Annotated in this window: 51 protein-coding genes and 1 tRNA gene (2 of these 52 cut by a window edge); 13 read left to right on the forward strand and 39 right to left on the reverse strand. The window is 62.2% G+C overall.

Translation table 11 applies throughout. The annotated features are described in order from the left end of the window. The 5 genes from NJC40_RS01905 to NJC40_RS01925 all read right to left on the reverse strand — a co-directional run. A protein-coding gene (locus NJC40_RS01905; RefSeq protein ID WP_253140620.1) for an LLM class flavin-dependent oxidoreductase crosses the window boundary here: on the reverse strand, positions 1-985 show its 5' portion. Its footprint begins 371 nt before the window's first position; the window shows 985 of its 1,356 coding nt (coding positions 1-985); it begins with the start codon at positions 983-985; its stop codon lies off the left edge, out of view. A gap of 9 nt (positions 986-994) precedes the next feature. Beyond that, the gene (locus tag NJC40_RS01910) at positions 995-2,263 is read right to left on the reverse strand and encodes an acyl-CoA dehydrogenase family protein (protein WP_253140621.1); all 1,269 of its coding nucleotides are present in this window, start codon (positions 2,261-2,263) and stop codon (positions 995-997) included. Positions 2,264-2,286: 23 nt separating this feature from the next. Next, positions 2,287-3,219, reverse strand: a complete 933-nt coding sequence (locus tag NJC40_RS01915; protein ID WP_045483341.1) for an ABC transporter permease — start codon at positions 3,217-3,219, stop codon at positions 2,287-2,289. Beyond that, positions 3,216-4,970: an ABC transporter substrate-binding protein gene (locus tag NJC40_RS01920; RefSeq protein WP_253140622.1), complete on the reverse strand. Its 1,755-nt coding sequence runs from the start codon at positions 4,968-4,970 to the stop codon at positions 3,216-3,218. Before NJC40_RS01920 ends, NJC40_RS01915 begins: the two co-directional genes overlap by 4 nt. A gap of 197 nt (positions 4,971-5,167) precedes the next feature. Beyond that, positions 5,168-7,273 (reverse strand): TonB-dependent receptor family protein, encoded by a 2,106-nt coding sequence (locus tag NJC40_RS01925; RefSeq protein WP_253140623.1) that lies wholly within the window; start codon positions 7,271-7,273, stop codon positions 5,168-5,170. 482 nt (positions 7,274-7,755) lie between these two features. On the opposite strand from NJC40_RS01925, the gene NJC40_RS01930 reads away from it, so the two are divergent. Both NJC40_RS01930 and NJC40_RS01935 read left to right on the forward strand, forming a co-directional pair. Further along, on the forward strand, positions 7,756-9,864 hold the full coding sequence (locus tag NJC40_RS01930) for a TonB-dependent receptor family protein (protein WP_253140624.1): 2,109 nt from the start codon (positions 7,756-7,758) through the stop codon (positions 9,862-9,864). A 62-nt stretch (positions 9,865-9,926) separates the two neighbouring features. Continuing rightward, positions 9,927-10,298, forward strand: a complete 372-nt coding sequence (locus NJC40_RS01935) for a hypothetical protein (protein ID WP_253140625.1) — start codon at positions 9,927-9,929, stop codon at positions 10,296-10,298. Positions 10,299-10,313: 15 nt separating this feature from the next. Here NJC40_RS01935 and NJC40_RS01940 read toward each other — a convergent pair whose 3' ends face one another. The 15 genes from NJC40_RS01940 to NJC40_RS02010 all read right to left on the reverse strand — a co-directional run bounded on the left by NJC40_RS01940 (position 10,314) and on the right by NJC40_RS02010 (position 29,309). Continuing rightward, on the reverse strand, positions 10,314-10,901 hold the full coding sequence (locus tag NJC40_RS01940) for a peroxidase-related enzyme (protein ID WP_253140626.1): 588 nt from the start codon (positions 10,899-10,901) through the stop codon (positions 10,314-10,316). After that, on the reverse strand, positions 10,898-11,410 hold the full coding sequence (locus NJC40_RS01945) for a CMD domain-containing protein (protein ID WP_045483356.1): 513 nt from the start codon (positions 11,408-11,410) through the stop codon (positions 10,898-10,900). Before NJC40_RS01945 ends, NJC40_RS01940 begins: the two co-directional genes overlap by 4 nt. Continuing rightward, positions 11,407-12,669, reverse strand: a complete 1,263-nt coding sequence (locus NJC40_RS01950; protein WP_253140627.1) for an acyl-CoA thioesterase/BAAT N-terminal domain-containing protein — start codon at positions 12,667-12,669, stop codon at positions 11,407-11,409. The genes NJC40_RS01945 and NJC40_RS01950 overlap by 4 nt, the downstream gene beginning before the upstream one ends. Next, a complete protein-coding gene (locus NJC40_RS01955; protein ID WP_253140628.1) occupies positions 12,669-14,258 on the reverse strand; it encodes an ABC transporter substrate-binding protein in 1,590 nt (529 codons plus the stop codon). The genes NJC40_RS01950 and NJC40_RS01955 overlap by 1 nt, the downstream gene beginning before the upstream one ends. Before the next feature lie 14 nt (positions 14,259-14,272). Continuing rightward, positions 14,273-15,280: an ABC transporter ATP-binding protein gene (locus tag NJC40_RS01960; RefSeq protein WP_253140629.1), complete on the reverse strand. Its 1,008-nt coding sequence runs from the start codon at positions 15,278-15,280 to the stop codon at positions 14,273-14,275. Further along, positions 15,270-16,274 (reverse strand): ABC transporter ATP-binding protein, encoded by a 1,005-nt coding sequence (locus NJC40_RS01965; RefSeq protein ID WP_253140630.1) that lies wholly within the window; start codon positions 16,272-16,274, stop codon positions 15,270-15,272. The genes NJC40_RS01960 and NJC40_RS01965 overlap by 11 nt, the downstream gene beginning before the upstream one ends. Beyond that, the gene (locus tag NJC40_RS01970) at positions 16,271-17,173 is read right to left on the reverse strand and encodes an ABC transporter permease (protein ID WP_253140631.1); all 903 of its coding nucleotides are present in this window, start codon (positions 17,171-17,173) and stop codon (positions 16,271-16,273) included. Before NJC40_RS01970 ends, NJC40_RS01965 begins: the two co-directional genes overlap by 4 nt. Next, complete coding sequence (locus NJC40_RS01975) at positions 17,170-18,144, reverse strand: ABC transporter permease (protein WP_045483370.1); 975 nt, start codon at positions 18,142-18,144, stop codon at positions 17,170-17,172. Before NJC40_RS01975 ends, NJC40_RS01970 begins: the two co-directional genes overlap by 4 nt. Next, positions 18,141-19,601 carry a flavin-containing monooxygenase gene (locus NJC40_RS01980; RefSeq protein ID WP_253140632.1) on the reverse strand — a complete coding sequence of 487 codons (1,461 nt, stop codon included), beginning with the start codon at positions 19,599-19,601 and terminating at the stop codon, positions 18,141-18,143. Before NJC40_RS01980 ends, NJC40_RS01975 begins: the two co-directional genes overlap by 4 nt. Before the next feature lie 119 nt (positions 19,602-19,720). Continuing rightward, positions 19,721-22,192, reverse strand: a complete 2,472-nt coding sequence (locus NJC40_RS01985) for a TonB-dependent receptor plug domain-containing protein (protein ID WP_253140633.1) — start codon at positions 22,190-22,192, stop codon at positions 19,721-19,723. A gap of 313 nt (positions 22,193-22,505) precedes the next feature. Further along, positions 22,506-23,456, reverse strand: a complete 951-nt coding sequence (locus NJC40_RS01990) for a LysR family transcriptional regulator (protein WP_253140634.1) — start codon at positions 23,454-23,456, stop codon at positions 22,506-22,508. 144 nt (positions 23,457-23,600) lie between these two features. After that, positions 23,601-25,259 carry an acetolactate synthase large subunit gene (locus NJC40_RS01995; RefSeq protein ID WP_045483382.1) on the reverse strand — a complete coding sequence of 553 codons (1,659 nt, stop codon included), beginning with the start codon at positions 25,257-25,259 and terminating at the stop codon, positions 23,601-23,603. Between the two features lie 224 nt (positions 25,260-25,483). Beyond that, positions 25,484-26,935, reverse strand: coding sequence for an aldehyde dehydrogenase family protein (locus NJC40_RS02000; protein WP_045483385.1), 1,452 nt, complete (start codon positions 26,933-26,935; stop codon positions 25,484-25,486). Next, positions 26,932-27,906 (reverse strand): NAD(P)-dependent oxidoreductase, encoded by a 975-nt coding sequence (locus tag NJC40_RS02005; protein ID WP_045483388.1) that lies wholly within the window; start codon positions 27,904-27,906, stop codon positions 26,932-26,934. Before NJC40_RS02005 ends, NJC40_RS02000 begins: the two co-directional genes overlap by 4 nt. Positions 27,907-27,917: 11 nt before the next feature. Then, positions 27,918-29,309 (reverse strand): NAD(P)/FAD-dependent oxidoreductase, encoded by a 1,392-nt coding sequence (locus NJC40_RS02010; RefSeq protein WP_253140635.1) that lies wholly within the window; start codon positions 29,307-29,309, stop codon positions 27,918-27,920. 207 nt (positions 29,310-29,516) lie between these two features. Between NJC40_RS02010 and NJC40_RS02015 the strand changes: the two genes are divergently transcribed. After that, complete coding sequence (locus NJC40_RS02015) at positions 29,517-30,590, forward strand: GlxA family transcriptional regulator (protein WP_253140636.1); 1,074 nt, start codon at positions 29,517-29,519, stop codon at positions 30,588-30,590. Positions 30,591-30,594: 4 nt separating this feature from the next. Here NJC40_RS02015 and NJC40_RS02020 read toward each other — a convergent pair whose 3' ends face one another. From NJC40_RS02020 to NJC40_RS02030, 3 genes are read right to left on the reverse strand one after another with little or no spacing between them, the layout of a single operon-like run. Next, positions 30,595-31,302 carry a SpoIIE family protein phosphatase gene (locus tag NJC40_RS02020; RefSeq protein ID WP_253140637.1) on the reverse strand — a complete coding sequence of 236 codons (708 nt, stop codon included), beginning with the start codon at positions 31,300-31,302 and terminating at the stop codon, positions 30,595-30,597. Next, complete coding sequence (locus NJC40_RS02025; protein ID WP_253140638.1) at positions 31,302-31,946, reverse strand: hypothetical protein; 645 nt, start codon at positions 31,944-31,946, stop codon at positions 31,302-31,304. The genes NJC40_RS02020 and NJC40_RS02025 overlap by 1 nt, the downstream gene beginning before the upstream one ends. A gap of 59 nt (positions 31,947-32,005) precedes the next feature. Next, positions 32,006-32,650, reverse strand: coding sequence for a hypothetical protein (locus tag NJC40_RS02030; RefSeq protein ID WP_253140639.1), 645 nt, complete (start codon positions 32,648-32,650; stop codon positions 32,006-32,008). A gap of 447 nt (positions 32,651-33,097) precedes the next feature. Between NJC40_RS02030 and NJC40_RS02035 the strand changes: the two genes are divergently transcribed. Next, entirely contained in the window at positions 33,098-33,361 is a 264-nt protein-coding gene (locus NJC40_RS02035; protein WP_253140640.1) for a DUF6124 family protein, read from the forward strand. Between the two features lie 22 nt (positions 33,362-33,383). On the opposite strand, the gene NJC40_RS02040 is transcribed toward NJC40_RS02035, so the two are convergent. The 7 genes from NJC40_RS02040 to NJC40_RS02070 all read right to left on the reverse strand — a co-directional run bounded on the left by NJC40_RS02040 (position 33,384) and on the right by NJC40_RS02070 (position 40,946). Further along, positions 33,384-34,178: a trypsin-like serine peptidase gene (locus NJC40_RS02040; RefSeq protein ID WP_052483349.1), complete on the reverse strand. Its 795-nt coding sequence runs from the start codon at positions 34,176-34,178 to the stop codon at positions 33,384-33,386. Between the two features lie 151 nt (positions 34,179-34,329). Then, positions 34,330-36,651: a multicopper oxidase family protein gene (locus NJC40_RS02045; protein ID WP_253140641.1), complete on the reverse strand. Its 2,322-nt coding sequence runs from the start codon at positions 36,649-36,651 to the stop codon at positions 34,330-34,332. A gap of 248 nt (positions 36,652-36,899) precedes the next feature. Then, positions 36,900-37,670, reverse strand: coding sequence for an N-acetylmuramoyl-L-alanine amidase (locus NJC40_RS02050; protein ID WP_253140675.1), 771 nt, complete (start codon positions 37,668-37,670; stop codon positions 36,900-36,902). A 348-nt stretch (positions 37,671-38,018) separates the two neighbouring features. Continuing rightward, positions 38,019-38,372, reverse strand: coding sequence for a RidA family protein (locus NJC40_RS02055; RefSeq protein ID WP_253140642.1), 354 nt, complete (start codon positions 38,370-38,372; stop codon positions 38,019-38,021). 9 nt (positions 38,373-38,381) lie between these two features. Then, positions 38,382-38,732, reverse strand: a complete 351-nt coding sequence (locus tag NJC40_RS02060) for a cupin domain-containing protein (RefSeq protein WP_253140643.1) — start codon at positions 38,730-38,732, stop codon at positions 38,382-38,384. A gap of 94 nt (positions 38,733-38,826) precedes the next feature. Next, positions 38,827-39,603 carry a pyrroline-5-carboxylate reductase family protein gene (locus NJC40_RS02065; protein ID WP_253140644.1) on the reverse strand — a complete coding sequence of 259 codons (777 nt, stop codon included), beginning with the start codon at positions 39,601-39,603 and terminating at the stop codon, positions 38,827-38,829. A 20-nt stretch (positions 39,604-39,623) separates the two neighbouring features. Further along, on the reverse strand, positions 39,624-40,946 hold the full coding sequence (locus tag NJC40_RS02070) for an NAD(P)/FAD-dependent oxidoreductase (protein ID WP_253140645.1): 1,323 nt from the start codon (positions 40,944-40,946) through the stop codon (positions 39,624-39,626). A gap of 175 nt (positions 40,947-41,121) precedes the next feature. Here NJC40_RS02070 and NJC40_RS02075 point away from each other — a divergent pair, with 175 nt between their 5' ends. Beyond that, positions 41,122-42,045: an RHS repeat-associated core domain-containing protein gene (locus NJC40_RS02075; RefSeq protein ID WP_253140646.1), complete on the forward strand. Its 924-nt coding sequence runs from the start codon at positions 41,122-41,124 to the stop codon at positions 42,043-42,045. Positions 42,046-42,057: 12 nt separating this feature from the next. Here NJC40_RS02075 and NJC40_RS02080 read toward each other — a convergent pair whose 3' ends face one another. From NJC40_RS02080 to NJC40_RS02095, 4 genes are all read right to left on the reverse strand, one after another. Then, positions 42,058-43,014: a 2-hydroxyacid dehydrogenase gene (locus NJC40_RS02080; protein WP_253140647.1), complete on the reverse strand. Its 957-nt coding sequence runs from the start codon at positions 43,012-43,014 to the stop codon at positions 42,058-42,060. A gap of 91 nt (positions 43,015-43,105) precedes the next feature. Beyond that, positions 43,106-43,870 carry an SDR family oxidoreductase gene (locus tag NJC40_RS02085; protein ID WP_253140648.1) on the reverse strand — a complete coding sequence of 255 codons (765 nt, stop codon included), beginning with the start codon at positions 43,868-43,870 and terminating at the stop codon, positions 43,106-43,108. 29 nt (positions 43,871-43,899) lie between these two features. Further along, complete coding sequence (locus NJC40_RS02090) at positions 43,900-44,586, reverse strand: fumarylacetoacetate hydrolase family protein (RefSeq protein ID WP_045483423.1); 687 nt, start codon at positions 44,584-44,586, stop codon at positions 43,900-43,902. A gap of 98 nt (positions 44,587-44,684) precedes the next feature. After that, positions 44,685-46,034, reverse strand: coding sequence for an MFS transporter (locus tag NJC40_RS02095; protein ID WP_253140649.1), 1,350 nt, complete (start codon positions 46,032-46,034; stop codon positions 44,685-44,687). Between the two features lie 558 nt (positions 46,035-46,592). Here NJC40_RS02095 and NJC40_RS02100 point away from each other — a divergent pair. Beyond that, positions 46,593-47,510 carry a helix-turn-helix transcriptional regulator gene (locus NJC40_RS02100; RefSeq protein ID WP_253140650.1) on the forward strand — a complete coding sequence of 306 codons (918 nt, stop codon included), beginning with the start codon at positions 46,593-46,595 and terminating at the stop codon, positions 47,508-47,510. Between the two features lie 73 nt (positions 47,511-47,583). On the opposite strand, the gene NJC40_RS02105 is transcribed toward NJC40_RS02100, so the two are convergent. Beyond that, entirely contained in the window at positions 47,584-48,489 is a 906-nt protein-coding gene (locus tag NJC40_RS02105) for a LysR family transcriptional regulator (protein WP_253140651.1), read from the reverse strand. 108 nt (positions 48,490-48,597) lie between these two features. On the opposite strand from NJC40_RS02105, the gene NJC40_RS02110 reads away from it, so the two are divergent. Together NJC40_RS02110 and NJC40_RS02115 are read left to right on the forward strand one after the other, a co-directional pair. Next, complete coding sequence (locus NJC40_RS02110; RefSeq protein ID WP_253140652.1) at positions 48,598-49,536, forward strand: 2-hydroxyacid dehydrogenase; 939 nt, start codon at positions 48,598-48,600, stop codon at positions 49,534-49,536. A 55-nt stretch (positions 49,537-49,591) separates the two neighbouring features. Continuing rightward, positions 49,592-50,941 (forward strand): MFS transporter, encoded by a 1,350-nt coding sequence (locus NJC40_RS02115; protein WP_253117634.1) that lies wholly within the window; start codon positions 49,592-49,594, stop codon positions 50,939-50,941. Positions 50,942-50,956: 15 nt separating this feature from the next. On the opposite strand, the gene NJC40_RS02120 is transcribed toward NJC40_RS02115, so the two are convergent. After that, positions 50,957-51,295 carry a cupin domain-containing protein gene (locus NJC40_RS02120; protein WP_253140653.1) on the reverse strand — a complete coding sequence of 113 codons (339 nt, stop codon included), beginning with the start codon at positions 51,293-51,295 and terminating at the stop codon, positions 50,957-50,959. A gap of 144 nt (positions 51,296-51,439) precedes the next feature. After that, positions 51,440-53,497, reverse strand: coding sequence for a methyl-accepting chemotaxis protein (locus tag NJC40_RS02125; protein WP_045483437.1), 2,058 nt, complete (start codon positions 53,495-53,497; stop codon positions 51,440-51,442). A gap of 402 nt (positions 53,498-53,899) precedes the next feature. On the opposite strand from NJC40_RS02125, the gene NJC40_RS02130 reads away from it, so the two are divergent. The 3 genes from NJC40_RS02130 to NJC40_RS02140 all read left to right on the forward strand — a co-directional run bounded on the left by NJC40_RS02130 (position 53,900) and on the right by NJC40_RS02140 (position 55,265). Further along, a tRNA-Met gene (locus NJC40_RS02130) sits at positions 53,900-53,976 on the forward strand. Positions 53,977-54,111: 135 nt separating this feature from the next. Beyond that, positions 54,112-54,840, forward strand: coding sequence for a PA3715 family protein (locus NJC40_RS02135; RefSeq protein WP_253140654.1), 729 nt, complete (start codon positions 54,112-54,114; stop codon positions 54,838-54,840). Positions 54,841-55,001: 161 nt separating this feature from the next. Beyond that, entirely contained in the window at positions 55,002-55,265 is a 264-nt protein-coding gene (locus NJC40_RS02140) for a DUF1652 domain-containing protein (protein ID WP_052483352.1), read from the forward strand. A gap of 23 nt (positions 55,266-55,288) precedes the next feature. Here the strand turns inward: NJC40_RS02140 and NJC40_RS02145 are convergent, their stop codons facing one another. Both NJC40_RS02145 and NJC40_RS02150 read right to left on the reverse strand, forming a co-directional pair. Beyond that, a complete protein-coding gene (locus NJC40_RS02145; protein ID WP_253140655.1) occupies positions 55,289-55,594 on the reverse strand; it encodes an NIPSNAP family protein in 306 nt (101 codons plus the stop codon). A 69-nt stretch (positions 55,595-55,663) separates the two neighbouring features. After that, on the reverse strand, positions 55,664-55,879 hold the full coding sequence (locus NJC40_RS02150; protein WP_253117668.1) for a hypothetical protein: 216 nt from the start codon (positions 55,877-55,879) through the stop codon (positions 55,664-55,666). 163 nt (positions 55,880-56,042) lie between these two features. Here NJC40_RS02150 and NJC40_RS02155 point away from each other — a divergent pair, with 163 nt between their 5' ends. Further along, positions 56,043-56,864, forward strand: a complete 822-nt coding sequence (locus NJC40_RS02155; RefSeq protein WP_253140656.1) for a TlpA disulfide reductase family protein — start codon at positions 56,043-56,045, stop codon at positions 56,862-56,864. 206 nt (positions 56,865-57,070) lie between these two features. Further along, a protein-coding gene (locus NJC40_RS02160) for a cysteine hydrolase family protein (protein WP_253140657.1) crosses the window boundary here: on the forward strand, positions 57,071-57,355 show its 5' portion. Its footprint extends 237 nt past the window's final position; only the first 285 of its 522 coding nucleotides appear in the window; it begins with the start codon at positions 57,071-57,073; its stop codon lies beyond the right edge, outside the window.

Here is a 57,355-nt window from a genome sequence, read left to right on the forward strand (position 1 = left end):
CCACCGCGCCAAGCCGCTCCCACGGCAGCGGCGCATCCGGGTCAAGTTCTTCCGGGGCCATGCCGATACGCCCGGCCACCTGTTGCAGCAGGCCGTGTTCGCCGTGCCAGGCATTGAGCCGGTCGAAGCGCGCATGGGCCTCGGCCTCGGTGCTGCCGATCACGGTCGACAGGCCCGGCATGATCTTCAGGTGCTCAGGGTTACGCCCCCACGCCCTGGCCCGGCCTTTCATCTCACGGTAAAAGGCCTGGCCATCGGGCAGCGTGGTCTGGGTAGTGAAAATCGCATCGGCGTAGCGCGAGCCCAGCGCCTTGCCGCCTTCTGAGGAGCCAGCCTGGACCAGCACCGGTCGCCCCTGAGGCGAGCGCGGCAGGTTGAGCGGACCTTTGACCGAAAAATGCCGGCCCTTGAAGTCCAGGGTATGCACCTTGGCCGGGTCGGCGAAGCGGCCGCTCTGGCGGTCACCGATCAGTGCGTCGTCTTCCCAGCTGTCCCAGAGCTTGAGGGTTACATCGAGAAACTCCTCGGCACGACCATAGCGGTCGACATGCAACGGCGCGCCGGCCAGGCCGAAGTTCTGCGCGGCTGCATCGGCGGCATTGGTGACAACGTTCCAGGCTGCACGACCAGCGCTGATGTAGTCCAGTGAGGCAATGCGCCGGGCCAGGTTGAACGGCTCGTTGTAAGTGGACGAGGCCGTGGCAATCACTCCGATGCGTTCGGTGGCTGCCGCCACGGCGGTGAGCAGAATGGTCGGTTCCAGGCGTGCACCGGGCTGGGTCGCGACATCACCGCCCAGCGCCGGGCCGTCAGCGAGAAAGATGGCGTCCAGGCAACCGCGCTCGGAAATCCGCGCAATATTGCGGTAGTAATCGACGTCCAGATACGCGTCTACCGGCGCATCGCCTTCACGCCAGGCAGCGGCATGGGCGCCGAAACCGAGGATATTCATGCCCAGGCTCATCTGGGTTTGTGGCTTGCTCATAGATTCTCCTTACACCGCGCTGGCTTCATCGCCGCTGCCTTGTCCTTCGCTGGCCTGCGCATGCAAGGCGCGCCAGGCCGCGTTGGGGGTGATGCCGTTGAGGTAGTAGTTGCCCAGCGCCTGTTCGCGGTAGATGGCCGGGTTGTGCGAAGCCAGGGTCCGGGCGTTGCGCCAGTGCCGATCAAAACGCCGCTCGGTGCTGGTGGCCGAGGCGCCGCCGACTTCAAACAGCAAGGTGGTGGCCTCCAGCACCTGGGGCAAAACGATCTGCTGGGCCTGGAAGGTGTGGATTTCCACGTCGGTGTAATGCGCCTCGCTGGCCTGCCCGGCTTGCTCGGCCTCGTACACCGCTTGCAGGCTGTGGGCCACCGCACGCACTTGAGCATCGGCGGCAAATGCCAGGCTCGACAGGCGACCGATGACCCGCTGCACCAGCGGGTCATTGGCCGGCGTGGAAGTGCCAGGAATGCCGAAGCCGCGAGTCCGGCCCTGAACGAAGCTCACCGCATCGTTGAGCACCGCCCGGGCGATACCGGCCAGGGTCGCCAGATGCACGGCCTGGTAGAAGGCACTGAGGTAAGACTCGGCGCGCAGCTCGCCTTTTTTGAAGCGCCGCAGAATGTGCTCGGCGGGCACCTTCACCGCCTCGAAACGGGTGGTACCGCTGCCGGTCAGGCGCTGGCCGAAACCGTCCCAGTCATCCACCACCTCGACGCCGGGTGCGCTCACCGGCACCGCCAGGCTGACAAAGTCGTCGCCGTCATTGGCCACCGCCGCCACCCAGTCGGCGTACAGGGTGCCGGTGCAGTAATACTTCTGGCCGTTGAGCAGGCCACCGCAGGCGTCCACCGAGGTCAACTGCACGGTGTTGCCCGTACTGTCGGTGCGCTCGGCCATGGCCGCGCCCCACAGATCACCCTTGGCCACTTTGGCAAACCAGTAGTCCTGCGAGGCGCTGTCGCGCGACGACAAGCGCCCTTCGACGAAACCGAAATGGGCACGCAGAATTTGCGGCAGGTTCGAGTCGGCTGCGCCCAATTGGCTCAGCAAGCGCAGCAGTTGCGGCAGGCTGATGCCCAGCCCGCCATGCTCGCGCGGCACGCGCAGGGCACCAAAGCCGGCCTCGCGCAACCACTGCACCGGCTCATGGGCCAGCAAACGCTGTTGTTCGCGCTCGACGGCACCGGCCGCAATACGCGCGAACACCTCGGCAAACCGCGCATCGAGCTCGGCATCCGGTTCGGCCTCGTAGCCCGGTGATTGAAGATTCTGGCTCATGACAGCTCCTTGCAATGAATGATTCAGGCCCTGCTGCTGCGCGGGTCGATGAACTGGTTCAACACGTCCACCAGCAGGTTCACCAGTACGTAAATGGCCGCCGCCAGCAGGGTCACGCCCAGCACCAGCGGCACGTCCTTGTTGGAGGTGGCATTGAGCATCAGGCGGCCGATGCCCTGGCGCCCGAACAGCAGCTCCACCACCACCGCGCCGCCCAACAGGCTGGCAAACACATAACCGGACAGCGTCACCAATGGCACCAGCGCATGACGCAGGGCGTGGCGCAAGCGCACTGCCGTGTCGCTCATGCCGCGGGCGCGGGCCTGGCTGATAAAGGGCTGCTCCAGCACGTCTTCCAGCGAATGGCGCAGCACCTGGGCCAGCACCGCCATCACCGGCAGGGCCAGCGCGACGGTCGGCAGCACCAGCGACTGCCAGCCTTGCGAGCCGGACGGCGGCAACAGGCGCAGCTCGAAGGCAAACACCCACAGCAGCACCAGCCCGGAGACCAGCGACGGGGTCGACGACAGCACCAGCTCGGTGCCGGAAGCCAGCGCACGCAGACGCCGGCCGCGCCCGGCGGTCAGCAGCGCCGAGGCCAGCGCCAGCAGCACCGCCAGTAACCCGGCGCAGGCCGCCAGTTGCAGGGTGGCGCCCAACTGTTCGCTGATCGCCTGGCTGACCGGAATCTGCAGACGGTACGATTCGCCCAGATCACCCTGGGCCAGGCGTCCCAAGTAGTGGCCGTACTGCACCCATACCGGTTGGTCCAGGCCATATTCAGCACGCACCTGGGCCAGCAGTTCGGGGGTCGGCAAAGACTGCGTATCGCCAAGAATGGCCAGTGCGGTATCGCCGCCACTGAAGGTCACCGCCAGAAAGGTCAGGCTGGCCGCAGCCCACAGAACCAACAGCCCGTCACGCAGACGGCGCAGGGTGAACGGCAGCAGCTTCATGGCGACTCCGGTTCCAGCCATAAGCTGGTAAACAGTGGAACGTTATGCGAGCCGTCGAACAGCACGCCTTTGACTGACTTGCGATAAGCCACCAGCATCTGGCTTTCCACCGATGGCACCGCCGGTACGGTTTCACCCAGGCGTTGCTGGGCCTGCCGGTACAGTTCGCGGCGTTGGCCCGGGTCGGTGCTGCGCCGGGCCTCGCTCAGCAGCCGGTCGAGCAACGGGTCGCTGAAATGGCCAACGTTCTGGCCAATCAGCCGGGCGCTGGGAATGGCCTGGCTGTGATAGAGGATGAACAACCCGTCGGGGGTATTGGTGTGCCAGTAACCGCCACCAATGGCATCGAACTGCCCGGCGTAACGGCGCTCGGAGACGCGAGTCACCGGCAGCAGTTCGATTTGCAGGTCGAAGCCGACCTTCTTCAGATCGGCCTGCACCGCCACCGAGACATTGGCCGGAAACGCCGGGTTGTCATAGGTGAGCATCGTCGCGCCAAGGCGCTGGCCGGCGCGGGTGCGGTAGCCCTGGGCATCGCGCCCGGTCCAGCCGGCTTCATCCAGCAACCGGTTGGCCAGGGCCACATCGTAGTCCAGCGCATGCTGGGCAACCGGGTCGTAGTCACGGGTGTTGACCGCCAGCAAATCGCCCTTGGCCAGGAACTCGCCGAAGCCGCTGATCCACGCCAGACCGTCACGGTCGATAGCCCGCGCCACCGCCTGGCGTACACGCACATCGTCAAACGGGACGCGCTGCACATTGAAGGTCATGCTGCGGCTCGGGTTGCCCTTGCGAATGCGGCTGCGCAGCACCAGTTGCGGATTACTGCGGATCGCGGCCGCGTTCTGCGGCGGCGCATCCAGCGCCAGGTCACTGCGCGCCGACTCCAGGGAGGTGTAGCGAATCATCGCTTCGGGCACATAACTCAGTTCAATGCGCTCCAGGTAGGCTTCGCCCTGATGCGCGATGGCCGGCGGCGCCCACTGGTAACCGGCACGCCGCACGAAGCTGGCACCCTGGTCGCGCACATAGCTGTCGAGCACAAACGGCCCGCTGCCGATGGGTCGGCTGGCGATGCTGCGCGGTGCTTCACGGATCTGCCGCGGCGAGATCATGCCCAGCCAGGCTTGCGACAGCACATCCAGAAACGGCGCATAGGGTTCGCGCAGGGTGGCCTCAAAGGTGTAGTCATCCACCACCCGGCCACTGAGGTAGGGCGCGATGTAAGCGGCCGCCAGCGGCGACCTGGTCGCCGGGTCGCGCATGTGTTCAAGGTTAAGCCGCACCGTTTCAGCGTTGAAGCGCTCGCCATCGCTGAAGGTCACGTCGTCACGCAGGTGGAAGGTGTAGGTCTTGCCGTCGGGGCTGATGTCCCAGCTTTTCGCCAGCCAGGGCGTGAGCGTGCCGTCACCGGTCTGATAGACCAGACAGTCGAACAGGATGCGTCCCATCCACTGCATATTGCCGTGCGACAGCCCGTGAATGTCGAAGCTGCCGGCATCGGTGGCCGCCGAGACTCGCAAGGTGCCGCCGCGCCGGCCTGGTTGCTGCTCGACAAAATCACTCGCCGGGTAACGCAGCACGCCGTCTTCACCCAGCCGTGTTTCGTCGGCCAGCGCCGAGCTGGCGGAAGCATTGCCTGATGAAGAGCCTGGCGGCGTGGCCGGCGAGCAACCGGGCAGCGCCAGCATCAGCAGCGGCAGGCACAGCGGGGCCAGGCAATGCCGGGCTTGCCGTAACAACATGCTCATCAGCGCAGGCGCCGGGGTATTGGTCTGTTCATGCCCTTGGTATTGCAGTGCTTGTGCCAGTCTCGGCCAATACCGCTTCAGGCCAGGATTCGCCGGGCCTGGAGCAGTTTTGCGGATCGGCACAGACCTGCGTGTAACCCGCTCTGGAAACGACAAAGTGTCGGGGCACTGTTGCCAGGCCAACAGCGGCTGCGGCTTCAAAAGCGAAACGCCACACCGGTGGTCACCGAAAAGGCGTCACCGGGATAGAAGTTTGCCGAGTCACGGCCATTGGCGTTGTAAGCCGTGTTGGCGGCCGTGGCATAGCGCTCGTCGGTGATGTTGCGCAGGTCGGCAAACACCTCCCACTTTTTGCTCGGCGCCTGGTAACCGACCTTGGCACCCCAGAGTACATAGGAAGGTGCCTGCCAGCTATTGGCGTAGTCGATGTAGTAACTCGACGCTGCCCGCAGGTTGAGCGAGGCATAAAAACCACTCTGTTGCCGATACGCCAATTCAGCCTGATACACCTGGCGCGGCAGGCTGGGCAGTTCGTTGTCGCCAAAGGTGCTGTCGTTGCGATAGTGGAAATCGTTGAGGGTGTAAGCCTGACGCAGGTCCAGCGTGTCGCCATTGGCGCCGCTCCACAACAGGGTGTTAAGCCCGGCCTCGATGCCTTGGTGAATGGTCGAGCTGGCGTTGGAGGTGCCGGTCAGCTGGTCTTGAGTCGCAGTGGCCTGGCGAGTCACCACGGTCAGCAGTTCATCCTGCACCCAGGAGCGGTACAAGGTCAGGCTGCCGTCGAAGATGCCGTGGCTGCCACGAATCCCCACCTCGAAGGTATTGGCCTTTTGTGGCCGCACATCCGACAGCCACGGGTTGCCGGTACTGCCCAGTTGCCAGGTTACCGGCGGGTCGATACTGCGGCTGACATTACTGAACAGCTGAAGGTCAGGGTTCAACTGGTAGCGCACGCCGATGCGTGGCGCCAGGTAGTTCTCGCTGTACTCAACCGAACCGGGGAAAGCTGAGGTATTGACGCCAGTGGTGTATTCGATCTCGGCCTTGCGCTTGATGTTGATCGCCGACAGGCCGGTAGACAGCCAGAGCCGGTCGGCCAGTTGCAGCTCGTTACCGAAGGTCAGCACGGTGTCGCGCGAGCCGGTGTAGTTGGTTTCCTGCTGTTTGATGCCGGTGGCAGCGCTGTGGGATTTCACGTCGGCCAGGTAGGCCCGGGTGTTGCTGAAAATGATGCTGCTGTCGCTGGGCAGGCCGAAGAAACTGTCGCCGGTACGCAGGTAGCGCAGGGTCAGGTTGATGTCTTTGGAGCGCCAGTCCTGGGGCGCTACCGCGTAGCGCCAGCCGTTGAGCAGCGGGTAGTTGTTGTAGGCCGCACCGACTTCGAGCCTGGCACCGTCATCGAAGGTCCAGGTGGTCTTGTTGCCGATAAAAGTGGTGCCGTCCTTGCGCCGCCCGGTGGGCAGCAGATTGCTGCGCGGGTCGTGCTTGAGCTGCTGGCGGGTCAGGGTGTTGCCGTTGACCAGTTCTTCTTCACGGTATTTGACGAAGAAGCGGGTTTGCAGCTTGGGGCTGAACACATGGCCAAAGTTGGCAGCCAGGCTCTGGCCTTCGTTGGCGGCATGATCCTGATAACCGTCGCGCTCGTTGTGGGTCAGGTTGATGTAGTAGTCGCTGTCACCCACCACCCCACCGGTGCTCAACTGCTGTTTACGGTAGCCGTAGCTGCCGATTTCAAAACGCGCGTAGTGGCCAGGGTCGGTACGCCCGGTCTTGCTGACGAAATTGATCGCCCCGCCCAGCGAAAGCGCCGCGTATTCGGCAGCGTTGGCGCCGTACAGCACTTCGGTGTGGTCAACGGCCTGCAGGTCGAGAAAGTCCTCCTGGGTACCGCCAGGGCCGGTGATCGGCAAACCGTCGAAGAGAAACTTGGTACCCAGCACATAGCCTTGATAGAAGGTGTTCAGGCCCGAGCCGCGAATCGAAATCTTGTTGGCTCCGGTGCCACTGGTGGCCTGGGCGAATACCCCTGGTTGCAGGGCCAGCACGTCTTCGGCATTGGAGGCTCTGCCCTGCTCGACCTGGCGGTTATCGACCACGGCGGTATTGCCGGCCACCTTCTGCAAGCGCTTGCGCTCTTTCTGCACGTCACTGACCGCAGCCCCGGTCACCGTGACCCTTTCCAGCGTGGTTTGCGAATCGCCCGCCGCCTGCGCAAAAGGCACCAGCAACGCCGTCAGGATCGGCAGGCTGGCAGCACTGGCCAGCACCGGCAAGTAACGCCCATAGTTGTGTTGCTTAAGCATATTAACGACGCCCCAAGTTAGAATTTCGCTGACCCGGAAGCCGGGCACGATTAAAGGTTTTTAAAAGAGGCATTGCACTTGTCGTGCCAGCACCCAACAAGGTGTTATTCAGCACAAACAGACTTTTCTGAAGTAACAAGCCCGTACAATCTGTTTATTCACTGTTGGCAGGCAAACAATAAACCGCGCACACCAGTCAAACCCCGAAGGCAATAGCCGGGCTGTGCAAACTTCAACAAACACGAAGCCAACCGGCTAATAACCATCGGTTACTGGCTTATTACTCGCACTGACCGCCAGCACACAGTCATTCCACAAAGTTTCCTGTTTTCGCTCAGCTCATTATTAAGCAGCACTGTAAAACCCGCTATTTGCCGTTCTTTTAATACTGGCATAGAACCTGCTCTGCACTCTTTCCAGTGGCCTGACTATGCGCATAGAACGCCGAAGACAATGACCCATGGACGTCAGGAAACATCGCAATGTATTTAACAAAGAAAGATCGCTTACAGGCTGCCACGTTATTGATGGGGTTGGGCGCAGGGGCACTGGGTTGCAGCATCGCCATGGCCGACGACAGTCCGCGCCGGCTCGAAACGGTCACGGTGCAGGGCGAGCGGCAGAGCGCTGCTGAACAGGCCAGGAGCCAGTTGGCCGAGGTGCCGGGCGGCACCAGTGTGGTGGACAGTGAAGAGTTGGGCAAAGGCCGCACCGCCAACCTGCAAGACACCCTGGGTTACCAGCCCGGCGTGTTCGTGCAATCAACCGGCGGTAACGATGCGGCGAAGATTTCGATTCGCGGCTCTGGCGCCAACACCTCGCCGGGTTACTTTCGCGAAGGCATCAAATTTCTGTTCGACGGTTTGTCGCTGACCGGGCCGGGCGGCACCCCCTATGAGTTTCTGAACGCCTCCGGGGTCGACTACACCGAGATTCTGCGCGGCGCCAATGCCTTCCAGTACGGCGCGTTGACCCTGGGCGGGGCGGTAAATTTCGTCAACCACACAGGCTACAGTGCGCCTGGCCTGCGCTTGCGTGCCGAGGCCGGCAGCTATGGCTACCAGAAGCAGGCGGTCAGCATCGGCGGCGTCGAGGGGGCGCTGGATTACTACCTCAACGTCGACAATTATCGCAATGAGGGCTATCGCGACTACAGCCTGTCGAAAAGCTCAGGCGTGGTGGCCAACGCCGGTTATCGCTTCAGCCCGCAACTGGAAACCCGCGTATTGCTGCGCTACCGCGACGAATTCCACAACGACCCCAGCGCCACCACCCTTACAGCGATCAAAGACAACGCCCGCCGCGCCAGTGCCACCGCCCGCTCCAGCGGTGCCGGGGCCAGGCGCCCCGGGAGTATCTGGCTGGGCAGCAAGACCACCTACACCTTCGATGACGATTCGCGGCTGTCGCTGGGCCTGGCCTACCACGACTACCGGCACACCAATAACCCCAACAGCCCGAGCAACCCGAGCTATTGGGACTGGCACGACCTGAACCTGGCACTGGGTTACGAGCGCTTCGATCAGGTGTTCGGCCGTGAGAGCCGTAGCAGTATTGCCTTCACCTCGACCCAGCATTTGCGCGGCGGGGTCAACTCGGCAACCGCTGGCAAATCCACGCTCAAGCGGGTGAACTACGAGGACTCGTTCGACCGGGTGTTTTCCCTGGGCAATGACCTGAGCCTGACCGACCGGTTGTGGCTGACCAGTGGCGTGTCGTTCGTCAATGTCCGGCGCAAGACCGACATCGAGCAGGCGGTCAATGCCAACACCACCAGCTTTCCCACTTACGAGGATTACAACAACTGGAGCATCGCCCCGCGCATCGGCCTGCGTTACGAATTCACCCCGCAGCTGCAGGCATTCGTCAACTTCAGCCGCTCCATCGACCCGCCAGCCTCCTGGGAATACTCAGGTTCCGGCCCGACCACGCCTTACATCAGGCCGCTGGTCGAGCAGAAAGCCAACACCCTGGAGTTCGGCATCAAGGGCACAGCGGGGATCTTCGACGGCAGCCTGGCCCTGTACCGCTCGTGGATTCATGACGAACTGCTCAATGTGCAACTGATCGCCGCCACCGCCAGCTCGGCGGCGGTCACCGGCGCTTTCAACGCCTCGCCGACCATCCACCAGGGGGTGGAAGCCGGGTTGACCACCCGCCTTTGGGAAAATCCGCAAGGCGACCGGTTGAACTGGCGTCAGGTGTACACCTGGAACGACTTCTACTACCGCAACGATGACACCTTCGGCAGCAACCAGTTGCCGGGCCTGCCAGAACACGTCTATCAGTCAGAGTTGCAGTACCAGCATCACAGCGGCTTCTACACCGGCGTCAATGTGCAGTCGGCGGCGCGTACCGCAGTGGACTACGCCAATACCTTTTATGCGCCCTCTTACACCATCTGGGGTGCCAACGTTGGTTTCGCCGCCCCCAAGGGCGACTGGAAAGTCTCGCTGGACCTGAAGAACCTCGCCAACAAGGCCCACGTAACCGCAGTGACCCCGCAATACAACGTGGCAGGCAACGACACCGCAGCGCTGTGGCCCGGAGACGGCATCGGCGCTTATGTGGCGGTGGAACTGCGGTATTGAAAAAAGCCCTGGGCTGGGCTATTCAGGCAGTTCAATGCGTCCTGAGCCTGGAGTGATGGCCAATGAAGTGGCTGCGTTTGCTGTGTGTTGTAGCGCTGGGCGCGGGCCTGTCCGGTTGCCTGAATGGCGCCGCTATCGAGCTGCCATGGCAGCCGCTGGAGCCATACCGGGCGGGCTATCGCGACGGCTGCGCAGACAAGCTCAAGCAAGACTATGACCGCAACCGGAAAGTACCCGCCACCGACGAGGCTGAGTACCTGCGCGGGTTGTCTGACGGTTTTGCGCTGTGTGATGCAGAGCGGGCGCGCCGCATCCCCAGCGGCAGCTACGGGCCGCCGCCCGCTTTCCCGGACGACGACAAGGACGCAGCACTCAAGACCAAGGACTGCCGGGAAAAGCGCCGGTTGTGCTACCCCGAAGTACGCAACAACTGACGCCGACCGTGCGGCTTACTCCTGGCCAAATACCGGATCGCCCAGGTTGAGCATCAACCGGTTGGCCCAGGCAAAGATCGCCACCGCCTGAATCAAGTCCAGAATCTCGCCATCCTCAAGCCCGGCTTCACGCAGCGGCAGGACCTGCTCCGGGCCGGTGGCGCCGGGGTCGAGGGTCAGGTCGATGGAGAAGCGGATGATCGCTTGCTCGCGCTCATTGCCGCCTGCGGTTTGCGGGTCGGCGAAGATTTCGGCGATCACTTCATTGCGTTTGGCCAGTTGTTCGAAACGCTGGGCATGCACCGAGGCGCAGTACACGCAGTGGTTGACCCGTGACACGACGGTGCTGGCCAGTTCGCGTTCGGCACGCGGCAGGCCGCCGGGGGCGTACATGATGGCGTTGAACACCAGCGAACGCTGGCGCAGCACTTCGGGCTGGTGGATCAGGGTCAGGTAATACTCACTGGTCAGCGCCTTGGGATGGCTTTCCTTGAGCACTTCCAGTTGCTCGGGGTTGGCCTGCTCCGGGGTGACGATCGGCAACCAGGATTTCCAGCCCAGGGTTTCATTGGTGAAGCCGTTGTGACGAATGATCTGGCTCATTGCGCAGCTCCCAACGCTTGCAGGGCGGCAAGACCGGCGGTCAGGCGTACCTGGTAAGAGATAAAGGCGATCAGTTGCGCCAAGGTCACGACGTCGAGCGGGCTGAGGCCGGCTTCACGCAATGCCTCCAGGGCGGCGCGGTCGCCTTCTTTCGGCGCGACGATCAGGGTGCGGGTATAGCCCAGAACCTGGCGCAGTGGCGCGTCATTGATAGCGCTCAGGTCGTCTTGCTCGACGGCATTGATTACAGCCGTGGCGCTGTTGAGCTCGACCAAGCGTTCACGGTAGTAGGCAACCAGCGCGGTCTGGCGGCTCAATGCGCTGCCATAGAGCGCCACCAGCAGGCGGGTTTCGACACTCAGGCTGCCGGCCAGCTCGGCGGCGAACAGGGCGTCGTGGCTGGCCTGAGTGGCCAGGGTGACTTTGCTGCGCGCCTGGCGAATCTCGCGCAGCGGGCTGTGTTCGCTCAGCACCAGGCTGTCGATCAGATCTGTAGCAGTGGCACTCATGGGTGTTTCTCCAGACTTGCCTGGCGCGCGGCCACGGCGTCTTGCAGGAATTGACGCACGCCCTGCCACGATTGCTCGTTGGCCTCGGCGTTGGCGGCGGGATTGCCGTCATTGCTCCAGGTGGACGGAATGAACGGCAGCAGGATGCTGTGCCCGGCCTGCGGGAAATCCAGATGCTGCACCGGCCAGCCGTGGTGGTGCTGCTCCAGGCGTTCACTGACCATGCGCGAGAACAAATCCGACGGCCAGGCCGCGTCATCACCGGCCGAAAGCAGGATCACCGGAGCTTTGATGTTCTCCACCTTGATACGCGCCCGCTCGACCGCCTCAGGGTCATCCAGGGCGGTGCGCATCGATACGGCGTTTCGCTGGCCGGCATCGCGGGCCTGCCAGTTGGCGGTGCGGTTGTCATTCCAAAGGTGCACCAGCGGTTTGCCCTGATACAACCAGGCCGGGCCATCACGGCCCACGGCAGGGTCGGCGGCGGCCTGACCGCCATGCACCAGCGCGCTGGGCACGTAGCCGATCACCGCCGAGACCTTGTCCGGGAACAGGCTGCCGAGCAGCAGCACCAGTTCACCACCGCGCGATTGGCCGCTCAAGGCGACGAAGTCATGGGCCGGTTTGACCTCACGGCGCAGCCAGTCCAGGCCACGCTCGAAGTACTCCAGCGGGGTGTTGGAGATGTAGCCCGACAGTCCCGGCGCCTTGAAGTAACCCAGGGCCAACGCGGCGTAGCCACGCGAGGCATACAGCGCCGCGCGGGGTTCGTTGATGCCGCCGCCTGAGCCGTTGAGCACGATCACCGCCGGGTGCGGCCCGGCACCGGCCGGCAGGAACAGGGTGCCGACCAGCCCCTCTTCACGCACCTCGCGCCGGGTCACCCCGGCAGCCGCCAGATACTGGGTCAGGGTCGCAGATGCCTCGCTGCCCTCAATGCTGATGCGGGTCTGCAAGGGTTGCAGCAAGTCGTCCGGGAACACCGCGCCAGTGGCCGGCTGACTTTCGGGTTGCTGGCTCCAGAGCAGGCCCAGCGGGCTGATGCCCTGATAATCGCCAGCCACCGGCGCATCACGTTGCAGGTCTACCGTGCCGTGGACATCGGCGACAAAGCTGGCCTGGCTGACCCAGTCCACGCCCTTGCCGCGCCGGGTGCGGGCGGTCAGGGTGACAGTCTGCCCCGCTGCCAGACCTGCGACACGGATGTGCCGCAGCTCGTCGAGCAGGCCAGTAGCCGGAGTGACAGTCAGTTGGCCCATCACTTTCCCCCGCTTGGTTTCTCTTCAGTCACCATCAGTGCGGTGGTGCGGTCGCTGACCCACGGCACCACTTTCAGGCCGTCACGGGCCGCCCAGATGTTCTGGTAGTGGAACAGCGGCAGGATGCCGACGTCGTCGCTGACACGCTTGACCGAGTCACGCAGGATCGCGGCGCGTTTGGCTTCGTCGAACTCGACAGTGGCCTTGTCCAGGTCCGCATCGACCTGCGGGTTGCTGTAGCGGCCCCAGTTGGACATGCCCAGGCCTTTGCTTGCATCGGCAGTGGCGAGGATGTTGGTCAGGCCGTAGCTGGCTTCGCCGGTGCCGTTGCCCCAGGCAATCACGCTGACGGCGAACTCGTTCTTGTTGGCGCGGCTGGAGTACACCGACCATGGCACCACCTGCAGATCAACCTTGACGCCGATCCGCGCCCAGAACTGCGCCACCGCCTGCATCGATTCCGGCGCCAGCGGGTAACGGTCGCCCGGCACGTGCACGGTCAGTTGAAAGCCTTCCGGGTAACCGGCCTCACTCAAAAGCTCCTTGGCTTTTTTGGCATCGAAGGGGATGTCCTTGACCTCGGGGTTATAGCCGAAGGTATTGGCCGGCATCCACTGGTTGGCCTCGGTGACGGTGTTTTGCAGGATGCGCTCGACGATGGCCTTGCGGTTGATCGCCAGCGACAGCGCCTGACGCACTTTCACGTCACGCAGCGGGTTGTGTGCCAGCGGCTTGCCGCTGTTGTCACGGATGAACTCGTTGGGGCCTTCGCGGAAGCTTGGCTGGATGATCAGCGCACGCAGCCCGGGGTAGGCGAACACCTTCACGCCGCTGGTCTTGTTGAGTTTCTGCACGTCGCTGGGCGAAACCTTGTCGATGACGTCCACGTCGCCGGCCAACAGTGCGGCGGTACGCCCGGCCGGGTTGGGGATGTAGCGATAATCGACCTTGGCCCAGGCCGGTTTCGGCCCCCAATAATTGTCGTTACGCTCGAACAGTGCACGGTCGCCTTGACTGTAGGACACCAGCTTGTACTGGCCAGTGCCGATGGCGGCCTTGCCGCTGCCGTAGTCTTCGCTGGTGGCGGTGGCGCCGACGTGGCGGCTGACCAGGTAGGTGGCGTCGACGTTAGCCACCAGAATCGGGTTCGGGACGTTGGTCTTGATCTCGACGGTATGGGCATCCAGAGCCTTGACCGAGGCCACCGTGCGCAGGCCCGCCGCGTAGGACGCCACGCTGCCCGGCACATTGCGCGCCCGCTCGATGGAGAACACCACGTCGTCAGCGGTGAACGGCTTGCCGTCCTGCCACTTGACGTCGTCACGCAGGTGGAACACCCAGGTCAGGTTGTCTTTGGCTTCCCAGCTTTTCGCCAGGCCCGGATGATTGCCGTCGTCGCGGCGTTCGAGCAGCGACTCGTAGGTGTGCAGGGCGATAGAGCGGTCGCCGGCATGGTTGTTCAGTTGCGGGTCCAGCGACGACACCGGGTCGGCGTAGGCGATGCGCAGGGTCTTGTCGGCGTCGGCGGCCAGCGCGTGGTTGGCGCTTAGCAGGGCCAGGGTCAGCGCGCTTGTCAGTAAGGGTTTCAAATGGCGTTCCTCGTTCATACGGGGTGATTGAGATGGCAAGCGCTGAAGTGCCCCGGCGCCACCTGTTGCAACGGTGGCGCCTGCTCGCGGCAGCGGGCGCTGGCATACGGACAACGGGGGTGAAAATGACAGCCCGAAGGGGGTGCCAGCGGGCTGGGCATCTCACCTTCAATAGGCGCGTACTGGCTACGGCGCAGTTCAAAGCGCGGAATCTGCGCCAGCAAGGCCTGGGTGTAGGGGTGGTTGGGCCGGGCGAACAGGTCGTCCACCGACGCCTGCTCCACCACACGACCGAGGTACATGACCACCACCCGGTCGCACAGGTGCTCGACCACGCCAAGATCGTGACTGATGAACAGGTAGGTCAGGCCCAGTTGCTCGCGCAGGTCCATGAACAGGTTGAGAATCTGCGCCTGGATCGACACGTCCAGCGCCGCCACCGACTCATCACAGACCAGCACATCAGGCTGCACTGCCAGGGCGCGGGCAATGCCGATGCGCTGGCGCTGACCGCCGCTGAACTGATGCGGGTAGCGCAGCCGCAGCGCCGGGTCGAGGCCGGCGCGCTGCAACTGGGTGCTGACGTAATCATCAAAACCGGCGCGGTCAGTCAGGCCTTGCAGGCGTGCGCCCTCGCCGACAATGCGGTCGATGCGCAGGCGCGGGTTAAGGCTTGAGTACGGGTCCTGGAAGATCATCTGCACCTTGAGCCGCGCCGCCTGACGTTGCGCACTCGGCAGCTCGTCCAGCACCTGACCGTCAAAGCGCACCTGGCCACGGGTCGCAGAGTTGAGACCGGCGGCGATGCGCCCGAGGGTGGACTTGCCACAGCCGGACTCACCGACCAGGCCGACCACCTCGCCACGGCGGATGCTCAGGTCAACGCTGTCCACCGCACGGGTCAGCGCCGGCGGCCGGAGCAGGCCCAGGCGCTGCAAGGCACGCCCAGCGATACCGGGCTGGCCGGAGGAAAACTCCTTGCTGACCTGACGCAGTTCGATCAACGGAATATCACTGGGCATGCGCTTCTCCTGCTCCGGCGCCGGGATGAAAACAACGCACACTGCGTCCCTCAAGCAATTGCAATGGCGGCTCTGCGGCGCAGGCGTCGCTGGCCCTCGGGCAGCGCGGGGCGAAGGCGCAGCCGTTGGGCAGGTTGCCCAGCGACGGCGCCATGCCGGGGATCTGCCGCAGCCGTTCGCCGCGCTTGTTGCGGCTCGGCAGGCTGTCGATCAGGCCTTGGGTATAGGGGTGCTGCGGGTTATCCAGCAGCGCGTCCACCGGGCCTTGTTCGACGATGCGCCCGGCATACATCACCGCCAGTTCATCGGCGAGCCCGGCGACCACCGACAGGTCGTGGGTAATCCACAGCAGCGAAGTACCTTGCTCACGCACCAGTTTCTGCACCTCGGCGAGGATCTGCGCCTGAATGGTCACGTCCAGTGCGGTGGTCGGCTCGTCGGCGATGATCAGGTCCGGGCGGTGCAGCAAGGCAATGGCGATCGCCACCCGCTGGCGCATGCCGCCAGACAACTGATGCGGGTAGGCGCGCAGGCGTTCATCCGGGCTGGCAATGCCCATGCTCGCCAGGGTGTTGCTGGCCAGGGTCCGGGCTTCAGCCTGGCTGACCCGCCGATGCGCGCGCACCGCCTCGATCATCTGGGTGTCGACCCGCAACACCGGATTGAGGGTCATCATCGGGTCCTGGAAAATCATCGCCAGCCGGTCGCCCTGCAACTCGCGCAATTCACGGGGCTTGAGCCGGCGCAGGTCGCGGCCCTGGAACAGGATCTCGCCGGCGGTGATCCGTCCGGGTTTATCCAGCAGGCCCAAAATGGAAAAGCCGGTCACCGATTTGCCCGAACCGGACTCACCGACCAGCCCCAGAATGCGCCCCGGTGCCAGGGTCAGTGACAGGTCGCGCACCGCCGGCAGCAGGCCGTCGCGGGTCTGAAAGGCGGCGCTCAGGCCACGCACTTGCAGGGTGGCCGGCCGTACTTCAATAGCGGCCGTCATGCTTGCAGCCTCGGGTTGAGCACATCGCGCAGGCGGTCGCCCACCAGATTGATGGCGACAATGGTCAGCAGCAGGGCCAGCCCCGGAAACACACTGATCCAGTATTCATCGCCGAGCATGTACTGAAAGCCGTTGGCGATCAGCAGGCCCAGCGAGGGTTCGGTGATCGGCACGCCCAGGCCGAGGAACGACAGGGTCGCTTCCAGGGTGATAGCGCGGGCGATCTGCAATGCGCCGATGACGATCAGCGGCGGCAGGCAGTTGGGCAGGATATGACCGAGCAGAATGCGCCAGCGGGTAATACCCTGGCCGCGTGCGGCCTCAACGTATTCACGACGGCTCTCGACCAGCGCCTGGCCGCGGGCGGTGCGCGCGTAGTAGGCCCACTCCAGCACCACCAGGGTCAGCATCACGTTGCCGACGCCCTTGCCCAGCCAGGCGAGGATCATCAGCGCCATGAGGATGCCGGGGAACGACAGCAGCATGTCGACCAGACGCATCAGCAACGCATCGACCCAGCCACCGGCGTATGCCGCAGCCAGGCCGATCACGGTGCCGACCACCGCTGCAATCAACGCCGAGCCCAGCCCCACGACCAGGCTGATGCGCAGGCCATAGGCGATCGCCGAGTACAGGTCGCGGCCCTGGCCGTCGGTGCCCAGCCAGTAAGTGAAACCGCCACTCATGCTCTCGCTGCCCGGTGCCAGCCGTGCATCGAGCACATCCAGTTGCAGCAGGTCATAGGGATTTTGCGGGGTGACCCACGGCGCCAGCACCGCCAGCAGGACGATGCCCAGCAACAGCACTAGCCCCAGCAAGGCCGAAGGCGAGCGCAAGAAATCGCCCAGGGCGCGCTGCCAGGGCGAAACGACAGACACGGCAGACACAGCACCACTCATCGCGCAGCCTCCAGACGAACCCGCGGGTCAAGCACGCGGTACAAGATATCGACGATCAGGTTGAGGGTGACGAAGATCACCACCACGACCATCAGGTAGGCGACCACCACCGGGCGGTCCAGGCTGTTGATGCTGTCGAGGATCAGCTTGCCGGAACCGGGCCAGGCAAAGATGTTCTCGGTGACCACCGCGTAGGCGATGGTCGAGCCCAGCTCCAGGCCCAGCACGGTGACCAGCGGAATCAGGGTGTTGCGCAGCACGTGCATCAGCACCACGCGCAGCGGCGACAGGCCCTTGGCACGGGCAAACCGGACGAAGTCCTGAGGCAGAATCTCGCGCACCCCGGCGCGGGTCAGGCGCAGGATCAGCGAGACCTTGAACAGCGCCAGGTTCAGCGCTGGCAGCAGCAGGTGCTGCCAGCCGTCGAGGGTGAACCACGACCACTGGATACCGAACAGCTCACGGGTTTCGCCCCGGCCACTGGCCGGCAGCCAGCCCAGATGCACCGAGAAAAACAGCACCAGCATCAGCGCCACCCAGAACGACGGCAGCGAGAAACCGATGATGCTGGTGGCCATCATCAGCTTTGACAACGGGTGGTCAGGATACAGCCCGGCAAACAGCCCCAGCGGCACGCCGACCAGAATCGCCAGCAGCAGCGCCGTGACCGCCAGTTCAACGGTGGCCGGCAGGCGGTTGAGGACCAGTTGCAAGGCATCTTCGTGATGCACATAGCTCTTGCCCAGATGCCCGTCCAGCGCCCCGCCGATGAAGTGCAGGTACTGTTGCCACAGCGGCTGATCCAGACCCAGTCGGGCAATTGCCGCCGCCCGTTCAGCCTGATTGAGGTCTTCGCCGATCAGGATATCCAGCGGGTTACCGATGGCATTGAGGCCGACGAACACGATCAGCGACATCAGCACCAGCACGATGAACGCCTGGCCGATACGGCGCAGCAGCCAGCCGGTCACGTGCGCAGCTCCCCGGCCGTCAGGCTGCCGGCCCACCACTCGTCGCCCTCAAGCTCGGGATCGGCATAGTGCTGCATGGCCTGAAAGTGCTGCTCGATGTCTTCATTGAACAGTTGCCCAGCCAGGCCCTGGGCGATGCGCTTGGCGCCGTCGCTGATCGCCGGGATATCTCCCGACACGCCGCCGTAGGTCAGCGCAGCGGGATAGTTGAAGCAGTGGATACGCTCCAGCCCCGGACAGATACCCGGCTCACGCGGCAGAAATTCAAACAGCGGCCCCAGGTCGGGCAGTTGCGCGGCTTCGCTGTCGAGTTGGTCGGCCGGCAACGGAAAACGCTCGGACCAGCGCCGGATGTACGGCGCGAACGGGGCGAATTCCGGGCGTTTGTCCAGGTCGGTGCGAAAGCCGGTGGCGAAGACAATGAAGTCATAAACCAGATTGGCTTGTGAGGTGCGCACCTGCAACTGGCCCTGGCTGTCGAGTTCGACCGCTTCCAAGGCGTTGTCCAGCAGCAAGCGGGCATTGGCGTGGCGCGCCACACGCAAGGTACTGCCGCGTGGCGGCGGGGTCTGCTGGGCATTGAGGTATTCGCGGATCTGCCATTTCCAGGCATCGGGCAGGCGCCAGTAACCGTGGGTCATGCCGGGGCTGCCGGCCCCCTTGCCCTTGTTGATGCGCGGCAGTTCACGGCGGCGCACCAGCATGTCGACCGAGACCGCACCAGCTTCCAGCGCCGTACCGGCAGCGTCCATCGCCGAAGCGCCGCCGCCGATGACGGCCACGCGCTTGCCGGTAAACCAGGCGTCCTGCAGGCCATCGGCCGAATGCGCCCAGTACTGGCGCGGCAAGGCCAGCGCCAGATCCGGCACCCAAGGGCCGCCCATGCCGTCGCGGCCGGTGGCGAGTACCACGTGCCGGGCGAGCACTTCCTGACGGCCGTCAGGCGCATCGATCAGCAGGCGCACGAAGCCTTCGGCGGTCGGTTGCACACTGGCGATGCGGTGTTGGTTGCGTACATCGAGGTTCAGTACCTGGCGATACCAGCGCAGGTACTCGGCCCATTGCAGGCGCGGGATCTTGTCCAGCGCCTGCCATTGCGCAAGACCGAAACGGGCTTGATACCAGGCCCGGAACGTCAGGGCCGGCAAGCCCAGCGCGGGACCTGCCAGTTGTTTGGGCGAGCGCAGGGTCTGCATCCGTGCCGTGGTCGCCCACGGCCCTTCAAAACCCGGCTCGGACTGATCGAACAGCACGCTGCGCACGCCCAGGTGATGCAACTCGGCAGCGGCGGCCATCCCGGCCATGCCGGCGCCGACGATGGCGACATCGAGCAGTTCGGTGTCGCCATGCTGCTGAGTCTTGACCCAGGGTTGTGCGGGCAGGCCGAGCCATTCCAGGTCTTCGCGCAAGCGTGCTTCGAGGGCAGGCAGGCCGATGGGGGTATGGGTGTCAGGCATGGGTGTGCGGTCTCGGTAAAGGAAGTCGTGTGGTCTTGCTCGGCCTGTAGGAGCGGCTTCAGCCGCGAAGGCAAATACCGTGATTCGCGGCTGAAGCCGCTCCTACGACGAAACAGTTATCAAAAATCGATATTCAGCCGCCCATAGTAAAAAGCCCCGTATGAGCCAAACGGCGAGATCGATGAGTAATAGGAAGCGCCCGATACGTCGGTGACGGTGTGTTTGTCCGGGTAGACGTTGAACACGTTGTCCGCGCCCAGCGAGACTTTGACGTTGTCGGTGATCTGGTAGCCGACGTCGATGTCGGTGATCCATTTGGCGCCAAAGCGTTCGTCCACCCCGCCGTTGGTGTCACCCAGGCGTTTGACTTCGCCGTAACGGGTGGTGCGCAGCCCCACGTCCCAGTCGCCACGCTGCCAGTTCACGCCCAACAGAAACTTGGTTTTCGGCGTCAGGTCGGTGATGCCGCCCAGACCGCTGCGCTCAAAGCGCGACAGGCCAAGGCTCTGCAACTGGGCGGGGTTGTCTTTCTGATCGGTGATGGTTGCCTTGTTCCAGTTGGCGCCAAGGTTGTAACGCAGGCGGCCGAACTCGCCCAGGTGCTGGGTGTAGTCCACCACCAGGTCCACACCGCGGGTGCGGGTGTCGAAGGCGTTGGCGTAATACTGCACTTGTTGCACATGGGAAAAGCCGTAGGTCGCCAGGATGCCGTCCACCGCCGCGCCTTGCAGCGGGCTGACCAGGGCGATGCGGTCTTGCAGGTCGATCAGGTAGGCATCCAGCGAGACGTTAAGGTTTTTCAGCGGGTTCCAGGTCAGGCCGGCCGACAGGCTCTGCGAGCGCACCGGTTCCAGGTCTTCGGCGCCCAGTGCCCGGCCGATGGCCGAGTCCGGCTGGACGCGCTTGATCATGATGTCGCGGGTTTCATTGCCGATGGTGCGCCGACCCAGGCCAGTCTTGGCGTAACCCTGCTGGATCATCGACGGCGCCACGAAACCTGTGCTCAATGCACCGCGAGCTGCCAGTTCCGGGGTGAAGGCATAACGGGTGGAAAGCTTGCCGGTCCAGGTATTGCCCGAGCTGTCGGTGTAGTGCTCGAAACGCCCGGCCGCACCGACAAACCATTTGTCAGTAACGTCCAGACCGAAGTCCACATAGGCTGCGGTGTTGCTGCGGCGCAGATTGACTTCGTCTTCAGGCAGCAACAGGTAATTGCCCAGCGCGCCGATGGCCGCCTGCTGGCCGGCACGCGGGTGGCCGGCCGGGTAACGGTAACCGCCGCTGGCGTAGGAGTCCGGGTCGCCGGATTCGGTGCGGTAATGCTCGAAGCGGTGCTCAAGACCAGTGGCGAAAGTCAGCGGGTTGCTCAGGCCGATGTCCAGGGTCCGGTTCAGGTCCAGGTTGGTGGTCCACTGGTCGAAGGTGTTGGTCTGCAACCAGAAGTCGGTGGGGCTGCTGGTGCCCAGCGACGGGTTGAGGTTGTTATCGGTCAGTTGCTTCTGGCGGTTGCGGCCATACGAGGTGCTCAGGTCCCAGTCCCAACCGGCAACGTCCTTGCCACGGGCACCGAATACGGCTTGGTAATCGAGGCTTTCGAAGGTGAAGTTCGGCGCAATGCCATCGGGGTACAGCTCGTTGATGATGGTGTTGGAGTTGGGCCGGCGAAAGCCGATGGACACCAGCGCGTCCTGCTTACCGAGGGTGCTGAACGAATACAGGGTGGTGTCGTCGGTGACCGGCAGTTCGGCGTTGTAGGCCAGGTTGTATTGCTCGATTTCCGGCAGCCCGCCGCCGTAGCTGCGCCGCTCCACGGTGGTTTCGCGTGGGTCGGGCTGGCCGTTGACCGGGTAGTAGAAACTGCCGGTGGCTTCGGCGGAGCGCTTGGTGCTGTCCTGGTTCTTGGCGTCCAGGGTGAAGTTGAAGAAGCCGCCATTGGGCAGCTCAAAACCCTTGTTGATGCTCTGCTGGTAAGTCTCGCCGTTGGAGCCGACCCCGTGATAGCCGGAACGACGGCCGACCAGCGTCGTGGCGCTGCCGCCGCTGCTGTCCTTTTTCAGGATGATATTGATCACCCCGGCGATCGCGTCAGAGCCGTATTGGGCAGCAGCACCGTCGCGCAGCACTTCGACGCGGTCCACCGCCGCCACCGGAATCAGCTCAAGGTCAGCCGGGTTCCAGCCTTCGACCAGCACCGAGTTGTCCGAAGCCACCGAGCCGCCATGGCGGCGCTTGCCGTTGACCAGCACCAGCACATAACCGCCACCCAGACCGCGCAGACCAGCGGCACGGGCCACGTTGCTGTAGGCCCCGCCTGTGACCTTGGCCACGTTGAACGACGGCAACAGGTTGGCCAGCGCGTCGCGCAGGCTGACGCTGGCGCCCTGCTTCTCCAGGTCCTGACCGCCAATCACATCGATTGGCACCGCGCTTTCGGCCACGGTGCGTTCGACACCACGGTTACCCACGGACACCACGGTCTGCAACTGAACCGCCTGTTCTTGCTGGTCTGCCGCCTGGGCACCGCCTGCCCAGCACAGACCGGCCAGGGTCAACAGCGCGGGCGCTGAAACTGGTGAAAACTTCGCTTGCATGAAACATCCCTCCGACAAGTCGCCGTGAAAAGTGATGCGGCGATTTGCCGAGGTCGGCTGGATTTCCGCTAAGCAGGATTGTGGTCTGAGCCATAGAATCCATTTTTCGTATATTCAAAGCCGTTTCATTTGGTAATCGAATACTAAGAGACACGACTTATCACCACAACAACTTAAAAATGCTATGGATATTCAGTATTGGAATATGAGCGATGCAGGAGCGGGCGCTGCTCGTGAAGCGGTCCGCTCAGGCACAACATCTGTGGCGTCTGAAAAAAGCCTTCGCGAGCAGAGCTCCCACAAGAACCTGCGATCAGCTGGCGTAGATCGCCTGCATCAACACATCGTGGCGGTTGGCCGGGTGCAGGGTGATGCCGGGCAGCAGTGACTGCGAGGTGGTTTTCAGGGCCTCGACCAGCGCCCTGGCGACATCCGACAGCGGGCTGGCGTGGGCCGAGACCAGGCCGAAATAGAACGGAATCGCCGACTCGATGGGCCTGACCACCACGCCTTGCAACGGCACACCGAAGGCGGTGAACGGATCGACCAGCGCGACGCCCAACCCGACCCGCGCCATCTGCATGGCGATCAGCGAGGTGTTGGTATCCAGAATGTGTGCCGGTTCAAGACCTGCGCGCTCGAAGGCCTTGTTGATCCGGCGGCGAAAGCGGAACGGGTTGGAAATGCTCACCAGCGTCTGCCCCGCCAGTTGCGCCATGCTCAACACCGGTTCGCCCGCCAGCTCGCTGTCTGCGGCCAGCACCGCCACGCAAGGTGCCTCACCAATCCAGTGCAGTTCCAGGCCGCGATGCTCCAGTGGCAGGCTGATCATGCCCAGGTCGAAGGTTTTCGACAGCACTGCCTGCACCGCCGCCTCCGGCGACAGACTCTGGATTTGCAGCTGTTGGGCGCGCAGGTCTTCAGGCAGCAGCGCCAGCGCCGGCGGTAACAGGCCGGCGGCCAGCGCCGGGGTGGCGACCAGACGCAGGCTGCGGTTTTCGTCGCGGGTCAGGTTCAGCGCGCGTTGATGCACATGCCGCACCCCTTGCAGGGCGCTCTCGACCTCGGCGGTCATCATGAAAGCTTTTTGGGTCGGGGTGACCTTGGGGCCGCTGCGTTCGAACAGAGCAAAGCCCAGTTCCTGCTCAAGTTCCTGGATCTGCCGGGTAATGGTCGGTTGCGAACGCCCGAGCATCTGCCCGGCACCGGTCACGCTACCGGCCGACATCACGGCGGCAAAGGCTTCGAGTTGACGCAGATCCACAAAAGCTCCTGATCGATGGGGAATCGAGAGACGAGGAGCCTACAGGTTTGTCGCGGATCTGGCACGTATCGATGTTTCGCGGCTGAAGCCGCTCCTACGGTTGTCGCAAACCCCGTAGGAGCGGCTTTAGCCGCGAAGACCGAATTACACCGCCAGGCTGCGCTCGCGCAGTTCGGTGTTGAGGATGCGGTCGTTCTCGCTGTAATCGACCGGGCAGTCGATCACGTGCACGCCTGGGGTGCTGATGCATTTCTCCAGCAGCGGCAGGAACTCGGCAGCGCTTTCGACGCGGTGGCCAAAGGCACCGTAGGCTTCGGCGTATTTGACGAAGTCAGGGTTGCCGTAGTCCAGGCCGAAATCGGTGAAGCCCATGTTGGCCTGCTTCCAGCGGATCATGCCGTAGCCGTCGTCACGCAGAATGACCACGGTCAGGTTCATGTTCAGGCGCACGGCTGTTTCCAGCTCCTGGCTGTTCATCATGAAACCGCCGTCACCACACACCGAGATCACCGGACGCTGCGGATACACCAGGTGCGAGGCCATTGCCGATGGCAGGCCGGCACCCATGGTCGCCAGGGCGTTGTCGAGCAGCACGGTGTTGGGCTTGTGCGCCTTGTAGTTGCGGGCGAACCAGATTTTGTAGATGCCGTTGTCCAGCGCCACGATGCCTTCGGAAGGCAGCGCGCGACGGATGTCGGCCACCAGACGCTGTGGATACACCGGGAAGCGGTCGTCATCGGCGCCTTCGGCAATTTGCGCTTCGTTGGCTTCACGGATCGCCATCAGACGGGTGAAGTCCCACTGCGCGCTGCCGTCGAATGCCGCAGCATCCAGCGCTTCGCCGATCTGCCAGATGGCGTTGGCGATGTCGCCGATCACTTCGATCTGCGGGAAGTACACCGCATCGACTTCGGCACTGCGGAAGCTGATGTGGATCACTTCAGTGCCGCCACGGACCATGAAGAACGGCGGCTTTTCGATCACGTCGTGGCCGATGTTGATGATCAGGTCGGCAGCTTCGACGGCGCGGTGTACGAAGTCACCGGACGACAGCGCGGCGTTGCCGAGGAAGCGCGGGTGGCGCTCGTCGACCACACCTTTACCCATTTGCGTGGTGACAAACGGGATGCCGGTCTTGTCGATCAGTTGCTTGAGGACCTTGGCGGTCATCTTGCGGTTGGCACCGGCACCAATCACCAGGATCGGGCTGCGCGCGGCCTTGAGTTTGGCCACGGCGGCTTCGATGGACTTGTGCTCGGCCAGCGGACGACGGTGCACGCTGCGCGGAATCGGCATCACGTCGGTCTGTTCGGCGGCGATGTCTTCAGGCAGTTCCAGGTGCACGGCGCCGGGCTTTTCTTCTTCGGCCAGGCGGAAAGCTTCACGCACCCGCGACGGGATGTTGTCCGCGCTCGCCAGCTGGTGGGTGTACTTGGTCAGCGGCTGCATCATGCCGACCACATCCAGAATCTGGAAACGACCTTGCTTGGATTTCTTGATCGGCTTTTGGCCGGTAATCATCAGCATTGGCATACCGCCCAGGTATGCATAGGCGCCCGCGGTGACCAGGTTGGTGGCACCGGGGCCCAGGGTCGACAGGCTCACGCCGGTCTTGCCGGTCAGGCGACCATAGGTAGCGGCCATGAAGCCGGCGGACTGCTCGTGGCGAGTCAGCACCAGCTTGATCTGCGACTTGCGCAGGGACTCGAGCAGGTCGAGGTTCTCTTCACCCGGAATACCGAATACGTACTCGACGCCTTCGTTTTCCAGACATTGCACTACCACATCGGCGGCCTTGGCCATGATGCTCCTCGTCATTTAATAGGTTAAGAACAGCAGACGGTTTGAAAACGTCGCGAGCGAAGGTCAGGCAAGGCGAAAGCAGGCGAGGAACGGTCGGAGTCGCGGGCGACTTGACTGGTTGTCAATGAGCATTCCGAGCCTGCTTTCAACGCAGCATCACCGAGCGCAGCAGTTTTCATGCGGTCTGAGCGTAGACGCGCTTGCATGTCAAAAGGTAACAGTGCTCAGGCCAACTGATAAGTGGTTTTGACCCGGGTAAAGAAATGCCGGGCATGGGTGCCCTGCTCCCGCGAGCCAAGGCTGGAGGCGCCGTTGCCGCCAAACGGCACGTGGTAATCGACGCCGGCGGTGGGCAGGTTGACCATCACCATGCCGGCCGAACTGTGGCGTTTGAAGTGCTCGGCGTACTTGAGCGAGGTGGTGACGATGCCGGCCGACAGCCCGAACGGCGTGTCTTCGGCGGCAGCGAAGGCCTGTTCATAGTTGTGCACCTTGAGCACGCTGAGCACCGGGCCGAAGATTTCTTCGCGGTAGATGCGCATCTCGGGACGCACCTCGGTGAACAGCGCCGGGGTGAAGTAGAACGCACCGGCCTGGTTGTCGATGCGCTCGCCGCCACACACCAGCCTGGCGCCTTCTTGCTGACCAATGGTCACGTACGACAGGTTCTGCTCCAGTTGCTTGCCATCCACCACCGGGCCGATGTCGGTGTCGGCGGCCAGCGCTTCGCCGACTTTCAGGGCACGGGTGCGCTCGGCCAGACGCGCGACAAACGCATCATGAATACCGGCGGTGACAATCACCCTGGAGCTGGCTGTGCAGCGCTGGCCGGTACTGAAGAACGAGCCGTTGAGCGCCACATCGACCGCCTGCTCCAGATCGGCGTCGTCGAGGACGATCAGCGGGTTCTTGCCGCCCATTTCCAGTTGCACGCGGGTCATGTTCTCGGCGGCCAGCCTGGCAATCTGCTTGCCAGTGCCTTCGGAGCCGGTAAAGCTGATGGCGTCGATATCGGGTGAGCGAATAATGGTGTCACCCACGCTGCGACCGGGGCCGACCAGCATGTTGAACACACCCGCTGGCAGGCCGGCACGCGAAATGATCTCGGCCAGCGCCCAGGCCGAGGACGGCACCAGTTCGGCCGGCTTGAACACCACGCAGTTGCCGAAGCACAGCGCCGGGGCGATCTTCCACGCCGGGATGGCAATCGGGAAGTTCCACGGGGCAATGATGCCCACCACGCCCACCGGCTGGGTGAACACATCAATACCCACCTCAGCACGCACCGACTGGTACTTCTCGCCTTCAGCACGCAGCACTTCCTGGGCGTAGAACTTAAACGAGCGACCGGCGCGGTCCACCTCGCCCAGCGCTTCGCGGACGATCTTGCCTTCTTCGCGCGACAACAAACGCGCCAGCTCTTCGCGACGGGCGAGAATCTCGGTGCCGATAAAGTCCAGCGCATCGGCGCGCACTTGCGGGTTGCTGCGTGCCCAGCCGGGTGCTGCACGGCGGGCGGCGGCGATGGCCTGTTCGGTGAGGTCCCTGTCGGCGCGCACAAAGCGCTCGATCACTTCACCAGGGTTGGACGGGTTGCGGTTTTCCAGCAGTTCGTTGCTGCTTTGAAGGGCAACGAAAGCGCCGTCTACATAGCTGCTCTTGGTCACGATGGTCATGCGCTCTGGGTCCTTTTGACTGGCAGTTCAGCCTGGCCGTTGATGAAGTGGGTGATGTTGTCCACGGCGCTGTCCATCAACTGCTGCATGGCATCTTCACTGCTCCAGGCAATGTGCGGGTTGAGGATGAAGTCATCGCGGTCGAGCAACTGGAACAGCGGGTTGCTCGGGTGCAGCGGCTCGTGCTCGACCACGTCCAGGGCCACGCCACCAAGGCGGTTGCCCTGCAGCGCGTCGATCAGTGCGGCTTCGTTGACCACACCGCCACGCCCGGTGTTGATCAGCAACGCATCAGGCTTCATCAGCGCCAACTGGTCGGCGTCGATCAGGTTGTAGGTTTGCGGGGTCAGCGGGCAGTTGATCGACAGCACGTCGCAGCTTTTCAGCAGCTCATTGAGCGGCCGCACATCAGCGCCCTGGCGCTTGCCGCCACGGTCTTCGAACAGCACCTGCATGCCCAGATGCCGGGCCAGTTCAGCCAGGCGGATGGCAATCGGGCCGCTGCCGATGATCGCCAGTTGCCGACCGCGCACGTCACGAATGCGGTGGTCGAAATAGATGTTCTTGAACGGCGCCTGGCCGTCGCGCACCTGGCGCATCAGCCGGGTGAAGGCGGCCGGGCGGCGGAACAGTTCGAGGATCATCGCCAGGCTGTGCTCGGCCACGGTGTTGGCGGCATAACCGGGGACGCTCGACACCTGAATGCCATGCGCCTCGCAATAATCGACATCGACGATATCGCGGCCAGTCAGCGCCAGCGAGATCATCTTCAGCTTCGGCAACTGGCGCAGGTGCTCTTCACGCAATGGCACGCTGCAGGTCAGCGCCACCGTGGCGTCCTTGAGGTGCTCCAGCACCTGGTCAGGCTGGGTATAGGCGTACTGTTGCCACTGATGCTCAAAACCTGGGCGTTTGAGCTGCGTCGAGGCGGCCAGGCCGTCGTCGTCGAGGAATACGACTTTCTCGGTCATCGTCATCGTCCTTATTTTTTCTGCGCCGGCACGTAACCGGCCGGGGCCATGGCCACCAGCTGTTTGGTGATGAACCCGGCGTCCTGATCGACGTCTTCCAGGCTCTCTTTGCGCACCAGCGCGTCACGCACCATGTGTGCCCCGAAGAAGCGGAACGGCTCTGGCGGCAGCAGTTTCATTTTCTGGTTGACCAGGCCGCAGTTGGACCACTCGTCATTGGCATGGGTGGCCAGCGACTTGATGATGCGGCTGGCAAATACGGTGGTCGCCACGCCGTTACCGGAGAAGCCGATGCCATAGCTGATGGTGCCGTGGTGGTCGAGGTAACCGAAGTTCGGCAGGCCTTTCATGGCCCGGTCAATCGGCCCGGTCCAGCTGCTGACCACCGGCACGTCGGCCAGTTGCGGGTACAGCCGGCGCAGTTCGGCGGCGACGCGATCGGCAGCCGGCGAGGGTTTTTCGTACAGGTTGCCGATGCGCCCGGCATAGGCGAACTGGCCCAGCGGCTTGCCGAATACCACACGGCCATCCGGGGTGTTGCGCCAGTAGTTGAGCACGGTGCGCGAGTCGGTCATGCACTCGCCGCCGCTAAAACCGATGGCATCGAGTTTGGCCTTGACCGGCGCGGTGGCGACCATGTCGCTGGACATGATCGCGATCATGCGGCGCAGCTCCGGGAATTGCGCGCCCCAGGCATTCAATGCCAGCACCACATGATCAGCCTTTACATGGCCTTTGGCGGTATGCACCACCGGGTTCTTGCCGCGCTCAAGGTGAGTGAACGGCGATTTTTCGAAAATCTGCACACCGAGCTTGAGCGCGACACGGCGCAGGCCACGGGCGAGCATGGCCGGTTGTACGGTGGCGGCGTTGGGGTCAAAGATACCGCCGAGCACCAGTGGCGAGCCCATGCGGCCGGCGATGGTCTGGCGATCCAGTTCCCGGAACGGGTTGACGCCCAGATTCTGCAGGCCGTCGGTCAGGATCTTCCAGGAGTTCATCTGCCGCTGGTTGGTTGCGCTCCACAGCCAGCCATCCTTGCGGTACTGGGCGTCGATGCCATGTTCCTGGCAGAAGCTGCCGATCTCGTCGATGGCCGACTCGGCGGCCTCGCAGATACGCCGCGCTTCCACGTCGCCGCAGATGGTGCGTACCGACAGGTACTTGCCCCACCAGTTGGTCGCCACGCCGCCGTTACGGCCGCTGGCACCAGAGCCGCAACGGTCGCGCTCGACGATGACGATGTTCTTTTCCGGGTGTGCCTGCTTGAGACGGATGGCCGACCAGAGGCCGAGAAAGCCGCCGCCGACAATGCAGACGTCAGCCTGGATGGATTGTTCGAGGGCGGGAGCGAGATCGCTGTCCAGATCGAGGGCCTGCGCATACCAGAATCCACGGTACATAGGAGTGCTGCCTTGGTGAGTGGTTTTTTCAGCATGATGCGCAGCCACCCGGCAGAGCGGCTATTACAGCAATGACAATTGATCGTAGGTTGCGACCGATCGTCCTTCACGTCCTGTTTATGGGGCTAAATATGATATTCAGGACAACCCGGCAGGCCTAGAATCGACACCACGGCATCGATGCCGGACGCTTGGAGATTGCCGATCATGGCCCTTGTCGATGCCCCGGATGCCGTTGCGGATGCGCCCTTGCCGACTCCGGTCAAACCGGACCTGCGGGTCGGTTTCATCCTGCTCAATCACTTCACTCTGGTGCCGGTGGCAGGCCTGGTGGACTCCTTGCGCTTTGCGGCCGACAAGTCGTTTCGCAGCCAGCAGGTGCATTGCCAGTGGGACTGGATGACCTGCCATGACCTGCCGGTGACCGCCAGTTGCGGCATGCCGATTTCGCCGACCAAGCCGCTCAATGTCTGGGCGCAATACGATTACATCGTGGTCGCCGGCGGGCTGATGGGCGAGACCCGCAACCCGCCGCAGTGGCTGCTCGATGCACTGTGCGACCTGCATGCCGCCAAGGTGCCGATCATCGCCCTGTGCTCGGCGTCGTTCGTGCTCGGTAAAGCCGGGTTGCTCAACGGCAAGCGCTGCGCGGTGCACTTCACCATTCTCGATGAGTTCAAGCAGCTGTACCCCGAAGCCGTTGCGGTACTGGACAAGAGTTATGTCGACGACGGCGGGATCATCACCTGCCCCGGCGGCACCGCCATCGACCTGGCGGCCAGCCTGATCAGCCGCCACTGCGGGGCGATCCGGGCGCAGAAGGGCCTGGAATATCTGCTGGTGGAAAAACAGGCCGACATTCATACCCAGGCCGAGTCGGCTGCCCAGTCAGCCATTTACGAGAACGACCGGGTCAGCCGCGCGATCAGGTTCATGCGCGAGAACCTCGACACGCCGCTGTCGCTCAAGGAGGTGGCGCTGGCGGTCGGCACCCAGCCGCGCCAGTTACACCGTGAATTTGTCGCCAACACCCAAGAGCCACCGGCCAACTACTGGCGCAAACTGCGCCTGGACCACGCCCGGCGGCTGTTGGTCAACACCAGCCAGAACATCACCACCATCGCTCTGGCCTGCGGTTTCTCGGACGCTTCGCACTTCATTCTGTGGTTTCGCAAACAGTATGGTGAAACGCCGTATTCGTACCGCAAGCGCCGCCATGAGGTGGAGCGGTTCAAGACCGACTGGCAGGATGGACCGGTGGGGCTGGATCCGGAGTTGTAGGTGATCAGGCTGACGAGCCAGTCATCGTAGTCTGCATACATTCCAGCAAATTGTCACAATCGGACCGTAGCTCGATAGTCGGCTCGCCACACTCCAGGCTCAGTACGCTAGCGTCATCTTTGGTGCCATGCAGATCGATATCCGAATACAGATGTTCGTGCCAGTAACCATCACTGCAAAGCAGTAGCCGGGCATTCAGCGGGAGGCTTGTCGTCAAACAGTCCGGAGCATGAAAGCGTCTGGCGTTCAGGGAACGGGTCAGCACATGCCGTGATTCCTCAAGCTGCCTGGCATCCTGAGGCCAGATAGACTGGTTGTGCAGATTCTGTGGACGGTTCAGCCAGTTGATTGATTCTCCGGGACGCTGGACTCCCAGCAGGCAATCGCCAACACTCGCGACATGGAGCAACTGCTGCGACAAGTCGATCAGCACGCAGCAATAACTGGCGATAGCGTGCAGGTGACGTTGCCGCAGCCGCCGTTGTTCGGCACGCATGATATCTGCCAGCCCTGCGAAGCTCAGTGGCAGAGGCTCTCCAAGCGCCACCTCAATCACAGTACGAGACCAGTGTCGGGCGAGGCCCTGCCCATCGCCCCTTTCGGCCGCATCCACGATCATGGCTAACACGTAGGGGCCCTTGCGTCCAAAAGCGGCAGCATCATTATTGCTCAGCCTTTCCCTGCCTTTATGGCTAACCCAGCCAATCTGCATCAGTGGCTCGCTTCTGCAAGAGCTTCCAGCCGCTCGAACAGCAGACATTCGCGCTCAGCATCACCTCTAGCCTGGGCGCTGACTGCATATTCAAAATTCCCATCGCCAAGTAACTGGCCAATCTCCTGGCAGATATAGTCGCGCACCTTGATGTCAGCGGATTCAATTTCGTCATGCAATTGCGCACGGCCGTCAACCAGGTTGAGGATATCTTCTATGTCACGACTGGACAGAGCATCGCCGCGCCCACGACCTTTCCAGGCCTCAAGCTTGGTTGCCATGAAGTACACGGGACTGACCAGATTGATTGTGATGCCCTCGTCCAGTTCATAAGTCGTGGAGGTGGCCATAGCGTCTTTATACCAACGGTTGCTGAACCCGAGGGAGTCATCGTCCGGCATGAAATCAACGCGCAAATCACCCAGTTTCATTGCGCAGACGGGGAAATCATCGTCGTCTTCTTGCGGGCTGACCCGGAAACCGCGAGTGCTGAGAGCCTCCTGCAAACGGGCAAAGCCCACCGGGCCCATGACATGCACAATCAGATCAACATCGTCGGTGCTGCGCACCTGCTCACGAGTGAAGTCGTCGGTCAGCAGCAACCCCGTGGTGCAGCCACCGACAAAGGTCATCTGCTTGCGCATTTCGGGCCCCAGTGCTTTGGCAACCTCACACAACATGCCCTGAAGGGTACTGAAAACGCTCATGCCAACTCCAGACGATCGCGTAGCAGTTGCACCGCAAGATTCCGTTCGCGAGGTTGTCCTAGCCGTATGGCATCGATCAACGCCAGCATGGAGTACATCTGCGGATCTCTTCGCGCCGCATCGACCGCACTTTTGAATAGCGGCTCGACCCTCATACCCATGGTATTACCATGAGCATAGGACCAGACCGGCACGTGCTCACCGGCACTGATCAGGCTCTTTTCCAGAACTGGCGCTGCAAAGCCGGTCGCAATGCCCCGGGTCAACTCTTTGGCCCGGGCTGGAAAAACGTACTTCAGGCCGTAGACGATGAACTCAAAGAGAGCCTTGGTGTTCGCTCTGGGTACGCCCAGCTTGCGGTCAGTTTTGGCCAGGCCAATCTCCATACAATGCTTCAGCGAAAGGTTGATCTGCGTCTTGCTGATGCCTGTCTGCTGTTCTAGCGCACGGGCAGTGTAAAAGGATAAATGCCCGGTGCCCTCCTCGTGTCCTGACGGGTTCTGGTGTAACGGCGACGGCTCGTCACTCCCCTCTTCCCAATCTTTCCAGTCGTGCGGCCAGGCGGACACAACCTTGCCCCGCGACTCATGCTGATGGAGGCAAACCAATTTAAGTAACAAGCCAATGTCTTGACCTTTCATTCGACATCCTACCTAGCCGTCCCATGTCCTGGGACACGGGACAAAGAGATCATGCAATTCGATGTAGTACAAGTGGCAGAGTGGTTATTTCTCAATGACTACCACCTGAGGCGCCCTTTCAAGGCTGCAATTGCAAGATGCCTCCCTTTCTCTTGAAGGAAATTTCCGAGAAAATCCCGACCGCTTGCGCCCGTGAGTTTCGGTATCTACCCTCTGGCCGTCGCTGTAAATCCAGCGACCAGGTTTGGTAGGCCTGAGGGTTAACGGCGCAGGGCGCCACCTTTTGCGAGGCGCTTTTATTCGGCCTGCAGTTATGGTGGCCGTGCGCAGGGTGCCTTCGGGCACGCCGGGTTCCGTTGACCGGTCCTACCAACTTGTGCACGGTCGCCACCCGGCGTTTGGTAGGCAATGGGTGACGGCTCCATCAGCATTAACGGAGTTGTACTCATGAAAAAGATCGTTCCCGATCCACCCTCGCTCGAAACGTCCCTTACCCTTGTTGAAGGCCGCCTGGCCCATGCCCTGGAGTTGCTGCGTTGCGCCACCGCCACGGTTCATGAAAGCGCCGATGCGCTGCAAGGCCCGCCGCGTCACTTGGCGATGGCCGGTATGCACCTGATTACCCAGGCGCATCTGGTGCTGGACCAAGTGCTCGATCAGTGGCCGGTCATACACCGTGAAAGTCAGGAGCAAGAGCAACTGCCGGCCTGACAGCTTCAGGGGCGAAGCATGATTACAGCAGCCCGCGCTGTACCAGCAGATTGCGAATGGTACTGGCCGCGATGGCCTGATTAGAGCCGTCGAGCGGCCCCCCGAGGAAATGCAGGCCGACAACCTCGCCGCTGTTGAGGTCGAGCAGCGGCGAGCCGGAGTTGCCGCGCAGGGTGCTGCAATCATGCAATACCGTGCCGGTGAAGCCGCTTACCATGCCAGGTGACAAGCACTTGTAGGTGTAGAGCTCCTGAAAAATCTGCTCCATCAGTTGCTGATCTTCAACTTCGGCGTCACGCACCGGGTAGCCAGCCGCTACGACGTGGGTGTTGGTCTGGGGAGGCTCTTTGGCAAGCAGCAGCGGTTCAATCCCGCTGTCCTGCGCCAGACGCAGAAACGCGATATCCGGTTTCCAGTCGCGGGCGATCCAGAGCACTTCGCTGATCGCTACCTTGCGGGTGAGCGCATTGCCGGCCTCTGCGAGAAAGTTGATGGCCGCGCTCTGCCGCCCGCTGCCCGATGTCGCTGAGCGAAAGCGGAAGCCATTGCCGTAGGGCATGGCGAACTTGTCGGCGACATGGGCGTTGGTCACCACGATGTCCTTGCTCACCAGCCAGCCCGTGCCGGCCAGCTCGTCGTCAGCATTACCCTGCAGCTCGATCCGGCCAATGGCAGGCAGGCATTGCTCAAGACGTGTACGCGCCTGCTCAAGCCGTTGCACGAGTGCACTGGCCGAACCGTCGTTGAGTGCATGGATATCGAAACTGCCTTGGCGTACCGCGAGGGCCGGCCGACCTTGGCGCAGGATGATAGACATAAATGTGAAATCCGTACTTGCGCGGTTTAATACCGGATCACGGCGCGCAGCCGGATCGACACGTGCCCCCCCTGGGCATGCGTGCGCCACGTTCAATTATGAAACCGTGGCGCAGCATGTCAGCCTCCTTTAGCCTCTATCGACGCAAGCCTCAGTGGGAATGGGCTGAGCCTGCGGCCTCCCGGTTGCGCTTTTCGATGCCGTCCAGCCCGCCCGGAATGCCGGGATCGAAGATCTCGACCAGACGCATCATCCCCTTGTCTTCATGGGGCAGGATGTGGCAATGCAAGACGAAGCGTCCGACGTAGCGCTCGTAGTGCGAGCGCACGACGACTTCGACGTCCGACTCCACCATGATGGTGTCCTTGTAGACGTCCTTCATGCCGAAATACTGCGAGCTGGGGTCCTGGGTCAGATCCTTGCCATCCTTGCCCGTTACGCGCACCACCTGGAACGGGTTGATATGAATATGGAAGGGGTGAGCAAAATCGGCGGTCCGCAGGCGCCACTCATCAGTGTCGCCAAGCTGCAGGGCGATCAGTTCGTCCGGTCTGGTGCTGAAGCGCACATCCTCGACCTTGGCCCAAGGGGCTTGCGGATCGGGATCAGACGCCACTTCGAAATCGCTACGGGAAAAACGTGTATGTCCGATTCCCGGTCCAGGGGAAGGCGGGGACATACCTTCCTGCACCGAATTATTGAAATCGAAGCGCAGCAAGCGGACATTGTCCACGTGCAACCAGGCATCCTCCTGCTCGCGCGTGGTCTGGCCTGTCAGCCTCTCGTGCGGCGAGAAATTCTCAAGCTTCAGGCCTGCGTCGAGATCGGCCAGGATCGCTGGCAGTTTCGAGACGTCGAGCCCCTGCCTTTGACGGTCTGCGGCCAGTCGCTTGGCGGCGCTGGAGAGGGTTTCATGAATCACGACTTTGGCCTCGGGAATCTGCGGCCGGGCATCGTTGCGCTCGACCCTGACAGAGAAGAGCAGGCGCCGGCTGTCCACCGAGCCTTCCACGCTGGCCTCGCCCTTGAGGGGTGAATCAATGACGCAGTAATCCTGATGGCGCAGGTTGCCGGCAGGCTGCGGGAAAGACACCAGCACGTCACTGCGGTAGCCCGGCTGCAGGACCCGCGCATCAGTTTCCAGTGCCTGGTATCGGATCAGCCCATCGGCAGCGATCTCGAACACCTTCAGTGGCGGGCCATCGACGTCGCAGACGCGTGCGATTGTACGGTCATTGTCAGTGGCGGAGGTTTTGCTGAACAGCGCCTTGAGCGAGCTTGCCTCGCCTTTTTCCGGGTTTGGTTTGGCAGGATAGATCTGCACCTTGATGCTGTCATTGAAGCCGGCATGGATAAACCGCCAGCGCTCAGGCTGGCCGGCGATGACTTTCTCCTGACCAGGCTCACTGCCAATGCCCAGCATGTCAGCGACTCGGCCGTTGACCGTGGTGAAGCGCCCCGAATTTGTCCAGTTTTTCGGTCCGCCCAGATTGTTGTAGTTCACGATGGCGCCGATATCGCCCTCGGCGCAATTCCATTTGTCATCTTTGGGCGTACCGTCGGGCTTGAAGCATTCGTACTGGATCTGCTGGAGCATGAAGACCCGATCGGGAATCGGTTTGCCGTCGGGTTTGCTCAACAACACATCAATGTCGCCGCTGCGAAAACCTTGACCGTTCGCTCCCGGAACCGGCCACCGATCGCCGTTGACGATCAATGCGCCAGACAGGCCACTGGCGACCTGCAGGGCGGTGGAGCCGTGAATGTGCGGGTGATACCAGAAGGTGCCGGCAGGATGATCGGCCGGAATGTTGTATTCGTATTCGTGTGCAACACCTGCGCCGGGATACAGGCTGCGCAGCACGTTGTCACTGTTGCCGGCCGGATTCACCCAACTGCCGTGAAAGTGGTTGTTGGTGACATTGAAGCAACCGGGGCGGCTGTTAGGCGTGTTCATTGAGCCGGCGTCATGCGCCGGGTCGCACTCCTGCGGCGGGATCAGCTTTTCGTAAACGTCCTTGCCAAGCCCGGCCCGGGTGTAGTCCTGGCGCAGGTTGTCTGGCAGATCGTCCCAGGGCAGCAAATGATTGTAGATATCGAAGCGTACCGTCTGGCCGGGAAGTGCCTTGATCAGCGGGGCCGCGACCAGATTGCCAGGGGCATTGCTGTTATTGGGATCCGCATAACCGCGTAGCCAGACCGTGTCCTTGATACCCTTCTTCGGGTCCTGGATCCGGGCCTGCTTCAGACGCAGTTCCAGTTGTGCACCAGGGTCGTTCTGGCGAACGGCTGTGCGTGAGGTAACACCGGGAGCTTCACGCACACCGGTTACCGCTGCCGGCGCGTTGCGGTCAATCCCCATCCTCAGTGTCGGCGGGTTGCTGATGCCCTCCTCCTGAGCAGACAGGGCGGTAGCGACCCAGAAAAGCGATGCCAGCGACACGCCGCATCGAACCAATCCTTTGGACTGCATAGTAAGGTTCCTTCCTGAGAGATCGCCGCAAGCTGGCAATATGATATTCAGACGGGAAAGTAGCCTTTCCTTAGGAAAACGCAAGCGAATTTGAAATGTCCATCACAAGACGCCCCCGCCCAGCACCCGATCGGGTCAGGCGCTGGGCGGCTGCAGGCAATGTGAGAAAGCTGAGAAGTGCACCTGTAATGCGTAAATCCATTGAATAGATGCCTGCTGCACAACGTCTCACGGACAACAGCTAAAACTTACTTACCGGGAAAGTATTTGGCGACCAGTGCATAAACAATGGCTGCAGTTTCAAGATCAACTACGCCGTTATAGTTCTCAGGTCTGAAGTGCAACTGAAAGGCTCTGACCAACCCACGATAACCACTGTCACCGGCGGCAGTAGAGGTGTCGTAGCCGTAGGTTTTTAGTTTGGCTGTTATATCGGCCCGCGATGGTAAACCAGCGCTGAACTGTTGCTTGAAGGTTTGTACCGTGGCCGCGTCGTACCAGGCGCCCACGCCTGCTTCGTAAAGCGCTTTCCATGGAAAAGCCGTGCCGGGGTCGCTCTTGCGGCCGGGTGAAATATCCGCATGCCCGACCACATTGACCGGGCTGATGTCCGGGTAGCGCTGCAGGATATCGCGGGCCAGTTGTTTGATAGCTTCGATTTGCTCAGGATGGTACGGCGGGAACTTGAATACGCCGCCTTCGTCGGTGGCCAGATTGACGATCTCGATGCCAATCGAGGTGTCGTTGAGGCTATTGCGGTTGCCCCAGGTGCTGACCCCCGCATGCCAGGCCCGCTCGCTTTCATCGACCAGGTTGAAGATGCACAAGGTATTGAAACCTGCATCCTGATAGTCCTTTTCCGACGGGTCGGGAATCAGGTAGTGGGCACTGACGGCAGGTCCGGTCAGGGCATTGACCGAGCCTCGAAAACCGATGGCCGTATAGTGCATGACAAGAAAACGAACGCGACGATTGAAACCTTTTACAGAGCGATAAGTAGTGCGATCAACTTCGTACACAAGCGCCTCCAATGACGGGCTAATACATTTAAAAAGCCCGACCAAACTAGCACCGTACAAAGCCCGTCAACGTATCGACTCCGTTACGTGGCACGACTAACGCACGCAGCATGTTTCATGATTAAGCGTTGCACCGCCTGGGTCTGGTTTGATGCGGTGACTTAAACCGGCCTCTTCGTCGCAATGCCGCCCAGACCAAGCGCCCACAGGGGGGTGTGATGCTTAATCGAACAGTATCGGCTTTAACCCGCACTGGGCATTCTTTGTGGACCGACTACCAATGACTTGCATACCCCGGTCTTGAACTAGCCACAGCGCGGTTTGGTTGTAGCGGTTTTACCGACTCTGTTACAGATACCCGCTGGCCTGAATCTCGATCAGGTACTGCGGCGTCACCAGTTGCGCCCCCACACATGCGCGAGTCGGCGGTGCTTCGGCGGCCCAGGCGTCGTAGATCAGGTTCATGGCGTCGAAATCGGCCATGTCACTGAGCCAGATCTGCACCCGAGTCACACGTTCCTTGCCGACGCCGATCCGCGCCAGCATCGCCTCCAGCTGCCTCAGTACACACTGGGTCTGGGCGGTGATATCGGTATCGGACTCAGGCTTGAGCGCCACCATGCCGGAGGTTTCGAAGCGGTCACCGGCAATGATGATCTGGCTGGCACGGGTGCCTGCGTTGATGCGTTCGATAGGTGTCATCGCCCGCTCCTAGAACAGTACGTAAGTTTTGCGGAAGTTCTCGCGGATGTCCCACACGCCTTCGCAGTTCTCCGGAAACAGTACAGCATCACCAGCGCTGAGTTTGACCGGTTCGCCACCGTCGGGAGTGAAGATGCACCAGCCGCTGATGATGTGGCTGAATTCACGGTTCTTCAGGTGCCGACGGAACACACCGGGGCTGCTTTCCCAAACGCCGATACTGGCGCCGACGGCTTCGTTGGTCTGATCCTGGGCGGTACGTGCCTGGGCGATAATGTCGCCGATCGGCAGCTTGGCCGGAGCCGGCTCGCCCAGCTCGGCGTGGTCAGCGTTGCGTACAACGGTCAGTACATTACTCATGGGTATCGGGGCCTCGTTGGCAGGGTTGAATCAGACCCGCTCCTGCTGGCCTGCCAGCAAGGAGTCGAAGCCCGGTGCAGGTAAGACGGGTGGCTCAGTGGCCGGCAGAACGGCTCAGCAGGGCATCGAGCACCACTTCACAAGCTGCTTTCCATTGCGCGCCGGCCTGCGAGTGGTTGAGCAGCGCCAGCCCGTCGGCGGTGTAGGTGCCCGGAGTGGCGATGCGCTCGCCGAGGGCCTTGAGGCTCTCGTGCTGTTGTTCTTCAGAACAGGCCAGGCAGTCCTTGAGGCTGCTGAGCACCAGTTGCCGGGCCTGTTGCTCCGGCAAGCCTTTATCGGCCAGCCACTCTTGCAAGTCGTGCAGCAGGAAATAGAACCAGCCGTTCATGCAGGCGGCCACGGTGCCCAGCTCGAACTGCGTGTCATCGGCCAGCACCACCAGACGCCCCAGCAACCCCAACAGCGGTTCCAGCTCAGGGGTCGGTGGGGTCAGGGCAACCGTCGACTGGCCGAACTCGGCAGCGTACGACAGCATGACGCGCACGCAACGAGCGCCCGGAAACAACTCGGCAAGCCGGCTCAGACTTTCGCCGGCCACCACCGACACCAGCCATTGACCGGGCCTGACCTGAACCTCAGCGGCCAGGCTGGCCAGGTCGGCCGGGCGCACGCCAACGACTAACAGCTGCGCCTGTTCGGCCACTGCCGCGTTGCTTTGCAGCGTGCTACAGCCGTAGTCGGCGACCAGTGCCGCAGCCCGTTCGCGATTGCGCGGCGAGAGCAGGATCGGCCCGTCAAAACCGCCGTTACGCAGCCCGCGAACGAGTTTTTCGGTCAGTTCGCCAACGCCCAGAATGCCGATGCTGTGCATATGTTGCTCTCCTTGGCGGCTCAGCTTTCCTGACCCGCACGGTGTTGGCCCAGGCGCAGGTTGAAGTTCACTCCCAGGCTCAGGAACGGCTCTGGCGGGTTGGCATTCGGCCCTTTGGAGGAGAGCAGAAAATCAATCAGTTCATCGCGCTCACCGGCCAGCCAGTCGGCCAGCAGCGTGCCGGTGATGGTGCCGCGGGTGATGCCCAGACCGTTGCAGCACAATGCACCGTGAATGCGCGGCGCCAGTGTGCCGAAAAACGATTCATGGTTGCGCGACAGGCACATCGAGCCACCCCAGGTGTAATCGAATGGCGTGCCGGCGAGCATCGGAAAACGTCGTTCGAACGACTCGCGCTGCTGGCGTTCGGCACGCTCCAGGTATTTCTTGTGGCTGCGCCCGTCGGGGTTGAAACTGAAGCTGTTGCGCACCAGCAGGCGCTGGTCCGGGGTACGGCGCAAGGTGCTGCCGAACGGGTCCGCCGGGATAATGCCCCAAGTTTGCTTGCCACCCAGACGCGCCTGTTCTTGTTCGGTCAGGGGCCGGGTCATGCTGGCGTAGGTGAACACCGGCAGCAGGCGGCCCTTGAGGAAGCCGAAGTGCGAGGCGAAAGCGTTGTTGGTCAGCAGCAACTGGTCGGCGATCAACCGGCCGTTGTCGTGGATCAGGGTGACCTTGTCGGCGCCCTGCTCGATGCTGTGAATGCGGGTGTTCTCGAACAGCGTGACGTTGGCCGGCAGGCTCTCGGCCAGCCCTTTGACCAGTGCCGCAGGCTGCAGCAGGTAAGTGCCGGGGGTGTACAGCCCGCGCTTGTAGAAGTGCGTGCCGACATGCTCTGGCATGTCTTTGCCATCGATCATCTGGTAGGCCTGGCCGAGTTTTTCAAGACCGCTGCGATAGGCTTCCAGCACCGCAATGCCCTTGGGCTCGATGGCCGCCTGGTACTTGCCGGCGGCCTGCAACTGGCAATCAATGCCGTGCTCGGCAATCAGTTTTTTCAGCAACGCTTGCGCGCGCAGGTTGAGCTTGAGGCTCATGCGCGCGGTGGCCAGGTCGCCGATGTAGTCAGGGGCGCCGATGTCGTGGGGCAAATCGATGGCGAAGCCGGAGTTGCGGCCCGACGCACCGAAGCCAACCTGTTGGGCTTCGACCAGCACAATCTGGTCATGGGGGTAATGCAGGGCCAGTTGCCGGGCAGCGGCCACACCGGTAAAGCCTGCGCCCAGCACCACCCAGCGTGCCGAGGTGCTACCCGAATGCGCCGGACGCACTTTGCGCCCCAGGCTGAGGTGGAACCAGCCACAACCGTTGTCGTCTGCCGGGGTTACAGTGCGCTCGAACATGCTCGAATCCTTTTATTTTGGCCACTATCGCATCGGCTGCGGGGTGAGCCATATAACAAACGGGACGAGTCATAGAAGATGTGGGTGGCGGCCAGCCTCACAGTTCTGCCAGTCGCCGGATTGCCTGTTCGCAGTGAAACTTCGGCCTGAGCATGATTGGCCGAGGCTTTCACATATGCCTGCACACAACTGGCTTTGCCGCTATCAATACGACGCCCTGGATCGCCTGGCAGGTCGGCTACCCGGTGAAACAAGCAACGAGCGGTGTTTCTATCAAGAGAAGCGACTGACGACCATTGTTCAGCAACAGCGCAGCACCTCCTGGCTGAATACGGCGCACTCGATCCTGTCGCAACAGCAGCGAGAACAGCGCAAGACGCTATGTGCACTGGTCGGTAGCGATCCGTCAGGTTCGGTGATCCATAGCGTTGCGACGTCAGGACTAAGCGTCTGTACCTATGCACCCTACGGCCACCGGCATCCTGTCGCTGCCTTTGAGCAGTTACCGGGTTTCAATCGCGAGCGAGCGGATCCAGTCACAGGTCATTATTTATTAGGCAGCGGTTTCCGGTCGTTCAATCCGGTGCTGATGAGGTTCAACAGCCCGGATGATATGAGTCCGTTTACCGAAGGCGCACTGAACGCCTACGCCTACTGCGTGGGCGACCCGATTAACCGTTTTGACCCGACCGGGCACCTGCCGACGTTTCTGAAAAAGATTCTTCGCCCTGCCGGTTTGATCAGAACCCGTAGTCAGGTTCGGATGCAGAGCTACTTGAGAGACATAAGCCCGAGAGCTTCGGTTGCATCGACCGATACGCTAACGACTGTGGTTTCAGACTCGCAGGACTTCGACCTCATCCAACTGACCAGGCAATCATCCCAACCCGCCATTGAAAGCAGATCTGTCGTTGAGTTGAAGCCTGCCATTGAGCCAACCGCCAAGGCCGGTGTGCAGCCCACCACCAGTTCGAGTCTGGGTATGGATTATTGGGGAAAAAGAGCGGCGTCCCGACAAGCGCAGATATCTTTCGGAGAACCCGTTCAGAGCAGGCAGGCATCGGTCAGGGGTAGCAGGAGCGTTCAGAAACGCCCCTGAAACACTGCCTACTTAACCGGTCACACAGGCTTGCGGCTTCTTGCCGGCAAAGGTATCCACCAGGCTGGCAATCACCATCTCGCCCATACGGGTCCGGGTCTGCACTGTGGCGCTGGCGCGGTGGGGTTGCAGCACCACGTGCTCGTTGTCGAACAGCGCATCGGGCACGCGCGGTTCATCGACGAACACATCCAGTGCCGCGCCGGCGATGCTGCCGGCCTTGAGTGCGGCGACCAGCGCGTCTTCGTCGACCAGCTTGCCCCGTGCCACGTTGACCAAGTAGCCGTCCGGGCCCAGCGCTTCGAGCACTTTGGCATCGATGATCGCTTTGCCGCCGTCGGCGGCGGCGGCGAGGATCAGGGCGTCGCTGTTGCGGGCCAGTTCGCTCAGGTCGGCGACGTAGCTGTAGTTGACGTCGCTGATCGGTTGCAGGTCGGTGTAGCTGATCGGGCAGCCGAAGGCGGCGGCGCGGGTGGCCACGGCGCGCCCTACCCGGCCCAGGCCGACGATACCAACGCGCATGCCGCTGAACTGACGGGCCAGCGGTAGCGGTGCCAGCGGGGTCGGGCTGTGCTGCCACTGACCGCTGCGCACATAGCGGTCGCTGGTGCACAGGCCACGGCAGGCCGCGATCAACAGACCGATGGCCAGATCGGCAACATCGTCGGTCAGCGCGCCGATGGTGGCGGTGACATGGATGCCCAGGTCGCGGCAGTAAGCCAGGTCTACCGCATCGGTGCCGACCCCGTTGACCGCCACCACTTCGACGCGGGGCAACTTCGACAGCACTTCACGGGTGATGCCGGTGTGGCCGCCGGTGATCACGCCACGGATGTTCGGGCCGTGTTCGGCCAGGTAAGCGGCTTTGTCGGTCTGCTGGAAGTACGGGCGAATGGTGAAGAGCTCGGCGAGGCGTTCGCGGATTTCAGGGATGAGGATCGGGCTCAGTTGCAGGACTTCTGGTTTCATGGGGTACCTCGTTTGATTCGGATAATGGGGGCGAGCGCTGCGCGCTCGGTCGCGAGCAGAGCTCCCTCCCACAAATGTGGTGTGTCAAGCGTCAGCCACGGCCTACGAACGGCATCTTGGTGGCCATGACGGTCATGTTCAGGACGTTGGCCGACAGCGGCAGCGTGGCGATGTAGCGCACTGCGTCGGCGACGTGCTGGACGTCGACCATGGGTTCTACGGCGATTTCGCCGTTGGCCTGGCGCACGCCACGGGTCATGCGTTCGGAGAGTTCGGTCAGGGCGTTGCCGATGTCGATCTGGCTGCAGGCGATGTCGAATTCACGGCCGTCCAGGGCCAGGGCTTTGGTCAGGCCGAGTACCGCGTGTTTGCTGGCGGTGTAGGGCGCGGTAAAGGGGCGCGGGGTATGCGCGGAGATCGAACCGTTGTTGATGATCCGCCCGCCTTGCGGTTGCTGGCGGCGCATCAGGCCGAAGGCTTCGCGACAGCACAGGAACACGCCGTTGACGTTGGTGGCGATGACGTTGTCCCAGGTGTCGAGCGGCAGTTCGTCCATGGGCACGGCCGGGGCGTTGACGCCGGCGTTGTTGAAGATCACATCCAGGCGGCCGTAGCGTTCTTCGACGGTGGCAAACAGTGCTTTGACACTGGCCGGGTCACGTACGTCGGTCACCACCGGCGTGGCTTCCCAACCTTGCGCTGCGGCCTGTTCGGCCACGTTCAGCAGCGGCTCCAGACGCCGCCCGGCGAGGACCACGCGGTAGCCGTCTTGCAGCAGGCCCAGCGCCACGGCTTTGCCGATGCCGCTGCCAGCCCCGGTGACCAGGGCGATTTTCGAGGAGGATTTATTGGACATTGTGACGCTCCTGTTGATGTTCGCTGAATTCAGGCGGCGCGCTGACCGACCCGGACGTCGATCTGCCCGACCCCTTCTACGCCGGCGCTGATCCGGTCGCCGGGTTCTAGCGCTGCGACGCCTTCCGGGGTGCCGGTCATGATCAGGTCGCCGGGCAGCAAGGTGATGCTGCGCGACAGGTGGCTGATGATCTCCGCCACCGACCAGAGCTGGCTCTCCAGGCGCGAGCGCTGGCGTTCGGTGTCGTTGACCATCAACCAGACTGCACCCTGTTGGGCATGGCCCTGACGGCTCACCGGCTGGATCGCGGTGATCGGTGCCGAACCATCAAAGGCCTTGGCGCCCTCCCATGGCATGCCGGCCTGCTTGGCGCTGCGTTGCTGGTCACGGCGGGTCAGATCCAGACCGGCGGCGTAGCCCCAGACATGCTCTAACGCCTGGCTTTCCGGGATGTCTGCCCCGCCGCTGCCGATGGCCACGACCAGTTCGATTTCATGGCAGAACTCTTCGGTCTGCGGCGGGTAGGCGATCTCGCTGCGGGCTTCGATCACCGCCGAGGCGGGCTTCATGAAAAACAGCGGCACACTACGACCCTGGCCGTCGCTCCAGGGGTAGTTGCGGCCGACGCAGAACACCCGGCTGACCGGAAAGCGCTGATCGCTGCCGACCACTGGCAGGCTGGGTTGCGGAACGGGGCTGAAGACAAAATCGCTCATGGTGGTTTGACTCGGTAGGTACGGTCGATAGGTCCAGCCTAAAGCGGCTTTGCCCGGCAAAGTTGGACGAAAGCCGCTTCGTTTTGGAGTTAACAGCCTTATTGAGTCTTCAACTCGATGCGGTACAGGCGACCCAGCAGCAGCGAGTACGACAACGTGCCCATCAGCGCTACGCCGCCGATGAACCAGAACGCCAGGGCGAACGAGCCGGTGGCCTGGACGATGGCGCCGATCACAATCGGGCAGACAATCCCGCCGATATTGGCCGCCAGGCTGGTGACCCCGCCGGTCAGGCCGATCAGCTCTTTGGGCGCAACTTCCGAGACCGCCGCCCACGACGACGAGGCGATGCCCTGAGCGAAGAAGGCGATGGTCAGGATCGCAATGCAGACCATGTTCGAGTCCGTGAAATTGACCAGCACGATGGACATGCCGAGCATTGAACCGACCACCAGCGGCAGTTTGCGGGCAAATGACATGCTGTAGCCGCGGCGGATCAACAGGTCCGAGACGATCCCGGCGAGCAGAATGCCGATGGTGGCGCCGATGAACGGCAGTACGGCGAAGATGCCCACCTTGATGGTGGTCAACTGACGTTCTTCGATCAGGTAGGTCGGGAACCAGGTGAGGAAGAAGTACAGCGCCGAGGTGCTGGCGAACTTGCCGATGCAGATCGCCCAGATCTGCCGGTAACGGAACAGCTCGGCAATCTGCCGCCAATTGAATTTGGTACGTTCCTGGCTGCTTTTGACCAGGCCACCACCGTCTTCGATGTACTTGAGTTCTTCCTTGCTGACCTTCTTGCAGCTCAGCGGGTCGCGATACAGGAACAGCCAGACCACGCCAAACAGGATGCCGACCAGGCCGGTGCTGTAGAACACGTGACGCCAGTCATAGGTGGTGGCCAGCCAGAGCAACGCGCCGGTGAACAGCGCGGTGCCCAGGTACTGGCCGCACACATACACGCTGCTGGCCATGCCGCGCTCGCGGGCCGGGAACCAGACGGTCACCGCCCGGCTATTGGCCGGGAATGCCGGCGCTTCCATGGCCCCGACCGCCAGACGCAGGCCGAACAGTGCCGCAAAGCCGCTGGCCAGGCCCTGGCATACGGTCACCGCCGACCAACTGATCAGCGACACGCCGTAGGTCACCCGTGAGCCGAATCGGTCAGCGATGAACCCGGCTGGCACCAGGGCCAGGGCGTAGGTCCAGGCGAAGGCGGAAAAGATCAGGCCCATCTGGATCTTGTCCAGCCCCAGGTCCTTGGCCATGAAGGGCGCGGCGATGGAGATATTCACCCGGTCGACGTAGTTGATGATGGTCGCGATCAGCAGCAGGCTGAGCATGAACCAGCGTCGGCGAGTGGGCAGCCGGGTGGTGCCGGCGGCTTCAAGGGGGGCGGCGCTGGTGGCGACAGACGCAGCCTGGGAATTGGGAAGGCTCGACATGGGTTGACCTCATTGTTGTTGGGATATCGAGGTTTTCAGGCAAGACAGCGCCGTCCCTGCGTGGCGCGCAAGGCATGGACTGTGTGTGGGCGATGTGGGTCAGGCGCGGCGCAGCGGCCTGTCATTCAGAGGCGGCGGCGGTGGCCACCAGCGAAGCGTGGTTTTCATTGGGCGAGCACCTTGTGATTATTGTTGATAGATGTCTGCGGCAACGCTTATCAAGGTGGTCGTACGACCAAAAAAAATCAACGCAAGGGTTAGATCGTTTTTTCACCAGAGGCCGGTGTAATTCCCGAATGTCCAAAAACTCCCGCCACTGCCGGGATCCTGAACGAAAACTTAATTCTTGCTGAAAACACCGTAATAGAGCCTTTCAACAGCGAGTCGTAGCGACTATGGTGATTCACCAGTGCCTCGCGATTGTCCAAACGGAGCCGGCGAGATGAGCACCACAGTCATCGTACAATCGCTTGTCAGCTTGACCTGCGACTGTACAAAATCAGCTCTGCAACCCTGGCTGCGACATCGGGCAGCCGTCGAACAAGAAGGGAGATGAACATGCAGTCAGTCAGCCGGGTACCGACCTACGGCATGCAGCAACGCAGTGAGCGGGCGGACTTTTATATCCGCGATGAGCAGGCGCGGATCGCCGAAACCGCCCTGCACCGCCATGAATACTTCCAGATTCAGGTCAATCTCGGTGGCGATACGGTGCAGCATATCGGCTCTGTGCAGCGGCCATTTCCGCGTAACGCCTTGGCGTTTATCCTGCCGCATCGCATGCACATGATCCCGCACCCGGCCGACAGCCATTTCGTGGTGATCAATTTTTCCCAGACCTTTCTGCTGCCGCACCTGGAGTGCGACCCGATGGATCTTGAAGAGGTGTCGATCCTGCTGGCACCGGAGTTGTCGCCGTTTCGCTTTCAGGAGCATCTGGACTTTATCCTCGACCCGGATGACTTCGAGGTGATCTGCACGCTGGTACAGCAGATGCGCGACCTCGACTCGCAGCGCCAGTTCGGCAGCCGGGAAATCATCAAGGGCCTGTTACTGCAACTGATCGGCAAGGTGTGCATGAGGTTTGCCGAGCCGCTCAAGCAACTGGCCCAGGACAACGCCGCACAGACCAGCCGCCGCGATGCGCTGACGCGCATGTCGGAGTATGTGCGCAAGAACCTCGCCGACCCGGACCTGAGCCTGACCAAGGCCGCCGCCGCGACCTACCTGTCGCCCACCTACCTGACCCACTGGTTGCGCAAGGAGATCGGCAAGACCTTCAGTGAACTGGTCCTGGAGCGGCGCATGCATGCTGCGCGCAGTTATCTGCTGGGTGGCTCCAAGCCGGTGGGCGAAGTGGCGCGGCTATGTGGCTTTGCCGATGAAGCCTATTTCTCGCGGCGCTTCCGGCAGATTCATGGGTTACCGCCGGGCCAGTTCCGCCGCCAGCAGCTGGATATGGCGGTGATGCCGTAGCAGCGTAGGACCTGCTTTAGCAGGGAACTCCCCCCATTCGCGACTCAAGCCGCTCCTACCGGGTTAATGCCGATCAAAGGGGAGCGGCGGTTTGCTGTTTGCTGAAATGCCCACGAGCCATGTTGATGAAGCGTGGCAGCGCCGGGTTGTCGTTGTCGTCACGGTAGACCATGTACATGTCGGCCGACAGTTGCGCATCGGCCAAGGGGCGAAACTGCAGGTGGCCGATGTACAGCTCCCGCGCCGAGGCCGGGACGATACCGATGCCCAGCCCGGCGCGCACCAGGCCCAGAATCGAGTGGGTCTGTTTGAGGTAGTACAGGTAGCGCGGCAGCACCCCGGCGCTGGCGAACAGGCCGACGATGCAGTCGTAGAAATAGCGGCCCTCTTTGGGCGAATACATCACGAACGGCTGGTGCGCCAAGTCTGTGATAGCAAGCGTTTGCCGCCCGGCCAGCGGATGACCGTCAGGCATCACCACCACCAGCGGCTCGCGGCTGGCCAGTTGGTAGCTCCAGCCCGGCCGCGGCTCGGCGTGGCGCACAAAACCGATGTCGATCATGTTGGCGGCCAGCGCTTCGGTCTGGTCGCTGGAGACCATTTCATGCAGCTCAAAGCCGATATCCGGCAGTGACTGGCCCGCCGCCCGGAGCAGTTCGGGAACCATGTTGTAACCACTGACCGCCGTGAAACCGATCACCAATTGCCCCGCCTCGCCGCTGGCCAGCCGCCGGGCACTGTCGCTGGCCTGTTCGGTGTAGGCCAGCAGATGCTGGGCATCACGCAAGAACTGCCGACCGGCCACCGTCAGGCGTACCTGACGGTTACTGCGGTCAAGCAATTGCACACCCAGCGAGCGCTCCAGCAACTGGATCTGGCGGCTCAGCGGTGGCTGGGTCATGAACAAACGCTGGGCCGCGCGACCGAAGTGCAGCTCTTCGGCGACCATCACAAAACAACGAAGTTGGTGGAGTTCCACGATTCAATTCTTGTATCGAAACATTCAGGATGAATGTTAGACGTGAATCGATGCTTTTCCTAGGCTGTCGTCCAGTCCTCTACAACGACAACTCACAGGAAGACCATGATGACCCACGACATCCTGCTTACCCAGCCGGTCCCGGCACCGATCGATGCGCAGTTGCTACAGAGCTACAACGTGCATCGCCTGTATCAGGCCGATGATCAGGACGCGCTGCTCAATGCCGTCGGCGCGCGCATTCGCGGCGTGGTGACCGGCGGCGCCAAGGGCCTGTCCAACGCGCTGATGGACCGCTTGCCTAACCTGCAGATCATCGCCATCAGCGGTATCGGCACTGATGCGGTGGATCTCGATCACGCCGCCCAACGCGGGGTAAGGGTCACCACGACCCCCGGCGTACTCACCGATGATGTAGCCGACATGGCCATGGGGCTATTGATCATGAGCCTGCGTGAGCTGGGCGTGGGTGAACGTATCGTGCGCAGCGGCCAGTGGGGCACGGTCAACCAGCCGCTGGCGCGCAAGGTCAGCGGCACCCGGCTGGGTATTGTCGGCCTGGGCCAGGTCGGCCATGCCATCGCCCGCCGTGCCCAGGCGTTCGGCATGAGCATTCAGTACAACGACCTGCGCGAACAGCCGCAGACCGGTTATCGGTTCTTTGCCGACCTGCTGGACCTGGCCCGTAACAGCGATGTGCTGGTGCTGGCGGCTTCCGCTGATCTGGGCAGGGCGATCATCACCGCAGCGGTGCTCGAGGCGCTCGGGCCGCAGGGTTATTTCATCAACGTAGCGCGCGGCAAGCTGGTCGACGAACAGGCGCTGATCACCGCCCTGCAGACCCGCACTATCGCCGGGGCCGGGCTGGATGTGTTTGTCGATGAGCCCAACGTACCGCAAGCCCTGCGCGAGCTGGACAACGTCGTGCTGCAACCGCACCGCGCCAGTGCCACCGAACAGACCCGCCTGGCCATGGGTGAAATCGTGCTGTCGCACTTGCAGGCCTGCTTCGCCGAACCGCAACTGCGGGCAGCCGTTCCGGCCTGATGCCCGCTTCTCCAGCCAATAACAACACAGCCCCTTGAGGGCATCGGAGAACACCATGAATAGCAAGACTGCGCCCATTGAGGCTGCGGTGGCAGAGACTCGCGTCGGCCGCCAGCGCTTTGTGATTCTCGCGCTGATTTTTGTCGTCACCGTACTCAACTACGCCGACCGCGCGACCATGTCGATTGCCGGCACCGAAGTGGTCAAGGAACTGGGGCTGGATCCGATCATGCTCGGCATGATCTTTTCGGCCTTCGCCTGGGCCTACGCGCTGGGGCAGATCCCCGGCGGCTGGCTGCTGGACCGCTTCGGCGCACGCCGGGTGTACGGCTGGAGCCTGTTTCTGTGGTCGCTGTTCACCATGCTGCAAGGCACGGTGGGCTGGATCGGCCTGGTCGGCTCGACCGCAGCCATTACCTTGTTCGGCATGCGTTTCATGCTGGGCCTGGTCGAGTCACCGGCCTTCCCGGCCAATAACCGTATCGTCGCCAGCTGGTTCCCGACCCGCGAACGCGGCACGGCTTCGGCGCTGTTCAACTCGGCGCAGTACATGGCCGTGGTGGTGTTTGCGCCGTTGATGGCCTGGCTGACCCACAGCATGGGCTGGGAGCATGTGTTCCTGTGGATGGGCGGCCTGGGTATTGTCGCGACCTTCTTCTGGTTCGCCCTGTACCACGACCCGGCCAGCCACCCGCGCCTGCAAAAGGCCGAACTGGACTACATGCGTGAAGGCGGCGCACTGGTCAGCCTGGAAACCACGCGCAAAACCGAAAAACCCAAACTGAAATGGGCCGAGGTCAAACAGCTGTTCACCAGCCGTACCCTGTGGGGCATCTATCTGGGCCAGTACTGCATTACTGCCCTGACCTACTTCTTCATCACCTGGTTTCCGATCTACCTGATCAAGGGTCGCGGCATGACCATCATGGAGGCCGGCTGGGTTGCGGCACTGCCCGCGATCTGCGGTTTTTCCGGCGGGGTGTTGGGCGGCGTGGTCTCTGACTGGCTGATCCGCCGCGGCGTCCACCCTTCGCGCGCGCGCAAGACGCCGTTCGTGATCGGCATGGCGTTGTCGGCCACGCTGGTGTCGGCCAATTATGTAGACGCCAACTGGATGGTCATCGCCCTGATGGCAATGGCGTTTTTCGGCAAGGGGCTGGCCGCCGTCGGCTGGGCAGTGCTCTCCGATACCGCACCGAAAAACATGGTGGGCCTCAGTGGCGGCGTGTTCAACGGCATCGGCAACACGGCGGGGATCATCACCCCGGTGGTGATCGGCTATTTCGTCGCGACCACCGGTTCGTTCAACGCCGCACTGTGGTTCGTCGCCGCCCACGGGCTGGTCGCAATCCTGGCCTATACCGTGATTGCCGGGCGCTTCGAGCGGGTGGAGATAGCCAAATAACCCGCACTGCCGGGGTCAGGCATCCGACGCAGCCTCGCCAATATGGATGGCCAGCCATACGGTGGGCTGCGCCGGGTCGGTAAAGGTGACGCGGTGTTGCCTGCCTGCCGGAATGAACAGATGATCGCCAGGCGCCAGGGCGGTTTCGACATCGTCCATAAGCACCCTGGCCGAACCGCTCAACACCACGACCCATTCATCATGGGCCTGCTGATACGGACGCTCAGGCGACGTGACCTGTCCTTGGGAGACGATCCGCTCGACCCGACAGCCTGGCCTGACCAGCAGATCGGTGAAAACCTCTGCCTGACGGGCATTGGGAAGCGGGGTGAACAGGTTGGCGGGGGTCGGCATGGGGGCTGGCTCGTGCGTGAAAGGCTGGCGCCCAACCTTACCGCAGGAGCAGCCGGGCGGCGATTCGCTTTAGCTGCGATGATGCCTTCGCGGCTAAAGCGGATCGCCGCCCGGCCGCTCCTACGGGTACCGGTCCAAGCACCATCAGCTCAGATGAAAGCGCGCCGTGTTGTCGTTCAGTGCCCGGCTGCCTTTGCTCAGGGTATCGGCGGCCTGGTTGACTGCCCGGGCGCCGTCGAGCAATCGCCCGGCAGCCTGGTCGACCTGCTGGATACTGCCACTGACCTGGTCAGCCGTGGAGGCTTGCTCTTCCACCGCCGTGAGGATCTGCGCCAGGGTGTCGGTCACGCTCTGTACTGCGCTGGCGATTTCGCCCAGCCGCACGCCCAGGCCGGTCACTGACTGCGCGTCGTCCACGGCCTGGCCACACGCGGCTTCCATCAACTGGACAGCCTGGGTCACGGTGCTGCGCAGGCTGTCGACGGTGTTGGCAATCTGTGCAGTAGAGGCCTGGGTTCGCTGCGACAGGCTGCGTACTTCATCGGCCACCACGGCAAAGCCGCGCCCCTGTTCGCCCGCCCGCGCCGCCTCGATGGCCGCATTGAGCGCCAGTAGGTTGGTCTGTTCGGCGATGCCGCGAATGGCATCGACCACCGACTGGATCTGCTGACCTTGCTCGCTGACCCGCCCCAATGCCGCCGCAGTGTCGGTCAAACGGCGATTGAGTTGCTGGATACTGTCGGTGGTGCGCTGGCTGTCGCGGCTGCTCTCTTCGGCAATCTTGCGAGTCTGCCGGGCACTGTCGGAAGCCTGCTCGCAGCTCTTGGCCACGCCTTGGGAAGTGGCGGCCAGCTGTGTGGCGGCTGCCGCGATCTGGCTGATCTGTTGCTGCTGGTCCTCAACCTCGCCCAGAGTGTCGTTGGACTGCGCATTGAGGGTCTGCACGGCCGAGCCCAGTTGCAGGGTCTCGTGATTGACGCCCAGCAGGCTGGTCCGCAATTGCACCACCGCGACGTTCAGCGCCTGGCTGATGACGGCCAGTTCGTCGCGGCCCTGCACCGAAACCTCGACGCACAGATCGCCGTCACGCAGCGACTCGGCCAGGGTGGTGATACCGCTGGCACTGCGGCGGATCGACGCTTGCAGGCAGGCAAACAGATAGAGCGCAGCGATCAGCAACACGCCGAAGGTCACCCCGACCGGGATAAATTCCCGATTGGACTTGTTATGGTAGTAGCCCAGGCGCTCGTTGAGCGACACCAGAGACTGATTTCGCAGCCCGGCCATCTCGTCCAGCAGGCGGTCGACACTGCGCTCGAACTCCACCGGCTTGAGCTTGATCGTGCCGCCAAACACACCGTCATCGAGCACCTTCAGCTCTTCCGCGAGCACCTGCATGCTCGCGGCGTAGCGGTTGGCCCAAGGTTGCAGCTCTGGCGGCAGCCGGGTTTGCAGAATGTTTGCAGTCTTGACCATCTGGTCGCGGGCATCGTCAATGCGGCTGCGCAGGTCACGCATCTGCAGCCGGCTTTGCAGGCTGAATTGGCCGCTGACCACGGACGTCTGGCCAACACTGGCCATGCGCCCGATGCGCTCGATCAGGTCGGGGGTCTGCTGGGTGGAGAGCTGCATCAGCAGGTAGGTTTCCAGCCACGGATCCAGGATCAGGCCGGTGTCGATCGCGACCTGTTCGCGCACACCTTGCAAATGACTGATCGCGGCGGTGAAGCGCTCATAGCCATCCGGCCACCAGCCCACACTGCGCAGCGATTGCGTATCCATACCGGTAACAGAAGCCTCCAGGACTTTGTAACGGGCAAAGGTGTCGGCACTGGCCTGTTCCGCCTTCAGCGCAGCGCCGAGGCGTTCCAGCGCCTGCTTGATGCGCGGCACCGCAGCGTCGATCTGCTCCATGATCTGCCGCGCTTCGGGGGTCGGCTCACGCAGGATGTCCACGGCCTTCCAGCGCGCCGCACGGTCGCGCTGGGCGACCAGTTCACGATCCAGATCTTCGAGCACCAGCAATTGGCGCACGCCCGATTGCTCACCGGCGATCACTGCCAGCTTGGCGCGATATTCACTGCCAATCATCCACAGGCTGCCCACCAGAGGCAGCATGAACAAGAGGAATAACAGCTGAAACTTGCGAGCAAACCCAAAGCGCCCCAGCAGACGCATACCCGGCGACAACAAGCTGTCCATGGACTTCCCCCAACGCGTGGATACCTTTGCGGCACAGCCTGCTCAGGTATCTTTCTTATAAATTAGAAGCAAAATGCCATGCTTATGTTTCCGATCCAGGCCGGCATCTGTCCAATGCTACGGACACGACACCGACCCGCCTGAAAACGTCATGGCAATTCGATAGCAAGATCCGGACCGAAGCGCATCGGGTAATGATCAGCGGCACCCGCCTGACGTCCACGACCAAAAACGCACCATTTGTGTGCGCAGTTACACAGCAGACGTCACTGGAAGAAACAACCGGTGGGAAGGCAACGACAGGGACCACAGCGCAAATCGCTAAGCGATTGATCGTATGGAAATATTTTTAAGATATTCGCTTGACACCTATCTGATATCGGCGAATAATGCGCGCCACTTGGCTACATAGCTCAGTTGGTTAGAGCATAGCATTCATAATGCTGGGGTCCGGGGTTCAAGTCCCTGTGTAGCCACCAAGTTCACAATAAAGCCCGCCTAGTGCGGGCTTTGTTGTTTCTGGGGATCTGCAGTCGCTCTTCCCCGCGCCCTGCCCTGCCGTTTACGCTCACTCAACTAACGCCCTGCTCCATCGCTCAGGTAAAGGAATCCCTATGCGCTGTGCTCTAGCTCTGACCTTGCTCTGCCTGCCCGCTGTCGCTTCTGCCGATTGCACCGCACAGCTGGCCGGTTGGGCGAAAAAGCTGCATCCCGATCTGACCTTCTCTGCCCAACATTCGGTGTGCAAGGCCTCTCCTGTCGATGCCAAGCGAACCCTGGCAGCCTTGGCGTTTGTTGAAAGCGGCGATGAGGAGGACGGCGCGACCTACGGGCTGGAGGTTCTCACCGCTGTAGGTGGTCAGATCGAGCAGCATGTCTATGAAAGTGCGGCGATCAGTTCCGATGCAGTGCGCTTCGAAAGTCTGAGCCTGGACACCGCACGCTATCACCTGACACCTGAGCTGCGCGCATTTGGGGTGCGTGCCAGCTATGTCGGCTCATCACGCGTGAACCCGTTCTCCTCCACCGACCTGAGCCTGTATGTGCTCGACGGCGCCAAGCCGCGCAAGGTTCTGGACAAGCTGGAAGTACAACGTTCAGGCGGAGAGTGGGATGGCAACTGCCAGGGCGAGTTCTATGACATCACCAGCAGCCTGGCGATCGACAAGACGCTTAGCCATGGTTATGCGGGCCTGGCGGTGACGGAAAAGACGGTAGAGTCGCGCTCGTTCGCGAAGCACGACGATTGCAGTAACAGCGAGAGCAAGCCGGTGACCAAGAGGTACCTGGTGACCTACGATGGCACCCACTATGTAGTGCCAGGCCAGGGCAAGCATCAGTGATGCCGAATGGGCCTGGGTGAAATCGGCAGCGCATCACATTTCTGACGTGTTGCCCGCAAACAGCCAGGGATGCGGGACGACATATCGACAGACTTGGACTAGATTAGTGAACGGTCTCCTATTTCCAAGCGCCCGGCACCCGCAGTGCCAAGGATGCCCAGATGCTGCTTTCCCATGCCGATCTGCGCCACATCATGGAAACCGCGTTCGTCCCGTCACTGTGCAAGTGCACCATCACTGCCGACGGGCTGATGAGTCTCGAACTGAGTCATCCCAGAACCCAGGCTGAGGAATTCAGCCTGAGCGGCATTCCGGTCGCTCAGCTGGACACCGGACGCGCCATTGCATCGCTGGTGCTGGGTATCCGCGAAGAGGTCAGGTTGCGTCAGGTGGCCCGGCCGCTGCGAGCCATGCATCAGGCCTGAGCTCGTTCAACCGACGCTGCCTTTCAATCAAGCAACGGGCGCATAAAACTGCGCTCGTAACTGATGATGAATTTTTTCTCGGTTGCCAGTTGCACGGCCTCGATGCATTCAGGGTCAGTGGCGGCCTGTTCGCGATAACGTTCGTAGTCGGCCAGGCTGGGGAAGCTGAACAGGCAGTAGGCGACGTTATTGGCGCCTTCTGACGGCAGGAAGTAGCCGTGGTGCTGCCCTCCCATGCGCCCGACCAGATGAATCCAGCGACGGCAATAGGCTTCGAAATCGACCAGTTGATAAGGGTCAATGATGTAGCGGACGTGGCAGGTGATCACTGGATCATTCCTTTGAAAAAACCGGGACGCCATTCTAACCCGGCGTTCAGCCTACTCTTCTTGAGTTACTCAGAAGACAAACTGATTGAGCGCTACAAGCCCACCGACTACCCAGACCGCCGCGCCCAACGCGGTGACCCATTCCGAGCTCGGCTTGCCTGATAACCATGACTCACGAGGTGACCATTGACCCAGCGTTATCAGTTTGAGCAACAGCCAGCCAACGGGATAGAAAAGACAACGCAGGACAAACTCAACAATGAGTTCCAGCAATGCGTCCAGCATCAAAATTACTCCCTGATAGAGGCCATCGAAAATGGCCGCATGATCTTATCAGGTCACAGACCGTCATAAATCACCTGCAATTACCCTAGTGGCCAGTATCGCCTTGCAAGGTGCGCGGCTGGCAAAGTGAAGGCCTTTTTTCAGGCACCAAGGAACACACCCAATGCTGACCCTGAACATCGGCCCTCTGGCACTGGCCATGCAGCATGTCCTGATCATTGGCAGCCTGTTGCTGGCGAGCCTGACCGGCTGGCGCGTGGGCCGCCGTCAAGGGCTTAATCCGGAGAAGCAACTGTTTGGCCTGCTGATTACGGCATTGCTGGCGGCTCGTGTGGCCTTCGTGGCGGTGTATTTCCAGCATTACCGTGACCAGCCGTGGGGAATTTTCGATATTCGTGACGGCGGTTTTATCGTTGGGGCCGGGCTGTTGGCCGCGCTGTTTATAGGCGCCCGGAAGCTGTATAAAAACCCGCCGCTGCGCAAGCCGTTGGGCATAGCGATGATGGTCGGTTTATTCGCCTGGGGCGCGGGTAATCTTGTCTTGCACTGGCAGGAACGAGAGTCACGCCTGCCTGATCTGGCGTTGGTCGAGCTGGACGGCAAGCCGGTCAACCTGCAGGCGTATCGCGGCAAACCGCTGATCATCAATCTGTGGGCAACCTGGTGCCCGCCGTGCAGGCGCGAGATGCCGGTGCTGATGAAAGCCCAGGCCGAACATCCGCAGGTGACCTTCCTGTTCGTCAACCAAGGTGAAACAACGGATGAGATCCAGCGCTTCATGCAGTCCCAAGGGCTGGAATTGAGCAATGTACTGCTCGACCGACACAACCAACTCGGCAAGCTGGCCGGCTCCATGGCCTTGCCAACCACCTTGTACTTCGACAGTGAGGGTCGGCAGGTCGGCAATCACCTGGGTGAGCTGTCGCAAGCCAGCCTGGCGCGAGCCCTGAAAAACCTGCAAAACAGTGAGGGACCAGGCCAGTGAAGCGGTTGCCATCCTCTTACGGATTGACTAGTCTCGCCCCCATGATCATTTTCGCGCTGACCTCGACCACCACTACCACGACCGCCCATGGCGGGTCGCGTGAGGTGTCGTGAGTAACAGAAGCACGATCCCCCAAGGCCCCGCCAGCGATGGACGGGGCCTTTTTATTGCCCGTGTCGCTGGCTTTTCAAGCAAGGAGAAGCGACATGCACGCGCTATTGGTTCTGGATATGCAGGTCGGGCTGTTCCATGGCCCGGACAAGCTCTGGCAAGCCGAGCGGCTGCTCAATACGGTCAATGAATTGCTGGGCAAGGCCCAGGCAGCGGGAGCACCTGTATTCCTGGCCCGTCACGTCGGCCCGCCCGGCTCGCCCATCGAACCGGGCAACAACCTGACCCGCCTGATCGATGAACTGCATCTGAGCGGCAACGAGCATATTCTCGAGAAAACCCGCCCCAGTGCGTTTGCCGGTACTGATCTGGTTGAACGC

The sequence above is a fragment of the Pseudomonas sp. 21LCFQ02 genome, from assembly GCF_024129895.2.
Taxonomy (GTDB): domain Bacteria; phylum Pseudomonadota; class Gammaproteobacteria; order Pseudomonadales; family Pseudomonadaceae; genus Aquipseudomonas.

Bases quoted from the DNA above. Each gene is read 5' to 3' on its own strand.
- NJC40_RS01910 (WP_253140621.1), bottom strand. From the start codon at position 2,263: ATGAGCCAGAATCTTCAATCACCGGGCTACGAGGCCGAACCGGATGCC.
- NJC40_RS01915 (WP_045483341.1), bottom strand. From the start codon at position 3,219: ATGAAGCTGCTGCCGTTCACCCTGCGCCGTCTGCGTGACGGGCTGTTG.
- NJC40_RS01920 (WP_253140622.1), bottom strand. From the start codon at position 4,970: ATGAGCATGTTGTTACGGCAAGCCCGGCATTGCCTGGCCCCGCTGTGC.
- NJC40_RS01925 (WP_253140623.1), bottom strand. From the start codon at position 7,273: ATGCTTAAGCAACACAACTATGGGCGTTACTTGCCGGTGCTGGCCAGT.
- NJC40_RS01930 (WP_253140624.1), top strand. From the start codon at position 7,756: ATGTATTTAACAAAGAAAGATCGCTTACAGGCTGCCACGTTATTGATG.
- NJC40_RS01935 (WP_253140625.1), top strand. From the start codon at position 9,927: ATGAAGTGGCTGCGTTTGCTGTGTGTTGTAGCGCTGGGCGCGGGCCTG.
- NJC40_RS01940 (WP_253140626.1), bottom strand. From the start codon at position 10,901: ATGAGCCAGATCATTCGTCACAACGGCTTCACCAATGAAACCCTGGGC.
- NJC40_RS01945 (WP_045483356.1), bottom strand. From the start codon at position 11,410: ATGAGTGCCACTGCTACAGATCTGATCGACAGCCTGGTGCTGAGCGAA.
- NJC40_RS01950 (WP_253140627.1), bottom strand. From the start codon at position 12,669: ATGGGCCAACTGACTGTCACTCCGGCTACTGGCCTGCTCGACGAGCTG.
- NJC40_RS01960 (WP_253140629.1), bottom strand. From the start codon at position 15,280: ATGCCCAGTGATATTCCGTTGATCGAACTGCGTCAGGTCAGCAAGGAG.
- NJC40_RS01965 (WP_253140630.1), bottom strand. From the start codon at position 16,274: ATGACGGCCGCTATTGAAGTACGGCCGGCCACCCTGCAAGTGCGTGGC.
- NJC40_RS01970 (WP_253140631.1), bottom strand. From the start codon at position 17,173: ATGAGTGGTGCTGTGTCTGCCGTGTCTGTCGTTTCGCCCTGGCAGCGC.
- NJC40_RS01980 (WP_253140632.1), bottom strand. From the start codon at position 19,601: ATGCCTGACACCCATACCCCCATCGGCCTGCCTGCCCTCGAAGCACGC.
- NJC40_RS01985 (WP_253140633.1), bottom strand. From the start codon at position 22,192: ATGCAAGCGAAGTTTTCACCAGTTTCAGCGCCCGCGCTGTTGACCCTG.
- NJC40_RS01995 (WP_045483382.1), bottom strand. From the start codon at position 25,259: ATGGCCAAGGCCGCCGATGTGGTAGTGCAATGTCTGGAAAACGAAGGC.
- NJC40_RS02000 (WP_045483385.1), bottom strand. From the start codon at position 26,935: ATGACCATCGTGACCAAGAGCAGCTATGTAGACGGCGCTTTCGTTGCC.
- NJC40_RS02005 (WP_045483388.1), bottom strand. From the start codon at position 27,906: ATGACCGAGAAAGTCGTATTCCTCGACGACGACGGCCTGGCCGCCTCG.
- NJC40_RS02010 (WP_253140635.1), bottom strand. From the start codon at position 29,309: ATGTACCGTGGATTCTGGTATGCGCAGGCCCTCGATCTGGACAGCGAT.
- NJC40_RS02015 (WP_253140636.1), top strand. From the start codon at position 29,517: ATGGCCCTTGTCGATGCCCCGGATGCCGTTGCGGATGCGCCCTTGCCG.
- NJC40_RS02020 (WP_253140637.1), bottom strand. From the start codon at position 31,302: ATGCAGATTGGCTGGGTTAGCCATAAAGGCAGGGAAAGGCTGAGCAAT.
- NJC40_RS02025 (WP_253140638.1), bottom strand. From the start codon at position 31,946: ATGCGCAAGCAGATGACCTTTGTCGGTGGCTGCACCACGGGGTTGCTG.
- NJC40_RS02030 (WP_253140639.1), bottom strand. From the start codon at position 32,650: ATGAAAGGTCAAGACATTGGCTTGTTACTTAAATTGGTTTGCCTCCAT.
- NJC40_RS02035 (WP_253140640.1), top strand. From the start codon at position 33,098: ATGAAAAAGATCGTTCCCGATCCACCCTCGCTCGAAACGTCCCTTACC.
- NJC40_RS02040 (WP_052483349.1), bottom strand. From the start codon at position 34,178: ATGTCTATCATCCTGCGCCAAGGTCGGCCGGCCCTCGCGGTACGCCAA.
- NJC40_RS02045 (WP_253140641.1), bottom strand. From the start codon at position 36,651: ATGCAGTCCAAAGGATTGGTTCGATGCGGCGTGTCGCTGGCATCGCTT.
- NJC40_RS02055 (WP_253140642.1), bottom strand. From the start codon at position 38,372: ATGACACCTATCGAACGCATCAACGCAGGCACCCGTGCCAGCCAGATC.
- NJC40_RS02060 (WP_253140643.1), bottom strand. From the start codon at position 38,732: ATGAGTAATGTACTGACCGTTGTACGCAACGCTGACCACGCCGAGCTG.
- NJC40_RS02065 (WP_253140644.1), bottom strand. From the start codon at position 39,603: ATGCACAGCATCGGCATTCTGGGCGTTGGCGAACTGACCGAAAAACTC.
- NJC40_RS02070 (WP_253140645.1), bottom strand. From the start codon at position 40,946: ATGTTCGAGCGCACTGTAACCCCGGCAGACGACAACGGTTGTGGCTGG.
- NJC40_RS02075 (WP_253140646.1), top strand. From the start codon at position 41,122: ATGCCTGCACACAACTGGCTTTGCCGCTATCAATACGACGCCCTGGAT.
- NJC40_RS02080 (WP_253140647.1), bottom strand. From the start codon at position 43,014: ATGAAACCAGAAGTCCTGCAACTGAGCCCGATCCTCATCCCTGAAATC.
- NJC40_RS02085 (WP_253140648.1), bottom strand. From the start codon at position 43,870: ATGTCCAATAAATCCTCCTCGAAAATCGCCCTGGTCACCGGGGCTGGC.
- NJC40_RS02090 (WP_045483423.1), bottom strand. From the start codon at position 44,586: ATGAGCGATTTTGTCTTCAGCCCCGTTCCGCAACCCAGCCTGCCAGTG.
- NJC40_RS02095 (WP_253140649.1), bottom strand. From the start codon at position 46,034: ATGTCGAGCCTTCCCAATTCCCAGGCTGCGTCTGTCGCCACCAGCGCC.
- NJC40_RS02100 (WP_253140650.1), top strand. From the start codon at position 46,593: ATGCAGTCAGTCAGCCGGGTACCGACCTACGGCATGCAGCAACGCAGT.
- NJC40_RS02110 (WP_253140652.1), top strand. From the start codon at position 48,598: ATGACCCACGACATCCTGCTTACCCAGCCGGTCCCGGCACCGATCGAT.
- NJC40_RS02115 (WP_253117634.1), top strand. From the start codon at position 49,592: ATGAATAGCAAGACTGCGCCCATTGAGGCTGCGGTGGCAGAGACTCGC.
- NJC40_RS02120 (WP_253140653.1), bottom strand. From the start codon at position 51,295: ATGCCGACCCCCGCCAACCTGTTCACCCCGCTTCCCAATGCCCGTCAG.
- NJC40_RS02125 (WP_045483437.1), bottom strand. From the start codon at position 53,497: ATGGACAGCTTGTTGTCGCCGGGTATGCGTCTGCTGGGGCGCTTTGGG.
- NJC40_RS02135 (WP_253140654.1), top strand. From the start codon at position 54,112: ATGCGCTGTGCTCTAGCTCTGACCTTGCTCTGCCTGCCCGCTGTCGCT.
- NJC40_RS02140 (WP_052483352.1), top strand. From the start codon at position 55,002: ATGCTGCTTTCCCATGCCGATCTGCGCCACATCATGGAAACCGCGTTC.
- NJC40_RS02150 (WP_253117668.1), bottom strand. From the start codon at position 55,879: ATGCTGGACGCATTGCTGGAACTCATTGTTGAGTTTGTCCTGCGTTGT.
- NJC40_RS02155 (WP_253140656.1), top strand. From the start codon at position 56,043: ATGCTGACCCTGAACATCGGCCCTCTGGCACTGGCCATGCAGCATGTC.